The organism is Halorubrum salsamenti, assembly GCF_007671685.1.
GTDB classification, from domain to species: Archaea; Halobacteriota; Halobacteria; order Halobacteriales; family Haloferacaceae; genus Halorubrum; species Halorubrum salsamenti.
On sequence record NZ_VCNL01000001.1, the window covers coordinates 222,313 to 275,095 of the forward strand.

General features: G+C 67.9%; 68 protein-coding genes and 1 tRNA gene (1 of these 69 cut by a window edge). 29 read left to right on the forward strand and 40 right to left on the reverse strand.

Going from position 1 to position 52,783, the window contains the following annotated elements:
- The 17 genes from FGL94_RS01095 to msrA all read right to left on the reverse strand — a co-directional run.
- Positions 1-393, reverse strand: the start of a protein-coding gene (locus FGL94_RS01095; RefSeq protein WP_144920124.1) for a cation:proton antiporter. It extends 1,716 nt beyond the left edge of the window; only the first 393 of its 2,109 coding nucleotides appear in the window; it begins with the start codon at positions 391-393; the stop codon falls past the left edge of the window.
- Complete coding sequence (locus FGL94_RS01100) at positions 390-2,027, reverse strand: proton-conducting transporter transmembrane domain-containing protein (protein ID WP_144920126.1); 1,638 nt, start codon at positions 2,025-2,027, stop codon at positions 390-392. The genes FGL94_RS01095 and FGL94_RS01100 overlap by 4 nt, the downstream gene beginning before the upstream one ends.
- A complete protein-coding gene (locus FGL94_RS01105) occupies positions 2,020-2,583 on the reverse strand; it encodes a cation:proton antiporter subunit C (RefSeq protein ID WP_144920128.1) in 564 nt (187 codons plus the stop codon). Before FGL94_RS01105 ends, FGL94_RS01100 begins: the two co-directional genes overlap by 8 nt.
- A complete protein-coding gene (locus FGL94_RS01110) occupies positions 2,580-3,305 on the reverse strand; it encodes an MnhB domain-containing protein (protein WP_144920130.1) in 726 nt (241 codons plus the stop codon). Before FGL94_RS01110 ends, FGL94_RS01105 begins: the two co-directional genes overlap by 4 nt.
- Positions 3,302-3,877: a DUF4040 domain-containing protein gene (locus tag FGL94_RS01115; RefSeq protein ID WP_144920132.1), complete on the reverse strand. Its 576-nt coding sequence runs from the start codon at positions 3,875-3,877 to the stop codon at positions 3,302-3,304. The genes FGL94_RS01110 and FGL94_RS01115 overlap by 4 nt, the downstream gene beginning before the upstream one ends.
- Positions 3,874-4,200, reverse strand: coding sequence for a monovalent cation/H(+) antiporter subunit G (gene mnhG / locus FGL94_RS01120; RefSeq protein ID WP_144920134.1), 327 nt, complete (start codon positions 4,198-4,200; stop codon positions 3,874-3,876). The genes FGL94_RS01115 and mnhG overlap by 4 nt, the downstream gene beginning before the upstream one ends.
- The gene (locus tag FGL94_RS01125) at positions 4,200-4,505 is read right to left on the reverse strand and encodes a cation:proton antiporter (protein WP_144920136.1); all 306 of its coding nucleotides are present in this window, start codon (positions 4,503-4,505) and stop codon (positions 4,200-4,202) included. Before FGL94_RS01125 ends, mnhG begins: the two co-directional genes overlap by 1 nt.
- Positions 4,502-5,791: a monovalent cation/H+ antiporter subunit E gene (locus FGL94_RS01130; RefSeq protein WP_144920137.1), complete on the reverse strand. Its 1,290-nt coding sequence runs from the start codon at positions 5,789-5,791 to the stop codon at positions 4,502-4,504. Before FGL94_RS01130 ends, FGL94_RS01125 begins: the two co-directional genes overlap by 4 nt.
- Positions 5,792-5,945: 154 nt before the next feature.
- A complete protein-coding gene (coaBC, locus tag FGL94_RS01135) occupies positions 5,946-7,115 on the reverse strand; it encodes a bifunctional phosphopantothenoylcysteine decarboxylase/phosphopantothenate--cysteine ligase CoaBC (RefSeq protein ID WP_144920139.1) in 1,170 nt (389 codons plus the stop codon).
- Between the two features lie 99 nt (positions 7,116-7,214).
- Positions 7,215-7,721: a DUF5797 family protein gene (locus FGL94_RS01140; protein ID WP_144920141.1), complete on the reverse strand. Its 507-nt coding sequence runs from the start codon at positions 7,719-7,721 to the stop codon at positions 7,215-7,217.
- A gap of 50 nt (positions 7,722-7,771) precedes the next feature.
- Positions 7,772-8,521 carry a hypothetical protein gene (locus tag FGL94_RS01145; protein WP_144920143.1) on the reverse strand — a complete coding sequence of 250 codons (750 nt, stop codon included), beginning with the start codon at positions 8,519-8,521 and terminating at the stop codon, positions 7,772-7,774.
- A 90-nt stretch (positions 8,522-8,611) separates the two neighbouring features.
- Complete coding sequence (gene gatA, locus FGL94_RS01150; protein WP_144920145.1) at positions 8,612-9,919, reverse strand: Asp-tRNA(Asn)/Glu-tRNA(Gln) amidotransferase subunit GatA; 1,308 nt, start codon at positions 9,917-9,919, stop codon at positions 8,612-8,614.
- Complete coding sequence (gatC, locus tag FGL94_RS01155) at positions 9,919-10,269, reverse strand: Asp-tRNA(Asn)/Glu-tRNA(Gln) amidotransferase subunit GatC (RefSeq protein WP_144920148.1); 351 nt, start codon at positions 10,267-10,269, stop codon at positions 9,919-9,921. Before gatC ends, gatA begins: the two co-directional genes overlap by 1 nt.
- A gap of 79 nt (positions 10,270-10,348) precedes the next feature.
- Complete coding sequence (locus tag FGL94_RS01160; RefSeq protein ID WP_144920150.1) at positions 10,349-10,861, reverse strand: universal stress protein; 513 nt, start codon at positions 10,859-10,861, stop codon at positions 10,349-10,351.
- A 178-nt stretch (positions 10,862-11,039) separates the two neighbouring features.
- Positions 11,040-12,194 carry a pyridoxal phosphate-dependent aminotransferase gene (locus FGL94_RS01165; RefSeq protein ID WP_144920152.1) on the reverse strand — a complete coding sequence of 385 codons (1,155 nt, stop codon included), beginning with the start codon at positions 12,192-12,194 and terminating at the stop codon, positions 11,040-11,042.
- A gap of 34 nt (positions 12,195-12,228) precedes the next feature.
- Positions 12,229-12,633 (reverse strand): 6,7-dimethyl-8-ribityllumazine synthase, encoded by a 405-nt coding sequence (gene ribH / locus FGL94_RS01170; RefSeq protein WP_144920154.1) that lies wholly within the window; start codon positions 12,631-12,633, stop codon positions 12,229-12,231.
- Between the two features lie 492 nt (positions 12,634-13,125).
- Positions 13,126-13,662: a peptide-methionine (S)-S-oxide reductase MsrA gene (msrA, locus tag FGL94_RS01175; RefSeq protein ID WP_144920156.1), complete on the reverse strand. Its 537-nt coding sequence runs from the start codon at positions 13,660-13,662 to the stop codon at positions 13,126-13,128.
- Between the two features lie 431 nt (positions 13,663-14,093).
- Here msrA and FGL94_RS01180 point away from each other — a divergent pair, with 431 nt between their 5' ends.
- From FGL94_RS01180 to FGL94_RS01195, 4 genes are all read left to right on the forward strand, one after another.
- Positions 14,094-15,212, forward strand: a complete 1,119-nt coding sequence (locus FGL94_RS01180; protein ID WP_144920158.1) for a M20 family metallopeptidase — start codon at positions 14,094-14,096, stop codon at positions 15,210-15,212.
- A 128-nt stretch (positions 15,213-15,340) separates the two neighbouring features.
- Complete coding sequence (locus FGL94_RS01185) at positions 15,341-15,493, forward strand: 50S ribosomal protein L39e (protein WP_004050128.1); 153 nt, start codon at positions 15,341-15,343, stop codon at positions 15,491-15,493.
- The gene (locus FGL94_RS01190) at positions 15,494-15,772 is read left to right on the forward strand and encodes a 50S ribosomal protein L31e (protein ID WP_099254981.1); all 279 of its coding nucleotides are present in this window, start codon (positions 15,494-15,496) and stop codon (positions 15,770-15,772) included.
- 1 nt (position 15,773) lies between these two features.
- Complete coding sequence (locus tag FGL94_RS01195) at positions 15,774-16,439, forward strand: translation initiation factor IF-6 (protein ID WP_144920160.1); 666 nt, start codon at positions 15,774-15,776, stop codon at positions 16,437-16,439.
- A gap of 66 nt (positions 16,440-16,505) precedes the next feature.
- Here the strand turns inward: FGL94_RS01195 and FGL94_RS18120 are convergent, their stop codons facing one another.
- A complete protein-coding gene (locus FGL94_RS18120) occupies positions 16,506-16,700 on the reverse strand; it encodes a hypothetical protein (protein ID WP_186313304.1) in 195 nt (64 codons plus the stop codon).
- 56 nt (positions 16,701-16,756) lie between these two features.
- Between FGL94_RS18120 and rpl18a the strand changes: the two genes are divergently transcribed.
- From rpl18a to ftsY, 3 genes are read left to right on the forward strand one after another with little or no spacing between them, the layout of a single operon-like run.
- Positions 16,757-16,933, forward strand: a complete 177-nt coding sequence (rpl18a, locus tag FGL94_RS01205; RefSeq protein WP_095636733.1) for a 50S ribosomal protein L18Ae — start codon at positions 16,757-16,759, stop codon at positions 16,931-16,933.
- A complete protein-coding gene (gene pfdA / locus FGL94_RS01210) occupies positions 16,933-17,388 on the forward strand; it encodes a prefoldin subunit alpha (protein WP_144920162.1) in 456 nt (151 codons plus the stop codon). Before rpl18a ends, pfdA begins: the two co-directional genes overlap by 1 nt.
- A 9-nt stretch (positions 17,389-17,397) precedes the next feature.
- A complete protein-coding gene (gene ftsY, locus FGL94_RS01215; RefSeq protein WP_144920164.1) occupies positions 17,398-18,513 on the forward strand; it encodes a signal recognition particle-docking protein FtsY in 1,116 nt (371 codons plus the stop codon).
- 30 nt (positions 18,514-18,543) lie between these two features.
- Here the strand turns inward: ftsY and FGL94_RS01220 are convergent, their stop codons facing one another.
- Complete coding sequence (locus tag FGL94_RS01220; protein WP_144920167.1) at positions 18,544-20,160, reverse strand: long-chain-fatty-acid--CoA ligase; 1,617 nt, start codon at positions 20,158-20,160, stop codon at positions 18,544-18,546.
- 156 nt (positions 20,161-20,316) lie between these two features.
- Between FGL94_RS01220 and FGL94_RS01225 the strand changes: the two genes are divergently transcribed.
- From FGL94_RS01225 to FGL94_RS01235, 3 genes are all read left to right on the forward strand, one after another.
- On the forward strand, positions 20,317-20,565 hold the full coding sequence (locus tag FGL94_RS01225) for a hypothetical protein (RefSeq protein ID WP_144920169.1): 249 nt from the start codon (positions 20,317-20,319) through the stop codon (positions 20,563-20,565).
- A gap of 106 nt (positions 20,566-20,671) precedes the next feature.
- Positions 20,672-20,746 (forward strand) — tRNA-Met (locus FGL94_RS01230).
- An 82-nt stretch (positions 20,747-20,828) separates the two neighbouring features.
- The gene (locus FGL94_RS01235) at positions 20,829-21,059 is read left to right on the forward strand and encodes a hypothetical protein (RefSeq protein WP_144920171.1); all 231 of its coding nucleotides are present in this window, start codon (positions 20,829-20,831) and stop codon (positions 21,057-21,059) included.
- A gap of 53 nt (positions 21,060-21,112) precedes the next feature.
- Here FGL94_RS01235 and FGL94_RS01240 read toward each other — a convergent pair whose 3' ends face one another.
- A complete protein-coding gene (locus FGL94_RS01240; protein WP_144920173.1) occupies positions 21,113-21,664 on the reverse strand; it encodes a DUF1102 domain-containing protein in 552 nt (183 codons plus the stop codon).
- A gap of 465 nt (positions 21,665-22,129) precedes the next feature.
- On the opposite strand from FGL94_RS01240, the gene FGL94_RS01245 reads away from it, so the two are divergent.
- From FGL94_RS01245 to FGL94_RS18750, 5 genes are all read left to right on the forward strand, one after another.
- The gene (locus FGL94_RS01245) at positions 22,130-22,744 is read left to right on the forward strand and encodes a DUF7344 domain-containing protein (protein WP_144920176.1); all 615 of its coding nucleotides are present in this window, start codon (positions 22,130-22,132) and stop codon (positions 22,742-22,744) included.
- Entirely contained in the window at positions 22,741-23,295 is a 555-nt protein-coding gene (locus tag FGL94_RS01250) for a hypothetical protein (RefSeq protein ID WP_186313305.1), read from the forward strand. The genes FGL94_RS01245 and FGL94_RS01250 overlap by 4 nt, the downstream gene beginning before the upstream one ends.
- A gap of 163 nt (positions 23,296-23,458) precedes the next feature.
- A complete protein-coding gene (locus FGL94_RS18125) occupies positions 23,459-23,635 on the forward strand; it encodes a hypothetical protein (protein ID WP_186313306.1) in 177 nt (58 codons plus the stop codon).
- Positions 23,636-23,732: 97 nt separating this feature from the next.
- Positions 23,733-24,344, forward strand: a complete 612-nt coding sequence (locus FGL94_RS01255) for a translation initiation factor IF-2 subunit beta (RefSeq protein ID WP_144920180.1) — start codon at positions 23,733-23,735, stop codon at positions 24,342-24,344.
- 115 nt (positions 24,345-24,459) lie between these two features.
- Positions 24,460-24,588, forward strand: coding sequence for a hypothetical protein (locus FGL94_RS18750; protein ID WP_277752597.1), 129 nt, complete (start codon positions 24,460-24,462; stop codon positions 24,586-24,588).
- 47 nt (positions 24,589-24,635) lie between these two features.
- Here FGL94_RS18750 and FGL94_RS18130 read toward each other — a convergent pair whose 3' ends face one another.
- From FGL94_RS18130 to FGL94_RS01270, 3 genes are all read right to left on the reverse strand, one after another.
- A complete protein-coding gene (locus FGL94_RS18130) occupies positions 24,636-24,788 on the reverse strand; it encodes a hypothetical protein (RefSeq protein ID WP_186313307.1) in 153 nt (50 codons plus the stop codon).
- Between the two features lie 61 nt (positions 24,789-24,849).
- Positions 24,850-27,219: an ATP-dependent DNA helicase gene (locus FGL94_RS01265; protein WP_144920182.1), complete on the reverse strand. Its 2,370-nt coding sequence runs from the start codon at positions 27,217-27,219 to the stop codon at positions 24,850-24,852.
- Positions 27,220-27,306: 87 nt separating this feature from the next.
- Entirely contained in the window at positions 27,307-27,963 is a 657-nt protein-coding gene (locus FGL94_RS01270; RefSeq protein WP_144920184.1) for an HAD family hydrolase, read from the reverse strand.
- A gap of 94 nt (positions 27,964-28,057) precedes the next feature.
- Here FGL94_RS01270 and FGL94_RS01275 point away from each other — a divergent pair, with 94 nt between their 5' ends.
- The gene (locus FGL94_RS01275) at positions 28,058-28,510 is read left to right on the forward strand and encodes a TIGR00725 family protein (RefSeq protein WP_144920186.1); all 453 of its coding nucleotides are present in this window, start codon (positions 28,058-28,060) and stop codon (positions 28,508-28,510) included.
- Positions 28,511-28,588: 78 nt separating this feature from the next.
- Here FGL94_RS01275 and FGL94_RS01280 read toward each other — a convergent pair whose 3' ends face one another.
- The 3 genes from FGL94_RS01280 to FGL94_RS01290 all read right to left on the reverse strand — a co-directional run bounded on the left by FGL94_RS01280 (position 28,589) and on the right by FGL94_RS01290 (position 31,308).
- Positions 28,589-29,356 (reverse strand): hypothetical protein, encoded by a 768-nt coding sequence (locus FGL94_RS01280; RefSeq protein ID WP_144920188.1) that lies wholly within the window; start codon positions 29,354-29,356, stop codon positions 28,589-28,591.
- A gap of 104 nt (positions 29,357-29,460) precedes the next feature.
- Complete coding sequence (gene dph2, locus FGL94_RS01285) at positions 29,461-30,504, reverse strand: diphthamide biosynthesis enzyme Dph2 (RefSeq protein WP_144920190.1); 1,044 nt, start codon at positions 30,502-30,504, stop codon at positions 29,461-29,463.
- A 99-nt stretch (positions 30,505-30,603) separates the two neighbouring features.
- Complete coding sequence (locus FGL94_RS01290) at positions 30,604-31,308, reverse strand: hypothetical protein (protein ID WP_144920192.1); 705 nt, start codon at positions 31,306-31,308, stop codon at positions 30,604-30,606.
- A gap of 149 nt (positions 31,309-31,457) precedes the next feature.
- Between FGL94_RS01290 and FGL94_RS01295 the strand changes: the two genes are divergently transcribed.
- The 4 genes from FGL94_RS01295 to FGL94_RS01310 all read left to right on the forward strand — a co-directional run bounded on the left by FGL94_RS01295 (position 31,458) and on the right by FGL94_RS01310 (position 34,184).
- Entirely contained in the window at positions 31,458-32,117 is a 660-nt protein-coding gene (locus tag FGL94_RS01295) for an alpha/beta hydrolase (RefSeq protein ID WP_144920194.1), read from the forward strand.
- Positions 32,118-32,233: 116 nt separating this feature from the next.
- Positions 32,234-32,626, forward strand: a complete 393-nt coding sequence (locus FGL94_RS01300) for a YlbF family regulator (RefSeq protein WP_144920196.1) — start codon at positions 32,234-32,236, stop codon at positions 32,624-32,626.
- Between the two features lie 105 nt (positions 32,627-32,731).
- Positions 32,732-33,406, forward strand: a complete 675-nt coding sequence (locus FGL94_RS01305; protein ID WP_186313308.1) for a MinD/ParA family ATP-binding protein — start codon at positions 32,732-32,734, stop codon at positions 33,404-33,406.
- A gap of 139 nt (positions 33,407-33,545) precedes the next feature.
- Positions 33,546-34,184 carry an RAD55 family ATPase gene (locus tag FGL94_RS01310; protein ID WP_144920198.1) on the forward strand — a complete coding sequence of 213 codons (639 nt, stop codon included), beginning with the start codon at positions 33,546-33,548 and terminating at the stop codon, positions 34,182-34,184.
- 22 nt (positions 34,185-34,206) lie between these two features.
- On the opposite strand, the gene FGL94_RS01315 is transcribed toward FGL94_RS01310, so the two are convergent.
- The gene (locus FGL94_RS01315) at positions 34,207-34,473 is read right to left on the reverse strand and encodes a hypothetical protein (protein ID WP_144920200.1); all 267 of its coding nucleotides are present in this window, start codon (positions 34,471-34,473) and stop codon (positions 34,207-34,209) included.
- Positions 34,474-34,574: 101 nt separating this feature from the next.
- Entirely contained in the window at positions 34,575-35,492 is a 918-nt protein-coding gene (locus FGL94_RS01320; protein WP_144920202.1) for an FKBP-type peptidyl-prolyl cis-trans isomerase, read from the reverse strand.
- Positions 35,493-35,611: 119 nt separating this feature from the next.
- Between FGL94_RS01320 and cyaB the strand changes: the two genes are divergently transcribed.
- Entirely contained in the window at positions 35,612-36,220 is a 609-nt protein-coding gene (cyaB, locus tag FGL94_RS01325; RefSeq protein WP_144920204.1) for a class IV adenylate cyclase, read from the forward strand.
- A 32-nt stretch (positions 36,221-36,252) separates the two neighbouring features.
- On the opposite strand, the gene FGL94_RS01330 is transcribed toward cyaB, so the two are convergent.
- Positions 36,253-36,723, reverse strand: a complete 471-nt coding sequence (locus tag FGL94_RS01330) for a MaoC family dehydratase (protein WP_144920206.1) — start codon at positions 36,721-36,723, stop codon at positions 36,253-36,255.
- Positions 36,724-36,848: 125 nt separating this feature from the next.
- Between FGL94_RS01330 and FGL94_RS01335 the strand changes: the two genes are divergently transcribed.
- Both FGL94_RS01335 and FGL94_RS01340 read left to right on the forward strand, forming a co-directional pair.
- Complete coding sequence (locus FGL94_RS01335) at positions 36,849-37,709, forward strand: HpcH/HpaI aldolase/citrate lyase family protein (protein WP_144920208.1); 861 nt, start codon at positions 36,849-36,851, stop codon at positions 37,707-37,709.
- A 67-nt stretch (positions 37,710-37,776) separates the two neighbouring features.
- A complete protein-coding gene (locus FGL94_RS01340) occupies positions 37,777-39,030 on the forward strand; it encodes a Glu/Leu/Phe/Val family dehydrogenase (RefSeq protein WP_144920210.1) in 1,254 nt (417 codons plus the stop codon).
- Between the two features lie 24 nt (positions 39,031-39,054).
- On the opposite strand, the gene FGL94_RS01345 is transcribed toward FGL94_RS01340, so the two are convergent.
- The 5 genes from FGL94_RS01345 to FGL94_RS01365 all read right to left on the reverse strand — a co-directional run bounded on the left by FGL94_RS01345 (position 39,055) and on the right by FGL94_RS01365 (position 42,817).
- The gene (locus FGL94_RS01345) at positions 39,055-39,771 is read right to left on the reverse strand and encodes a diphthine--ammonia ligase (RefSeq protein ID WP_144920212.1); all 717 of its coding nucleotides are present in this window, start codon (positions 39,769-39,771) and stop codon (positions 39,055-39,057) included.
- A gap of 133 nt (positions 39,772-39,904) precedes the next feature.
- A complete protein-coding gene (locus FGL94_RS01350; RefSeq protein WP_008849440.1) occupies positions 39,905-40,474 on the reverse strand; it encodes a DUF7110 family protein in 570 nt (189 codons plus the stop codon).
- Positions 40,475-40,689: 215 nt separating this feature from the next.
- On the reverse strand, positions 40,690-41,034 hold the full coding sequence (locus tag FGL94_RS01355) for a glutaredoxin family protein (RefSeq protein ID WP_008849441.1): 345 nt from the start codon (positions 41,032-41,034) through the stop codon (positions 40,690-40,692).
- Between the two features lie 90 nt (positions 41,035-41,124).
- Positions 41,125-41,760: a transcriptional regulator GfcR gene (gene gfcR / locus FGL94_RS01360; RefSeq protein WP_144920214.1), complete on the reverse strand. Its 636-nt coding sequence runs from the start codon at positions 41,758-41,760 to the stop codon at positions 41,125-41,127.
- Entirely contained in the window at positions 41,747-42,817 is a 1,071-nt protein-coding gene (locus FGL94_RS01365; RefSeq protein ID WP_144920216.1) for a glucose 1-dehydrogenase, read from the reverse strand. Before FGL94_RS01365 ends, gfcR begins: the two co-directional genes overlap by 14 nt.
- 107 nt (positions 42,818-42,924) lie before the next feature.
- On the opposite strand from FGL94_RS01365, the gene FGL94_RS01370 reads away from it, so the two are divergent.
- Positions 42,925-43,797 carry an NRDE family protein gene (locus tag FGL94_RS01370; RefSeq protein WP_144920218.1) on the forward strand — a complete coding sequence of 291 codons (873 nt, stop codon included), beginning with the start codon at positions 42,925-42,927 and terminating at the stop codon, positions 43,795-43,797.
- 25 nt (positions 43,798-43,822) lie between these two features.
- Positions 43,823-44,176 carry a helix-turn-helix transcriptional regulator gene (locus FGL94_RS01375; protein ID WP_144920220.1) on the forward strand — a complete coding sequence of 118 codons (354 nt, stop codon included), beginning with the start codon at positions 43,823-43,825 and terminating at the stop codon, positions 44,174-44,176.
- A 30-nt stretch (positions 44,177-44,206) separates the two neighbouring features.
- Here FGL94_RS01375 and FGL94_RS01380 read toward each other — a convergent pair whose 3' ends face one another.
- The gene (locus FGL94_RS01380) at positions 44,207-44,806 is read right to left on the reverse strand and encodes a hypothetical protein (RefSeq protein ID WP_144920222.1); all 600 of its coding nucleotides are present in this window, start codon (positions 44,804-44,806) and stop codon (positions 44,207-44,209) included.
- A gap of 133 nt (positions 44,807-44,939) precedes the next feature.
- Between FGL94_RS01380 and FGL94_RS01385 the strand changes: the two genes are divergently transcribed.
- The gene (locus FGL94_RS01385) at positions 44,940-45,521 is read left to right on the forward strand and encodes a halocyanin domain-containing protein (protein ID WP_144920224.1); all 582 of its coding nucleotides are present in this window, start codon (positions 44,940-44,942) and stop codon (positions 45,519-45,521) included.
- Between the two features lie 113 nt (positions 45,522-45,634).
- Here FGL94_RS01385 and FGL94_RS01390 read toward each other — a convergent pair whose 3' ends face one another.
- On the reverse strand, positions 45,635-46,153 hold the full coding sequence (locus tag FGL94_RS01390; protein WP_144920226.1) for a hypothetical protein: 519 nt from the start codon (positions 46,151-46,153) through the stop codon (positions 45,635-45,637).
- 163 nt (positions 46,154-46,316) lie between these two features.
- Here FGL94_RS01390 and FGL94_RS01395 point away from each other — a divergent pair, with 163 nt between their 5' ends.
- Both FGL94_RS01395 and FGL94_RS01400 read left to right on the forward strand, forming a co-directional pair.
- Positions 46,317-46,592, forward strand: a complete 276-nt coding sequence (locus tag FGL94_RS01395; RefSeq protein ID WP_144920228.1) for a cytochrome C oxidase subunit IV family protein — start codon at positions 46,317-46,319, stop codon at positions 46,590-46,592.
- Positions 46,593-46,713: 121 nt separating this feature from the next.
- Positions 46,714-47,463: a GNAT family N-acetyltransferase gene (locus FGL94_RS01400; RefSeq protein WP_144920230.1), complete on the forward strand. Its 750-nt coding sequence runs from the start codon at positions 46,714-46,716 to the stop codon at positions 47,461-47,463.
- A 32-nt stretch (positions 47,464-47,495) separates the two neighbouring features.
- Here the strand turns inward: FGL94_RS01400 and FGL94_RS01405 are convergent, their stop codons facing one another.
- Both FGL94_RS01405 and FGL94_RS01410 read right to left on the reverse strand, forming a co-directional pair.
- Positions 47,496-48,488, reverse strand: coding sequence for an NAD-dependent epimerase/dehydratase family protein (locus FGL94_RS01405; protein WP_144920232.1), 993 nt, complete (start codon positions 48,486-48,488; stop codon positions 47,496-47,498).
- A 52-nt stretch (positions 48,489-48,540) separates the two neighbouring features.
- Entirely contained in the window at positions 48,541-48,744 is a 204-nt protein-coding gene (locus FGL94_RS01410; RefSeq protein ID WP_144920234.1) for a hypothetical protein, read from the reverse strand.
- 79 nt (positions 48,745-48,823) lie between these two features.
- Here FGL94_RS01410 and FGL94_RS01415 point away from each other — a divergent pair, with 79 nt between their 5' ends.
- On the forward strand, positions 48,824-49,309 hold the full coding sequence (locus FGL94_RS01415; protein ID WP_144920236.1) for a zinc ribbon domain-containing protein: 486 nt from the start codon (positions 48,824-48,826) through the stop codon (positions 49,307-49,309).
- A 44-nt stretch (positions 49,310-49,353) separates the two neighbouring features.
- Here FGL94_RS01415 and FGL94_RS01420 read toward each other — a convergent pair whose 3' ends face one another.
- Positions 49,354-51,852: a cbb3-type cytochrome c oxidase subunit I gene (locus tag FGL94_RS01420; RefSeq protein WP_144920238.1), complete on the reverse strand. Its 2,499-nt coding sequence runs from the start codon at positions 51,850-51,852 to the stop codon at positions 49,354-49,356.
- The gene (gene coxB, locus FGL94_RS01425; protein ID WP_144920240.1) at positions 51,849-52,637 is read right to left on the reverse strand and encodes a cytochrome c oxidase subunit II; all 789 of its coding nucleotides are present in this window, start codon (positions 52,635-52,637) and stop codon (positions 51,849-51,851) included. Before coxB ends, FGL94_RS01420 begins: the two co-directional genes overlap by 4 nt.
- Between the last annotated feature and the right edge of the window lie 146 nt (positions 52,638-52,783).

Here is a 52,783-nt window from a genome sequence, read left to right on the forward strand (position 1 = left end):
CCCCATCGTCGCCGACAGCGACACCGCGAAGGCGGCGAAGTACCGGGTCTGATTGGTCTCGTCGTTCCCGCGCATGTAGCCGATGCTGTAGAAGGAGGTGACGATCCACAGCCCGCTCGCGAGGAACGCGAACAGCATCCCCAGCGCGTCGGCGCGCAGGACGAACTCGATGCCGCCGGGCAGGAACGCGCCGAGCGACCACTCGAAGACGGCGCCGTCGAGGACCGCCGGCAGCATCGAGGCGACGATCGCGAACTTCGCGACCGCCGCCGCGATCGTCCACCCCTCGCGGACGTTCGGCGAGCGGTGCGACGCGACGATGAAGAACGCCGCGACGAACGAGACGAGGACCGCCAGTAGGGGACGTAGGTCTGTGATTGGAACGTCGGTCATGCGAACACCTCCGTGAGGAACGGATCGAACCACTCGAACAGCGCGTAGCCGCCGAAGCCGAGCGCGACCGTCGTCAGCGCCGCGAGGATCAGGATCGCGAGCGGGGTCGAGGGCACGCGGTCCGGAACGAACCGCGACCGGGGCGCCCCCTCGGCGGGCGTGAGGGGGCCGTCGTCGCCGGTCGCCGACTCGCGACCGCCGTCGGCCGCGACGCCGTGGTCGGAGCCGCCGTCGTCGTGACCGGCGTCGACGCGCTCGTCACCGTGGTCGCCTTCGCCGTGGCCGTCGGTGAGCCCGGCGCCGGCGAAGTAGAACCGCTCGATCACCCGCGCGACGTACGACAGCGTGAACAGCGTGCTGAGGAAGATCACGACCGCGATCGCGATCCCGGCGGACCCGCCGCCGCTCATGCTCGCCTCCGCCGCGCCGACGCCGATGTACCACTTCCCGAGGAAGCCGATCGACGGCGGGATCCCGACGAGACCGAGCCCCAGCAGGGCGACCGCACCGGTCGTGTACGGCGCGGACCGGGCCGCGCTCGCGAGGTCGTCGAGTTCGCGGGCGCCGTAGCCGAGCGCTAACAGCCCGACTCCGAGGAACAGCCCGAACTTCAGCAGACCGTGGCCGATGAGGTGGACGATCCCGCCGAGCAGCGCGGTCTCGTTCGCGAGCGCGACCGCGGCGACGATCATCCCGAACTGGGCGACCGAGGAGTACGCGAACATCCGCTTGAGGTCGGACTGCATCGCCGCGAGCGCGGAGCCGGCGAGGATCGACGCGCCGGCGACGATCAGCATGACCGTCGTGATCGCGTCGTTGGCCGCGAGGAAGTCGACCGTGAAGACGGTGTACGACACCCGGATCAGCGCGTACGCGCTCGCGGTCGACACGAGCGCCGCGACGATCGTCGTCACCGAGTCCGGCGCGCGCTGGTAGGCGTCCGGCTGCCACGCGTGGATCGGGAACACGGCGACCTTCAGCCCGAGCCCCGCGACGATCAGCGCGTAGCTCGCGCGGATCAGCGGGTCGGCGTAGCTCGCCTGCTCGACGATCTGCACCTGCATGTCGAGCATGTTCAGGGTCCCCGTCGCGAGGAAGGCGTAGCCGACGCCCAGCAGGTACAGCGAGGCGCCGACCGTCCCCACCACGAGGTACTTCAGTGAGGCGTACGCGCTCGCCCCGGACCGGTCGGCCGCGATGAGCGCGTACGTCGAGATCCCGACGATCTCTAGGAACACGAACATGTTGAACAGGTCGCCCGTGAGCACGAGCCCGGTGAGTCCTCCGACCAGCAGCAGGTACCCGCTGTAAAACGAGTTGCCGCGCGGGCCGGCCACCCGAGCGAACGCGAGCGTCGCCAGCGAGACGGCGGCGACCAGAGCGAGCACCGCGACCGACAGCTCGTCGGCCACCAGCTCGATCCCGATCGGCGGCTCGTACGTTCCGAGCGCGTGCGAGAGCGCTCCGCCGCGGGCCACCTCGATCCCGATCGCGGCCGCGAGCCCGGCGAGGACCGTCGTCGCGACCGCCGCTATCGGCCACCCCGCGCTCTCGTACTTCAGCCCGAGCCCGAGCGGGAGCGTCGCAGCCACGATCGGCACGGCGATGGCGACCGGGAGGAGCACGTCACTCATCGGTCTCACCCCCGTCGGCGACCGCGGACTCGTCGGTCGGAGCGCCGTCGACTCCGGAACGGCCGTCGACACGGGCCCCGCCGACCGCCGGTCGCTCCGGGAGCGACCCCTCGTCGCGCAGGAGGTCTCGGAGCACGTCGGTTCGGAGCGTCCCGTACTCGTCGTAGATGCGGATACAGAGCGCGAGCCCCACCGCGGTGAGGCTCACGCCGACGACGATGGCGGTGAGCACGATCACGTGCGGGAGCGGGCTGACGAACGTCTCCGTCTCTGCCGCACCTTCGGGGACGATCGGAATCGCGCCGCCCTCGACGTACGCCGATGTGATGAACAGCAGGAATATCGCCGTCTGGAACAGGTTGAGGCCGATTATCTTCTTCACGAGGTTGGGGTTGGCGATCATCATGTAGAGTCCGATACACAACAGCAGCGCGAACGCGACGTAGGCGTGTCTCGTCGTCAGTACGTCGAGCGCCGAGGCGGTCGCGGTCCCGGACGCGAGAACCGAAGCGAGACCGGAAACGGAACCGGCCGCGGCGTCGAGGGCGACCGTCATCGGTCACCTCCGGCGTCGGCGGCGTCCTCCTCGAGGGAACTCCCCTCGTCGATCGGTTCGCTCTCGTCGATCGACCCGTCCTCGTCGAGGGAGCCGCTTCCGAATCCACTTCCATCGGAGTCGAACCCGCTCGCGAGCAGGAAGAACAGCCCCATGAGCACGCCGCTTACGATGGGGGCGATCCCGACGATCTCCACGCCCTCCATCCCGTACTTGACGGGGTCGAGGATCGGGATCGGGAGGAGGTCGTACTGGAGGAACGCCCCGCCGAGCGCGACCGGGACGAGTCCGATGCCGGCGAACGCGAGCGCACCGCCGACCGCGAGCGCGACGACGACGGTGTTCGCGAGCCAGTCGCGCGTCGACTCGATGCCGAACGCGAACGCGATCATGAACACCACGGCGGCCATGATCGCGCCGCCCTGGAACCCGCCTCCCGGCGATCCGCTCCCGTGGAAGGTGATGAACAGACCGTAGGTGAACGCGAACGGCGTGACCACCTTCACGGTCGGCATGATCACCTGACTCTCGGTGTAGGGCGTTCCCTGCCGTTCCTCGGAGTCGAGCCGCCTCGACCGAGACACGGCGCGATGCGGCGGGAGGTCGGACTCGGTATCGCCCTGGTCGTCCGACGAGGCACCTCCCGAGGCGTCGGACGGGTCGTCGGGGCGCGTGTCGGTGGCTGTGTCGGCCATGTCGGTGTCGTCGACGGCGTCGCTCATGCGAACACCTCCCGGTGGAGCACGATCAGCGCCGCGATCCCGCCGGCGAAGACGACGACCGCCTCGCCGAACGTGTCGAACCCCCGGAACGCTGCCAGCACGGCCATCACGGTGTTCTCGACGTGGGTCTGTGCGTACGACTCCGAGAGATACCACTGGCTCACGTCCGGGTTCGACCAGACCGGGGCGTCCGGCGATCCGATCGCCGGAATGTCCCCCATAGTGAGCAGTAGACCGGCGAACAGGAGACCGGCGGCGCCCGCGGCGGGGAGGTTCACCGACTCGAAGACCGCGTCGTGGTCGAGCCGGGTCGTCTTCGCCAGCGTCAACAGCAGCAGGACGGTCGTCACACCGGCGGAGATGGCGGCCTCCGTCAGAGCCACGTCGGGCGCGCGGTAGAACGTGTACAGCGCGGCCATTCCGAGGCTGTACGCCCCGAAGACGATGACCGCCGCGAGCACGTCCCTGGCGAACGCGGTCGCGAGCGCCGTGAGCACGACGAACGCGAGCAGGCTCGCCTCGATCGCGGTGACCTGCGCGACGACCGGAGAGGCAAAGCCGGGAACCGTCATCGGCGCTCGTCCCCCTCGGTCCACGGCACGGTCCCCTCCTCGAAGGCGGCCCGGGCGATCGCGTGGGCCGCCGTCGGGTTCGTCACGAAGATGAAGAACAGCAGGAGCACGCTCTTGACTCCAGCGGCCTCCCAGCCGATCGCGAGCGCGACCGCGGCCAGCCCGAAGCCGGCGCCGAGCGTGTCCGCCTGCGACGCGGTGTGCGCCCGTGAGTACACGTCGGGGAGCCGGAGGACGCCCGTCATCGAGACGAACGTGAAGAACAGCCCGAGCAGCGTGAAGGCGACGACGAGCGCCACGCGAGCGGTTCCGAGCGCGTCCATCACAGCACACCACCCCGCTCGACGGTGAACTTCGAGATGGCGATGGCCATCAGGAAGTTCAACAGCGCGTACACCAACGCGATGTCGAGGAACGTCGGCTCGGAGAGCGCGGCGCTCAGGATGGCGAGGATGACGACGGTGTTCGTCCCGAGGACGTTCACCGCGAGCACCCGGTCCTGCATCGTCGGGCCCTTCACGGCCCGATAGAGCATCCCGATCGCGAGCACGGTGAAGCCCGCGGCCGCGAGGAGCAGGAAGTCGCCGACCGTGTAGCCAGCGGCGAGCGCGGCGTCGACGACACTCACGCGTCGGTCACCTCCGCCGCCTCCTGGTCCTCGTGGTCCTCGTCGTCGGGTTCGACCGCCGAGTCGTCTCCCTCGTCGTCAGCTGGCGACTCTCCGCCGTCGGCGGCGGCGATCGGCAGCTCCTCGGTCGCGTCCGGGCCCTGCAAGATCGCGCAGTCGTCGCGCTCGCGGGGCGTCGGGAGCCGGGCTGACGCCCGCCCGTAGTAGACGAACCGCGTCCAGCGCTCCAGGGAGCCGTCGAAGAGCCCGTCGCGGGCCGACGGGATGAGCGAGTGGACGTACAGGTCGCTGTCGCGGGCCCGGACCGTCAGCGTCCCCGGCGTCAGCGTGATCGAGTTCGCGATCGTCATCAGCGGGAGCCCGCTGCCGACGATCACGCGGACGCGGTTCATCGTCGGTTCGATCGGGAGCCGCGGGTCCAGTATCACCCGCGCGACCTCGACGTTGGCCTTGACGATCTCGAAGAGGAGGACGGGGACGTAGATCACGCCGCGGAGCACCCGCATCGGCGTCCGCGGGACCGCGGGCTCGACGTCGATGCTCACCCGCGAGAGGGTGATCGAGACGATCGCGGCGGTCGCGATCCCCGTCACCCAGTCGAACCAGTAGAGCGGGTCGCCGAGCAGGAGGTAGAACGCGAGCGAGAACCCGAACATCGCGACGAACCGCTTCCCGGTCGCCTCGCTCCGGAGCCGCTCGCGCCGGGTCGGCCGCGTCACCGGCGCCGTCTCGACGGTCAGCGAGGTGTTCGACAGCGCGAACTCCAGCGGCTGGAGCAGGGTCGTGTTGCCGACGGGCGTGTACTCCGGGTCGAGCAGCACGGCGTCGGCCCCGTGTTCCTCGGCGTAGGCGGCGAGCACCCGGACGTAGTCGTCCGGCCCGAACAGGTACTCGTCGGCGCCGATGAGCTCCGTCGCGACGGTCACCGCCGGGCGCTCCCCGTCGATGTCGTCGCTATCGTCGAGATCGGAGTTCGCCCACGCCTCGGCGCGTTCGAGGACGCGCTCGGCCGCTGACGCTCGGTCGTCGGAACCGGGGTCGCCGTCGCGCCACGACGCGATCTCTACGAGGTGGATCGTCGAGAAGCCGTCGTCAATAGCCGCCTCGACCGCGTACGCGATCGTCGCGCGCAGGGTCGGCGTCGGTTCGACGGGCACGACGAGCCCCCCGGTCGGAGCGGACGGGGATCCGCGTTCCGCACCGTCGCTGGGGTCATCGCGGTCGCCAGCTTTGTCACCGGTGGCCTCGCCATCGGTGGCGTCGCTACCGGCGTCGGTGTCAGCCACCCACCACACCTCCGACGGAACCGAGTTTCGCCGTCTCTGTGCACATGGGTATCTCTGTCTCGATCCTTTCTCTACCGACTCAAAACAGTTTGTATCCGCGATGGTTTCGGGGTGGTGAGGGGTGAGACGCCGTCTACGCGGATCAGGTCGGTCGTCACGCCGATCGGCCGAGCTCCGCGGCCAGTCTGTCGGCGATCCGGCCCGCGACGGCGTCCTTCGAGCCGACCGCCTCCTCGGGCTCGGTCCCCGCCTCGCCGACGAGGAGGACGCGGGTCTCGTCGTCGCCCATCACGCTCGCGTCGTTGGCGACGACGAACGCGAGCCCGACCCGGCCGCGGATCCGCTCTGCCTCCGCGACCATCGCGTCGTCGTCGCCGGAGGTCTCGGCCTTGAACCCGACGATCGGGAGGTCCGGGTACGCCTCCCGCACCGAGTCGATCAGCTTCGGTGTCGGCTCCAGATCGACCGACAGCGGCGAGCCCGACCGGATCTTCTCGTCGACCGCGTCGGCGGTGAAATCGGAGATGGCCGCCGCGGAGATCAGCGCGTCCGCGGTGGCCGCGGTCCGACGGCACGCCTCCATCATCTCCGATGCGGTCTCGACAGCGACCACGTCGGCGTAGGGGACCTCGGGACCGTCCTGCACCAGCGTCACGGTCGCGCCCCGGACGTACAGCGCCCGGGCGACCGCGCGGCCGGTCTTCCCCGACGCCCGGTTCGTCAGGATCCGGATCGGGTCGATCCGCTCTTTGGTCGCGCCCGCGGTGACGACGACGTGGGTCCCCGAGAGCGACTGCGGAGTTGTCGCGCGAGCGACCTGCGTCACGATGTCGTCCTCCGCGGCGATCTTCGCCTTCCCCTCCTCGATCCGGGGGGCCGCGAACCGCACGCCCCACGCCTCCAGCCGGTCGAGCGCCTCCAGCACTCCCGGGTGGTCGTACATCGGCTCGTGCATCGCCGGCGCCATCACCACCGGCACGTCGGCCCCGAGCGCGGTCGTCGCGCAGGTGGTGACCGGGGTGTCGTCGATCGCGGCGGCGACCTTCCCCGCGGTGTTCGCGGTCGCCGGCGCGAGCAGGAGCACGTCGGCCCACCCGTCGCGACCGCAGAGTTCAACGTGTTCCACGTCGCCGGTGATCTCGGTGACGACGGGCTCGTCGGTCGCGAAGTCGACCGCCCACGGGTGGACGATGTTCGTCGCCGCCGGGGACATGACGGCGCGCACGCTCGCGCCGCGGCGGCGCAGCTCGTGGGCGAGTTCGACGACCTTCACCGCCGCGATGCTCCCCGAGACGCCGAGCGCGACGTTGACCCCCTGTAGCATTACCGAGACGGTTCCCGCCCCTCCGGCTTATAACGTGTCGTTGCGGAACGCCATCGCGGTCGCCGCGCCGCCGGGACGGACGTCGGCTTCGGCGACGGGCTACTCCGCGATCTCGACGGTGATCTCGTCGCGTTCGACGGCCAGTTTGAATGTCGGCACGGTTCGGTACACCACCTCGACGACGTTCTTGCGCTCGAGGCTCCGGAGCGCGCGCCGCACCTCGTCCACGTCGGGGTCGAGGTCGAACGCCTCGCGGACCGCGTTGAGCACGGCCACGACCGACTGCGAGCGCCCGTCGGGGTCCGCCACGACCTCGAACACTCGGGCCTCCAGCTCGGGAACGCGGATCGTCTCCGGCGCGCCCCCTTTCGCGACGGCGTCGGCCTCGATCCCGGGCTCGACGTCGACGAGGTCGTTCGCCTCGGCGGTCGACCGGATCAGGCTGTCGTCGTCGCGGTAGTAGTACTCCTCGAGGTGGTTTTCCAAGTACTGGTGGACCTCGCTGCCCCCCTCAAGCCCCCACGCGTCCTGCAGCTCGCCGTTCTTCGTCGGCTGGAGCCGGACGATGTCGGCGAGCCGGCTCCGCTCCTCGTCGGTCAGCGTCATACCTCCCCGTTCACCGGGGCGGGTATGGACGTTCCGGATCGCGATCAGCGTCAGGAGCCCGTCGACTCGTCGTCCGCTCCGCCGTCGGCCGCGTCCCCGGGTTCGTCGTCGACGCCCCACCGCTCCTCGATCGAGTGACCCTGCGAGCCGGCCGCGTCGATCTCGGTGGCCCCGTCCGCGCACTCGTCGGACTCACCGGCGGTCGCCGCGGAAGGCTCCGACTCCGACCCCGGCTCGCCCGCGCCCGCATCCGGGTCTGCGTCGTCGGCTCCCCCCGCCGATTCGGACCCCGAAACGCGGTCGGCGACCAGTTCCGAGAGCGGGTCGACGGTCACGGTCAGCCGCGCCACGACGAAGACGAGCGGGACGAGCGACGCCAGCAGGAACGCGGCGTCGTACGCCCACGCGAACCCGTCGAGCAGGGGGACGACCGCGCCCGCGAGCCCGCTGTGGGCGACCAGCACGGCCGCGAGCACGACGAGCCAGTACGCCATCGCGCCGCCGTTCTCGGCGATGCGCTCCACGTGGTCCGCGGCGTCGGTCCGGTGGAGGGCGGCGCGCGTCAGCGAGGCGACCTTCGGCGCGGCGTACGCGAGGAGGGCGACGACCGCGACCGTCACCACCGCGCTGGCGACCGCGGCGAAGGTGATCGGCGTCAGGGGGACCAGGCGGTCGACGCCCGGCAGCAGCGTGAACAGGTACAACACGCCCACCAGCGCGAGCGCCGCGATGGCGATCCGACTGGCGGAGCGAACGGAGTCGCGATCGAACGCGTCCGTCGTCGATTCGGTTTCGGTCATGATGCGCTCGGGACGAGGGGTGCGAGGCACATAACCGGCCGAGACGCTCAACGCGGTTTTACGCGGATTAAGAACGAGCGGAAGCGGCCCTCAGCTGGCGTCTTCGACCGCGCTCGCGGCGCGGACGATCGTCTCCTCGCCGAACTTCGGGCCGACGAGCTGAAGCCCGACCGGGAGCCCGTCGGCCTCGCCCGCGGGCACCGAAATCGCGGGGAGGTTCGCGAGGTTCACCGGGGTCGTGTTCGCGTCCGCGAGGTACATTCTGAGGGGGTCGTCGAGGCTCTCGCCGAGCTCGAACGGGAGCACCGGCATCGTCGGCGACGCGATCACGTCGACGTCGGCGAAGGCGTCCTCGAAGTCCTGACGGACCCACGCGCGGGCGTCCTGCGCCTTCTCGTAGTACTTGTCGTGGTAGCCCGCCGAGAGCGCGTACGTGCCCAGCAGGATCCGGCGTTTGACCTCCGCGCCGAACCCCTCGTCGCGCGTCTCAGCGAACGACTCGTTCCAGTTGCCGTCGGACTCGGCGCGGTTCCCGTACCGCACGCCGTCGAAGCGCGCGAGGTTCGAGGACGCCTCCGCCATCGCGATGACGTAGTACGCCTGCACCGCGTGCTCGACCGACGGCAGCGAGATCTCGATGGTCTCCGCGCCCTGCGCCTCAAGGTCCGCGATCGCGGCTTCGACCGTCTCGACGACGCGCTCGTCGGCGCCGTCGAACAGTTCGGTGGGGACCCCGACCGTGAGACCGTCGGCGTCGCCGTCGGCGGCCGCGGCGTAGCTCGCGTCGGGATCTGCGCCCTCCACGTCGGCGAGGTCGCGCGTGGTCCCGTCGTGCGGGTCCGGGCCCGCGATCACGTCGAGCGCGGCGGCCGCCTCCTCGACGGTGCCCGCGATCGGCCCGATCTGTTCGAGGGAGTTCGCGTACGCGACGAGCCCGTACCGCGAGACGAGCCCGTAGGTGGGCTTGATACCGACGACGCCGCAGAACGCGGCCGGACAGCGCACCGACCCGCCCGTGTCGGATCCGAGCGCCACGTCGGTCTCGCCCGCGGCGACCGCCGCCGCCGACCCGCCGGAGGAGCCGCCGGGGACGCGCTCCGGGTCGGCCGGGTTCTTCGTGGGGCCGAACGCGGAGGTCTCCGTGGTCGTCCCCATCCCGAACTCGTCCATGTTCGTCTTGCCGACGATCGTCGCGCCCGCGTCGGTCAGCCGGTCGACGACCGTCGCGGAGTAGGGCGGGACGTAGTCGGCCAGCATCTCGGAGCCGCAGGTCGTCCGGATCCCCTCGGTGGAGATGTTGTCCTTGACGGCGACCGTCGTTCCCGCGAGCGGGCCCTCGGCGTCGTCGTCGCCCTCGATCGCCTCCTCTGTGATGAAGGCGTTGTGGTCGGCCGCCATTACGACACCTTCGGCCCGACGAAGAAGCCGTCTTCCGTCTCCTCGGCGTTCGACAGCGCTTCTCCTTGGGTGAGGCCGTCCTCGACCTGGTCGGGGCGCATCACGTTGACGAGTTCCTCCTCGCGGTCGGTCTCGGGCACCTCGTCGAGCGCCTCGAAGTAGTCGAGGATGTCGCCGAACTGGTCGGCGAACTCCGCGACTTCGTCGTCGTCGAGCCGCACGCGGGCCAGATCCGCGACGTGCCGGACTTCCTCGGCGTCGACGGCGGACGCGTCGGAACCGGCGGACGAGTCGGCGTCGTCCACCACGTCCCTCTCCGCGTCGCCCGTCGACTCGGACGTATCGCTCATACGTCGAGGTGTCCCGGACCGGGAGTAAGGGTTTCGGAACGTCGCATCCGCGGCGCCCGATTTAAAAAAGTTCGCGGCGTCACTCGCCCTCGTCGGCTCGGACCGTCACCACCGGCGGATCGGAGAGCCGAACCACCTTCTCCGTGACGCTGCCGAGCAGGTAGCGCTCGACGCCGGTTCGACCATGCGTCCCCATCACCACGAGATCGATGTCGTTCTCGTCGGCGTATCGGAGGATCTCCGAGTGGGGCGTCCCTATCTCGACGGCGGTTGTCAGGTCGATTCCGTCGAGCGACCCGGCCGAGGTCTCGACGAGCTCCTCCGCCTGGGCGGTGAGCTCGTCCTCGATCTCGTCCGTGTCGGGGCCGTCCTCGTGCCTACCGATGTACCCCTCGTCGGGCGACCGCCCGCTCATCGCCTGGTTCTCCTCGTCGAGGAACGCCCCGCTCAGGCCGAGCCCGCCCCCGCGAATGTCGATGACGTGCAGGACGTGGACGGTCGCGTCGAACGCCGACGCGAGTTCCGCCACGTGCGCTGCCGCCGCTTCCGATCCGGTGCTCCCGTCCGTCGGGTACAGTATCTGATCGTACATCATACCACCGAGTTGAAACTTTGAGGAACGGAGATAAAAAACGCACCGCAGATTCCCGCTATCGGCCGATCCGCTCTCTCGTCCGGAGAAGGACCGTCGATCGGGAGCTGGGCCATCAGAACGACCCGAAGGTCGGACTGAAGATCGAGACGAAAAACGGACGCGAAACCGCCCGCGTTTATAAGAGGTCGTTCGAGACGAGGCGGTCGACGGCCTCGCGCAGGCGCTCCTCGCTCGCGGCGTAGGAGATCCGGGCGTGGCCGGGCGCGTTGAACGCGCTGCCCGGCACGCACGCGACGGACGCCTCCTCGATGGCGGCCTCGCACCACGCCTGGTCGTCGTCGTCGACGGGGATCATCATGTAGAAGGCGCCGTCGCCGACGTCGACGTCGATCCCGTGCTCGTCGAACAGGTCGACGAGGAGGTCGCGGCGGTCGGCGAACGCCCGCCGCATCTCCTCGACGGACTCGTCGGTGTTCTCCAGCGCCTCCACGCCCGCGTGCTGGACGAAGTTGACCGCGCAGGAGACGGAGTGCGAGTGGAGCTTCCCGGCCTGCCCGACGAACTCCTCGGTCGCGTGGAGGTAGCCGAGCCGCCAGCCGGTCATCGAGAACGCCTTCGAGAAGCCGTTGATCGTGACCGTGCGGTCGGCCATCCCGTCGAGGCTCGCGAGCGAGACGTGCTCGGCGTCGTAGACGATGCGCTCGTAGATCTCGTCGGAGATGACGGCGACGTCGTGCTCGACCGCGAGGTCGCGGACGCCCTCCAGCGCGGTCTCGGAGAAGACCGCGCCCGTCGGGTTCGAGGGGGAGTTGACGACGAGCAGCTCGGTGTCGTCCGAGACCGTCTCGGCGAGGTCGTCGAGGGCGGGCTCCAGCTGGAACCCGTGGGGCGACAGGTCGACGCGGGAGAGGTCAGCGCCGGCCAGCTTCGCCATCGCCTCGTAGGAGACCCACGCCGGATCGAGGAGGACGACCTCGTCGCCCTCGCCGATCAGCGTCTGGAACGTCTCGTACAGCGCCTGCTTGCCGCCGGGGGTGACGATCACCTCGTCGGCGTCGGCGTCGACGCCCGTGCCGCGGAGCTTCGCCGCGATGGCCTCCTTCAGCTCGGGGATCCCGTTCGAGGAGGTGTACCCCGTGTGCCCCGCGTCGAGGGCGTCCTTGCCGGCCTCGACGATGTTCTCGGGGGTGTCGAAGTCGGGCTCACCGACCGAGAGGTCGACGATGTCGGCGCCCTCGGCCTCCTTCTCCGCCGCGAGGTTCGATATCGCCAGCGTGGCGCTGGGCTCTACGCGTCCGATCCGCTCTGAGAAGTCGTATGCGTCGCTCATTGTGGTGTCCTCTGTTCGGGGGGGTCTCCGCCGGTCATTCGAACTCCTCCGCGAGGTCGATCGCCGCCTCGGCGGCGTCTGCGCCCTTATCGATGCGCTCGCGCGCCTCCGCGCCGGACATCCCCGGCCCGCTCACGCCGAACGTGACGGGGGTGTCGCGGTCGAGGCTCACCCGCGTGAGCTTGTCGGCGGTCGCGCTCGCGATCACGTGGTCGTGGTCGGTGTCGCCGGTGACGATGGCGCCGACCACCGCGACGGCGTCGACGTCGTCTCGGCGTGCGAGCCGGTCGGCGGCCAGCGGGCTGTCGTACGCTCCCGGCACGCTCACTTCGTCGACGATGACGGCGTCGCGGTCGGCGGCCGCCTCGCGAGCGGCTTCGGCCATCGGCTCCGTGACGGAGTCGTTGAACCGCGCCACCACCAGTCCCAGCGAGACCATACGCCCGCTCGCACCGGCGGCGGCAAAGGTCTACCGTTCCGGCGGAGGGTTGCCGGACGAACGGGATCGGAACGGGTGGTGAAGTCGAGATAACGGCTTATAAACGGTCGAGGCGGTGGCGCGCCCCGGTGAGCGGCCCGCAGGGCCGCGAGCCGACGGTGCGAGGGACGCGGTGAGCGCTCGCAGAGCGCGAACCGCGAGGCTGGGGAGGCGTGAGGTGTGGGGCGGTCGCGGTCGGGTGGACTCAAAGGGGCGGCCGCGAGGCCGAAGCACACCGACGTAAGCACCGCAGCGAAGGAGCGGTAGCGACTGAGCGAGGAGCGCAACGAGGTGCGCGAGCCGTCGCGGCTGGGGCTTTGGGGTGTTCACCGCCGAGTCATCGATCACGTATCGCCGAGCGGCCGGGGCTTTGGAGGTAGTCGCTGTCGCTCTGTTGGTTAGTTATGCACGAGCGACCGGTGGTCGAGAAGAAGTTACAGCGACCCAGACGGCTTACTTCGCGACCTTCGCCTCGAACTTCTCGCGGACCTTCTCCATCTTCGGTTTCGCGTGGAAGGTGCAGTAGGCGTCGTCGGGGTTCTTCGCGAAGTAGTCCTGATGGCGCTCCTCGGCGCGGTAGAACGTCTCCAGCGGCTCGATCTCGGTCACCACGTCGTCGTCGTACTCCTCGTCGAGCGCCTCGACGTACGCCTCCGCGACCTCACGCTGTTCCTCGTCATGCGTGAGGACGATCGAACGGTACTGGGACCCAACGTCCGGTCCCTGTCGGTTGAGCTGGGTCGGATCGTGGATCTCGAAGAAGGCCTCCAGCACCTCGTCGTAGGCGATCACGTCGGGATCGAACTCCACCTGGACGACCTCGGCGTGGCCGGTGTTCCCGGAGCAGACCCCTTTGTACGTCGGGTCGTCGACGTGGCCGCCCGCGTAGCCGGAGGTGACCGACTCGACGCCGGCGAGCTGTTCGAGCGCCGCCTCGGTACACCAGAAGCACCCGCCGCCGAGCGTCGCGGTTTCGAGCTGATCGGACATATGCGTGACGAGGGCTCGGAGACGTATTAATCACGCGCGCTTACGAGTGGGGAGGTGGTCTACTCAGTAGGCTCGCATTTATAAGTCGATGACTATGGATCGACAGTGAAGACTTCCAAAGCCCCAGCCGGCGAGGCGGACGCACGCTCGCTGCGCTCCTCAGTCGCTCACGTTGTTCGCTCCCTGCGGTGCTTGCGTCGCCTGCGTCCGCCTCGCCGGCTGCCCCTTTGAATCCCACCCGCCCGCTCAGCACCGCAGCCTCACACCTCCCCAGCCTCGTCGGCCACTCTCCGCTTTGCTCCGAGTGGCCGACTCCCTCGCGCGGCGCTGTTCGCGCCCTTCGGGCGCTCACAGGCGCGCGCCACCGCGATCGGCTTATAAATGACATCCGCACACTCAGTTTTTAAGCGGCTGAGCGTCGACCCGACCGTATGAACGAACTCTCGGACCTGACCGAGACGCTGGTCGCGATCCCGTCGCACGAGGACGAGACCGCCGCCGGCGACGCGATCGAGGAGTGGCTCCGCGCGGAGACCGACGCGCGCGTCGAACGCGACGCGGTCGGCAACGTGCTCGCCTATAAAGGCGCGATCGACGATCCCGACGCCGACACGCTCGCGCTCGTCGGTCACCACGACGTGGTCCCGCCGGCCGACCGGCAGACGACCGGCGAGGGGAACGCGGGAGAGTACGTCGTCGAGCGCCGCGACGGCCGGATCTTCGGCCGTGGCGCAGCGGACATGAAGGGCGCGGTGGCGGCCTGCATGCTCGCGTTCCGGGACGCCGAGCCGCCGATCGGCCGCGGGCTCGCGTTCGCCTCGTTCGTCGGCGAGGAGGTCGGCGGGACCGGCGCGCGTCACGCGATCGAGGAGGGGTTCGTCCCCGACCGCGCGGTCGTCGCCGAGGGGTCGACGGACTACTCGAAGCCGGGAGTCACCGACGTCGTCGTCGCGCACAAGGGCCGGCGCGCCTCGACGCTCGTCGCGAGCGGGACCGCGGCGCACGCCTCCGAGCCCGAGGCCGGCGAGAACGCGGTCTATCGGGCGAGCGACGCGATCGACGTCGTCCGCGGGCTCGACGCCCCGGAGGCGACCGTCTTCGGTGAGCCCGTCACCGGGTCGCTCGCGGTGACGATGGTCCACGGCGGCGAGACGTGGAACGTGATCCCGGAGCGCTGCGAGGTGACGATCGACGAGCGCACGGTCCCCGGCGACCGCACCGACATCGGCCGCGCCGCGGAGACGGTCGACGGCGTCGCGTGGGAGGTCGATCAGGACCTCCCGCCGATGGCCTGCGGTGACGACGACTTCGCCGACGCCGCGCTCGACGCGGCCCGCGAGGTCCACGACGATCTGGGCCTCGACGCGCCCGAACGCGTCGTCAAGCCCCACGCGACCGACGCGGGCTGGCTCGCCGAGGCCGGCACCGACCCCCTCGTCTGCGGGGCCTCCGAACCCGGTGAGGCGCACACCGAGACCGAGAGCGTCAGGGTTGACGTGCTGGAGCGCTGCTACCGGATCTACAGGACTCTCGGCGAGCGGACGTTCTGACCCGCCGAGACGCGGCGTGTCTCGGGGCCCGGGCGCCGAGAGCGAGTCGCCGACCCTGGACGTTCGACGCCGCCGAGCGACGCGGTATGGAAGGGGTTTTATGCGCCCCGCGGAAAGTGTGCGCCACTATGGGAGACAAGTCGAAGGCCCAAAAGAAGCGTCTGGCGAAGGCGGAACGCCAGAACACCCGCGTCCCCGCGTGGGTCATGATGAAGACGGACATGAACGTCACGCGAAACCCCAAGCGGCGCAACTGGCGCCGGAACGACCTGGACGAGTAAATGTCGACGAGTGATTTCGAGGAGCGCGTCGTCACCGTCCCGCTCCGCGACGCCAACGACAAGCCGGTCCAGGAGCGTGCCGACTTCGCGATGAAGATCGTCCGCGAACACCTCGCGCAACACTTCTCCGTCGACGAGGAGGAAGTCGTCCTCGACACCTCGGTCAACGAGGTCGTCTGGGCGAACGGACGCCAGAACCCGCCGAGCAAGGTCCGCGTCCGCGCGGCCCGGTTCGTCGAGGACGGCGAGCCCGTCGTCGAAGCCGAACACGCCGAGTAACGTGTTACGGGCGACTTTCACCGGCTCGTCGTACGTGGGCGTCTTCGCCCGCGCGATCGACGACTTCCTGTTGGTCCGGCCGGACGTCGACGAGGAGCTCGCCGACGCGCTCGGCGAGGAGCTGGGCGCCGAGCCCCTCCTCACGACGGTCGGCGGCGCCAACACCGTCGGCTCCCTCGCGACGGGCAACGAGAACGGCGTGCTCGTCTCCGCGAGGGCGACCGAACGGGAGCAGTCGCGGATCGCCGAGGCCGCCGACCGCGAGGTGGGCGAACTCCCCGGCGAGATCAACGCGGCCGGGAACGTCGTCCTCGCGAACGACTACGGCGCCTACGTCCACCCGGACCTCCCCCGCGAGTCGATCGTGACGATCAGAGAGACCCTCGACGTCCCCGTGGTCCGCGGCGACCTCGGCGACGTGCGGACGGTCGGCACCGCCGCGGTCGCCAACAACACGGGCGTGCTCTGTCACCCCAAATCGGCCGAGTCGGAGCTTCAAGCCGTCGAGGAGGCGCTCGACGTGCGCGCCGACCTCGGGACGATCAACTACGGCGCGCCGCTCGTCGGCTCCGGGCTCGTCGCCACCGACGAAGGGTACGTCGTCGGTGAGGACACCACCGGTCCCGAACTGGGTCGGATCGAGGAGACGCTCGGCTTCATCGACTAAGCCCGAAGCACGCTCCGCGTCTCGATCGGCCGATCCGTGTTCAGTCCGGCGATTCCGTCCTTTCTTTTAAGCCACAACACCACCGGCGCGGCCGTTCTGCTCGCGGCGACCGCCGGGCTCGTACTCCTCGCGGTTCTCCGGTTCCGCCGGGTCGACCTCGCCGGCTGACTGCGCTTCCGGAGGAAATAGATCGCCACTCGATGAGTCGATCTCCGGGCCGAGTGGGTCTCTCAGTGGCGTTCCGTCGCCGTGGGCCGCCATCGATCGCGTCTCGCTTTTTAGGAAGATACTTCCCTGTCCCTGCCGGATCGGTGAACATGAGTACCTACACGGTGAGTGGACGGTTCCAGAGTCGAGACGGCTTCCAGCCGTTCACCAAGGACGTCGAGGCGGAGAACGAGGACCTCGCCCGCGAGCGCATCTACACCACGGTCGGGAGCCAGCACAACCGGAAGCGCACCCAGATCGAGATCGAGGAGGTGTCCGCGGCATGATGGGCGGCGGGCAACAGCAGCTCCAGCAGCTCTCCCAAGAGCTGCAGGCGCTCGACGAGGAGATCGAGGCGCTCGAAGCCGAGATCGCCGACTACCAGCAGGAGCAGTCCGACATCGACGACGCGATCGAGGCCATCGAGACCCTCGACACGGGCTCGACGGTGCAGGTCCCGCTCGGCGGCGGCGCCTACGTGCGCGCCGAGGTCCAGGACATCGACGAGATCATCGTCTCGCTCGGCGGCAACTACTCCGCCGAGCAGAGCGAGGACGACGCGATCGACGTGCTCCGACGCAAGCAGGAGGCGCTCGACGAGCGCATCGAGGAGACGCAGGAGGAGGTCGACGAGCTCGAAGACGAGAGCCAAGAGCTCGAACAGCAGGCCCAGCAGATGCAACAGCAGATGCAGCAACAGCAGATGCAGCAGATGCAGCAGGGTCAGGGCGACGAGGAGTAACGACCGACCGTGTTCGACGGACTGAAAGACAAGCTCTCCGGGTTCCGAGAGGACGTCGAGGAGAACGCCGAGGTAGAGGAGCCCGAGGAGCAGGACGAGTCAGCGGAGGCCGAGAGCCCTGTCTCCGAGTCCTCCGACGGTGACCAGATCGCGGAGAGCGACGCTGACGCCGCTGGACCGCCGATTGAAGACGCGGTGCGTGACGACGGCGATGACGACTCGGAGGACGACAACGAGCCCAGCACCTTCCAGCGCGCGAAGGCGTTCGCGACCGGACGGATCATCATCGAGGAAGAGGACTTAGAGCAGCCGCTGTGGGACCTCGAGATGGCCCTGCTCGAAAGCGACGTGGAGATGAGCGTCGCCGAGCGCATCCTCGACACCGTCCGCGAGAAGATGCTCGGCGAGTCGCGTAAGCAGGTCGAGACGACCGGCGAGCTCGTCGAGTCGGCGCTTCACGACGCCCTCCTCGACGTGATCGCCGTCGGACAGTTCGACTTCGAAGATCGGATCGCGGAGGCCGAAAAGCCGGTCACCATCGTCTTCACCGGCGTCAACGGCGTCGGCAAGACGACGAGCATCGCGAAGCTCTCGGAGTGGCTCGCCGACCGCGGCTACTCCTCGGTGATGGCGAACGGCGACACCTACCGGGCGGGCGCCAACGAGCAGATTCAGGAGCACGCCGACAGACTCGATCGGGAACTCATCTCCCACGACCAAGGCGGTGACCCCGCGGCCGTCATCTACGACGGCGTCGAGTACGCCGAAGCGAACGACATCGACGTGGTCCTCGGCGACACCGCGGGCCGGCTCCACACGAGCGACGACCTGATGGCCCAGCTCGAGAAGATCGACCGCGTCGTCGACCCGGACATGACCCTGTTCGTCGACGAGGCGGTCGCGGGGCAGGACGCGGTGAACCGCGCGAAGGAGTTCAACGACGCCGCCGAGATCGACGGCGCCATCCTGACGAAGGCCGACGCCGACTCCTCCGGCGGCGCCGCCATCTCCGTCGCGTACGTCACCGGGAAGCCGATCCTCTTCCTCGGCACCGGGCAGGGGTACGACGACATCACCCTGTTCGAGCCCGAGGAACTCGTCGAGAGCCTGCTCGGCGAGGAGTGAGGCGGGCGGTCACGCCGCTGATTTTTCAACTCACCCTTCTCCGACCATCCGGTCTTCCTCGTCCCACTCGCGCTCGCGCAGCTCGTACTTCTGTATCTTCCCGGTCGCCGTCGTCGGGAGATCGGCGACGAACTCCACCTCGCCGGGAGTCTTGTAGTCGGCGACGCGCTCGCGGACGAACGCCTTGAGCTCCTCGTGCGTCGCGCCCGGAGCGTCGGGGTCGCCGCTTTCCGGGACGACAAACGCCTTCGGCGTCTCGCCCCACCGCTCGTCGGGCGCGGGGATGACGGCAACGTCGGAGACGACCTCGTGTTCGAAGAGGGTGTCCTCTAACTCGATCGAGGAGATGTTCTCCCCGCCGGAGATGATGATGTCCTTCTTCCGGTCTTGGATCGAGACGAAGCCGTCCTCGTCGACGACCGCCAGATCGCCCATGTGGTAGTACCCCTCTAGCCGCTCAGAGAACGCCTCCTCGGTGGCCTCGGGCTTGTTCCAGTACCGGTCCATCACCTGGTTGCCGCGGACGACGATCTCGCCGATGGTCTCGCCGTCGGCGGCCACGTCTTCGCCGTTCTCGTCCACGACGCGCACGTCGGTGCCGAGGTAGCCGATCCCCTGCGTCTTCTTGACCGCGAACCGGTCGTCGGAGTCGGCGTCGTAGTGGCGCTTGGCGTCCGACGTCGTCACGAGCGGCCCCGTCTCGGTCGCTCCGTACACGTGTTTGAGGTCCCAGCCGAACTCCTCCTCGACGGTGCGGATCGTCGCCTCCGGCGGCGCCGCGCCCGCGGTGGCGACCCGCACGTCGTTGTCGCCGGTCGTTGCGCCGCCGTGCTCGGCGTAGTGATCGCCGAGCATGTTGAGCACGGTCGGCGCCGCACAGAAGTACGACACGTCCTCGGTGCGGACCCGGTCGAAGACGGACTCGACGTCGACGCCCCGGGTACAGACGTGGCGGGCGCCCATCCCCGTGATCGCGTAGATGTGTCCCCACCCGTTGACGTGGAACATCGGGAGCGTCCAGAGGTAGACGTCGTCGTCGGTGATCTCCTGGTGGATCGCGATCAGGTAGGCGTGGAGCGTCTCGGCGCGGTGGGTGCGGCAGACGCCCTTGGGGTCGCCCGTGGTCCCGGAGGTGTAGTTGATCGTGATCACGTCGTCTTCGTCCATCTCCGGGCGCTCGTAGCTGCCGGGATCCGCGTCGGCGAGCGCTTCGTCGAACGACTCCCAGTCGCCTTCGACCGCCTCGGGGTCGTTCGTGAGGAACGTCTCGGTCGGCACCTCGTCGCGGACCGCCTCGACGTTCGCGGCGTACTCGGCGTCGGCGTAGATCGCGTCGACGCCGGCGTCGGAAAGCATGTACGAGAAGTCGTCGGGCGTGAGCCGGTAGTTCAGCGGCGTGTGGATCGCGCCGAGCTGCATCGCGCCGTAGGCGGCCTCGAGGTGATAGTGGGTGTTCGGGTCCAACACCGCGACGCGGTCCCCCTTCTCGATCCCGCGTTCTCGGAGGGCTGCGGAGAACCGGTCCGCGCGCTCGCCCAACTCGGCGTAGGTGTACCGCGTCCCGTCCGTGGCGAGGACGGCCTCCTCGTCGGCGTAATGGCGCCGCGCCCGGTCCAAGAAGTCCGTCGTCAGTAGCGGTTTTCGCATCAGTTTATCACTATCTATGATGCATGAAAGCGTTTGCGGCCGATGCAAGGCAGACGCCGCGATCGTTTCGGCCGCAAGCGGCCCGATCGCTCCGACGGCGATCGTCTCGGCCGTGTCCGCCTCGGGTTTTTAACCCGTCTCCCCGAAACTACCCGCATGAGCGATGAACCCGACCGAGCGCCGTTCACCGACGGCTACGTGGTCCCGATCGCCGGGCTGATGGCGCTGCTTTTCGCCTTGATGGCGGGGTTGACCGCCGGCCGAGCGCTCTCCGGCGACCCCGCGGACGCCGCGTTACCGGTCGGGTTCGTGATCGGCGCGCTCGCCGCGCTCCGGATTCGGCAGCGGTACGCGGGGGCAACCGACGGCTCGGAGGGGAACGCACGCGACGACGAGACCGCCTGAGGACCGATAGCGACCGCCCCGATCGATATATAAATGGTTCGTGGACGAATCGCATACGGGCGACGGGATCAGAACCCTTAACACTCGCACGCGGTTTTGATACGATAGCGGGATGGGATAGCCAGGAGATTCCGCCGGGCTCATAACCCGGAGATCGGTAGTTCAAATCTACCTCCCGCTACTGTTCGATTGCGGCCGCGGTCTCCTGGACGTTTTTGATGACTCTGAAGCGGTGAGTTCGTCGGCCTTACTTATGTGAAACCGTGCGATCAGGACTGCCTGTCGCACGTGGTCGAGACGGGTCTGTCTGCTTTGTCGCCGACTACGAGGGCGATCTCTACATCTCCCCGCGGTACGAACAACTCGTCGAGGCCATCCTCGGCATGTGGCTCCTCAAAGGCGTTTCCTTCGCCTACCCCGATGACGACCACGAAGAGGAGCGGATTCGGGTGGCGCTGGTACCCGACGCACACAAAATTGAGATCGCAGTTTAAAATCAGTTGATCTCTTATTATCTGAAAGTGACTTAGAGTGGATATATTAGTGATTAGCTCGGCTCTGCATGGATCTCGAAGTCATCATCGCCATCAAAGAGTTGGCCTTCATTATTCTTGCCCAACCCTAGCGTACTGACGTAGACTCCAAGATCCACAGCATCTCCACTACTAAGAGTGACACTATTGCCAGAGCCCACTACCGAACTTCGACCTGATCCGGCCCCTTGGTAGAACCCAATCCTGCTCGAATCTTTCTCAAACCATACATCTAGTTCTTCTGCTGACGTATTAACGACACGGAAGGCGTCGTCGAACCAATTCTCAGCGTCAGGATTTAGCCCTTCGCCACCACTAACGTAGTCACCAGCCTGGTCATTCTCACCGAAATTAAGATTGACTTCACCACCATTGTTATACTCCACAATAAAGCCGTGTGTGGCACTTCCTGCGGCATTAATCTTGAGGTAGGCTTCGTTGTCTGCAACAATCTCTCCTGAAATGTTACGCTCTGCACGGATCTGAGAGAGTGCACCAGTACCCATTGCAGCCGCCCCACCGGCGGCGAGCGATCCCATTCCGACCACGAATTTGCGTCGTTCCATTGGGTTTCAATCCTCGTTGTCACGCGCCCGTTCACGAACGCCGACGACTATCCAACGCCGATCCATCGTCGCCGTCCGCGGCGCGTATTCCACTAACGAAGCGGCACCCACTTTGGAATATACCGCCAGCGAAACCGGGAGAGAGTGTCTGTAAATCCGGAATAGGCTCTATGATGAGCGGACAAGGATACTTTGTCGAGCCGCCTGAGTCGCTTTCTCTAAGCTTAATGATCGTGCGCCAATCGGGAAAACACTGTAACTGATGTCTGACACTATTTTCTACATAGTTAATTCAGGGGAGAAGCCGTTTTCCGATGACAGATACGGAACCGTTCGAATGATTAGTCAGATCGAATATCTATATTTGGACCGGCGGTAGAGGGGCTTTGTCATCGTTTCGGCTATCTATACTAAAGTGATACTCAATTGACTCTACCGACGAGATGTGTGTAGGGGGGAGGGAGCATGGCTGAGGCACAGACGGAGGTGAGTAACGCAGTTGACAGCGACGCGGAGGTGTCGTCGGAACAAGAGTCAGACTTTACCAGAGACGACGTCTTCGAGGTGCTTAGTAACCAGCGTCGCCGCTACGCGATCCACTACCTCAAGCGACGGAGCGGTGAGTCCGTCACGGTCTCGGAACTCACGGACTGGGTCGCGAGCTGGGAGAACGGGAAGGAGATCGACGCGCTCAATCACCGCGAGCGAAAGCGCGTGCGAAACGCCCTCCGACAGTTCCACCTGCCGAAGATGGCCGAGTACGGGTTCGTCGAGTACGACTCCCGGCGCGGCGTCATCGAACTCACGGAGGCGGCCTCGGACGCCAACTTCTACGTCGACTCGCTGACCGGCCGGGATATCCCGTGGGGCGTCTATTACCTCGGGCTCTCCGCGGTGAGCGCCGTCTGTCTGCTCGGAGTCTGGAGCGGCGCGTATCCGTTCTCGCTGCTGTCGCCGCTCCTCTTCGGCGTCTTCTTCGTGACGGCGCTGTCCGTGTCGTCGGTAGGGCACTTCTACGACAACTACTGCCGAATGCGACTCGGCGCGAGAGACAGACCGCCGGAGGTCGATGAGGAATGAGTCGACTGCGACACGTACTGTTCGTCATCATGCTCTTCACCGCGACGGTAGCGGTGGCGAGCAGCGGCGCGTTCAGTGCGACGGCGGTCGAGCGGGGCGTCTCCATCGAAACCGCCGAGGACCCGAACGCGTACCTGGGGTTCGAACAGACGCAGTACAGCAACGACGAAAACGTGACAACGAACCTGACGCAGCGCGACGACGGAAACGAAACGACGAACGTGACACAGAGCACCAACGGAACCAGCACGGGGGAAGTAAACGAGACGCAAGGTACTGACGGAAACGAGACGGCCAGCGTGACGCAGCACACCATCGAAGACGGGACAGCGAACGTGGACGTGACGGTGACCAACCAGTTCCCGGCGAGAACGGAGCTCACGACGGTCGAGATCACCGCCAACAACACCTCAGTCGATCTCGTCCCGCTCGCCTCCGGCGAGCGCGCGACGCACAATTTTCCGTCCGTTCCCTGCGGGGACTCGATCGGAATCGCGGCGTCCGGAGACGGCGTGACCGTGCATCTAGAGCGAACGGTGACATGTAGTTAATCGGAGCCCCGAACGCGAGTGAGAATCAGTCTGCCTTCGTCTCCCGTCCGAATGGCGGTCTCTATACCCGGTAATGTAGAATAGTTAATATGTTCTTAAGGCCGTATCGCACCGAATATCTAACCGCACGAACTGCTAACGTGTCACTCGATGCGGTGACACGATGACCGACTCGAACGACCGCTTTCGAATCCTCCGCGTTCCGGCTGAGGCACTCCGATCGCTTTCGCGGTACCTCCCTGGCACGGCGCTGAACGCCCCGAAGCGGAACACGCTGGTCATTCTCGTGTACGCTTTCGCGTTCCTTCTTCTCGTCGGAATTCTCTCTGTGTACCTTTAAATCCGGACTGACGTCCACCGACGTACACTGACGCACGCTGACTCGCACCCCTCTCGAACCCGGAAGCGATTTCCGTCGGCCCACCGTCCCGTCAGGTATGGACTACGAATCGAGCCTCGACCGCGCGATGGAGGAGGTCCCGGACCTCGGCGGCTCCGACGAGCGGCTGTCGGTCCCGGACCCGGAGGCGCAGAAGGACGGCGCGTTCACCCGGTTAACGAACCTCTCCGAGATCGCCGACGCGTTGAGCCGCGACCCCGAACACGTCCACTCGAAGATCCAACAGGAGCTCGGTACCGCCGGCCAGTACGAGGACGGTCGGGCCCGCTACAGCGGGAACTTCCGCGAGCGCGACTTCCAGGCCGCGATCGACTCGTACATCGAGTCGTTCGTCACCTGTTCGGAGTGCGGTCTGCCGGACACTCGGCTGGAGACGGAGAACCGCACGCCCATGCTCCGCTGTGAGGCCTGCGGGGCGTTCCGACCCGTCGCCAAGCAGAACACCTCGAACACCCAGCGCCAGGAGGAGGCGATCGAGTCGGGCAACACGTACGAGCTCGAGATCGTCGGCACCGGCCGCAAGGGCGACGGCGTCGCCGAGCGCGGCGAGTACACCGTCTTCGTCCCCGGCGCACAGGAGGGCGAGACGGTCAAAGCCTACATCAAGAACGTCTCCGGAAACCTCGCGTTCGCCCGCCGGGAGAACTGACCAGCGGACGAGGGACGAGTCCGGTTTTCCGGCGGCACACCGTTCCGTCACCCGACGTTTATTCGCTTGATTCCGGACCGCGAGCCGCGGCGACGCGACTCGCCGACACGCCCGCATGGCACCGGGACGGGTGTACACTATCGAGTCCGGTCCCTACACCGACGAGCGCGGCTACCGCCGCTCCGACACGGTGGCGATCTCCGAATTAGGACCCGAGCGGCTCCATCTCCGAATCGGGAGCTAAGCGGCTCACGAACTTCCCGCGCGACGCCGACTCGAACGCGGTGTGAGCTACCGAACCCGACTGAAGACGATCCGGTGACCGGTCTCTTCTGCGTGTTCCCTCTCCAGATCAGCGGCGTCGGCGCTGGTATCGAACAGCTGCTCGACCGGACACTCCCGGCAGACGACGTGGTACTTCGGCTTCTGCGTTACGGAACTCATGAGTGCGGCTACAGCCGGTTACGTCCTAGTTAGACGCATCATATCGAAGTTAAAGGAGGCGTTATTCGCCGCCGGCGCGCCGCTCGAACCGATCGAGCGCGAGCCCGAGCATGTCCGGGCTCACCGGCTGGTACTCCTCGCGCTCGTGGTCCGGGAGGTACTCACGGACGCTGTTCCACGACTCGCGGGCGTACCGGGCGTCGAGCAGGACGCGGACCCCGCGCTCGTTCGGCCCGCGGATGACCCGACCGACGGCCTGCCGGGCCTTCCGGACCGCCGGCACGGTGAGCGCGGTCTCGAATCCCGACTCGAAGCGCCTGTCGTAGGCGGTGATCACCGCCCGCGTCCGGGGTCGCGCCGTGTTGATGATCGGGACGCCACACACCACGGCGGCCGACAGACGGTCGCCGCGGTAGTCGACGCCCTCGGTGAGCGTCCCCCGAAGGCTCGTCACGAGCACTTTCCCATCCCCGGAGAAGAAGTCGTCCTTCAGCGACTCCGTGGCACGGTCGCCCGACGACTCGTCGAGCAGCACCGGCTTGTCGAGCCGCTCCGAGAGCGACTCGGCCATCCATGTCGCCTCCGCGTAGCTCGGCGTCCCGACGAGGACGTTCCCCTCGCGGCCCGCCACCGCCGCGGTCGCGTCGAGGTGCGCGAGACGCGTGTCGTTCTCCTCGCCGGGCGCGCCGCGGTTCTGGTGGGTGAACTTGGGCGCGTCGACCGCGAAGCTCGCGCGGTTCGCCTCGGGGAACGACAGACCGTACGTCCGCTCGACGACCGGTCGACCCCGGTCTTCGAGGTGATCGAGCCCGGTGACTTCGCGGAACACGTCCATCGGTTCCAGCGTCGCGCTCATGAGGACTCCCCCGCCGAACTCCGCGAGTCGGTCGCCGATCGGCTCGCTCGGCAGGCAGTTGTACAGCGCGAGGCTCGCGTTGTACGCGCGCCGCCACGAGTCCGGCGGCGCCGTCTCGTCCCACGTCCGCTCCAAGTCGATGGCGCGGAAGAACTCCTCGTGGTCCTCCCGATACCACGCGTTGAGGGTGCGGCCGACCCCCGGCGCGGCGCGCTTCTTATCCTCTTCTTCCAGCGAGTCGAGAACGCGCTTGACGACCGCGCCGACCTGCTCCGCGCGGGCCCAGACGCGGTCGCCGTATCCCTCCCGCTTCGCCCACGTCGTGATCTCGTCTTCGGCCGGCTCCTCCGGGTCGCGGAGGGCGACCTCGTCGTCGTCGAGCTCTCGCATCGACGCCCGCCAGTCGGGCCGCTCGTGGTCCAACCGCTCGGTCACCCGCCTGTCGAGTTCGCCGCGGAGGTCGGCGTAGAACTCCCGGACGGACTCGATCTCCTCGACGCTCACGTCGGCGTCCTCCAGCTCGCCGCGCACGAGTTCGGCGTCGTCCGACTCCGCGCCCGCCGTCTCGAAGGAGAGCGGCTGGACGACGCGCGTGAGCTCGTTCTCCGCGTCGCGGAGGCTGGCGTCGGCGACCCGGTCGCTCACGAGGTCGCGCACGCGGGGTTCGAGCATGTGGGCCTCGTCGCAGACGACGAACGTCGAGTCGTCCAGCAGCGCGCCCGTGAACGTCCCGGTCGTCACGGGGTCGAACGCGTGGTAGTAGTTGCCGATGACGACCTCGACCTCGGGGACGAGCGCGCCCATGATGGAGTGCGGACAGGTGCCGTGACCGGCGGCCAGTCGGACCAGTTCCGTCGGGCCGACGTGGCCCAGTTCGGTCACGTCGAACGGGACCGCCTCCGCGGGGTCGCCGTCTTCCGGGAGGTCGTCGAGGAACCCGGCGTAAAAGGGGCAGAACTCGGTACCGTCGTACTCCTCCGTGTCCGGTCGATACGGAGTCGGTTCGCCGTCGACGCTGAGGTAGTCGGCGGCGGGCGGGTCACTGCCGCTCGCACCGGCGTTCCCCGCGGACCCCGAGTCCATCAGCCCGACCTGCTGGCTCTGCGCCTCGCTCACGAGGTTCGAGGCCGTGGTCGCGCCGCCGTCGCCGACGAGGTTGCGGGTGCGCTCGCGGAGCCCCTCGCAGCGCTCGTACACGTTCTCGCGGTCGATCCCGCCGCGGTTCTCGCGGGCGTACGGACACACGTCGGCCTTCCCGACCAAGGTGAGTCCGGACACCGGGTCGTACCCCTCGGGGAGGTCCCCGTTGATCGTCTCCAGATCCGTCTCGAACTGGCGGAGCTGCTGTTTGACGCTCGTGAGGACGAACACGCGCTCGAACTCGGAGTCCGGATCGCGGACGCGGTCGAGCCCGGCGGTGAGCGCGAGCATCGTCTTGCCCGTCCCGCACGCGCCCTCCAAGGCGAGGAAGCCGCCGTCCTCGGCGGCGTCGATCGCGGCGTCGATCCCGTCGGCCTGCTCGGGGTACGGCTCTGCGTGGCCGAAGATGTCGGTCCACGGCGGGGCGTCTGTCACTGTGGCGGCGTAGCTCCCGATCGGAGTTAAACCTTGAGAGAGCGGTATCCGCCGGAGGAATTTCCGGGTCGTAACCGGCGGTAACGACTATCCGACGATGTCGTGGAGGTCCGAGAGCCGTTCGATCTCCCAGGTCGGCCAGACGTTCAGCTCCCAGTCGCGGCGGTGGGGCCGCCGGATGAACGCGGAGTCGATGCCGGCGTTCTCGGCGGCCCGCACGTCGGACTCGTTGTCGCCGACGAACAGCGCGTTGCCGGCGTCGAGGTCGCCGAGCGCCTGCTCGATGTAGTGGGGGTTCGGCTTGCGGAGCTGGAGCGAGTGGATCGTCGGCTCCCGGCCGTAGGCGGCGCCGAACCGCTCGAAGCCGTCGAAGTGATCGACGAGGAAGTCGACGGTGGCCTGCTGGTTCGAGGAGACGATTCCCATCTCCACCTCGAGGCTCTGCAGCTCGTCGAGGTCGTCGTAGGGTGTCTTGCGTCCCTCGCGTGCCTCCTGCTGTTGGGCCTTCGAGACCACGTCGTCGCGGGTCCGCCAGAACGACCCCGGATCGAGGTCGTACGTCTGACAGACGGTCCCCACGCTTCCAGGGGTCGCACCGATGGTCATGCGCTCTACGTCGTCCGGATCGGGCTCCTCGACGCCGCACTCCTCGAACGCGTCCCGGGTCGCATCCCGGAGCACGTCGAATCGCGTGCGGCCCACGAGGACACCGTCGTTGTCGAACACGACGGTATCGTACGTCATACCGTCCGGAGTCGCTCAGCGCTTAAAAGGGTTTCACCCAGGCCGCGTTGAGATCGCCGGCTCTTTTATACGTGTCCGCCGCCCGTCCAGCGGTATGCGCGTCAGCGTCATCGGCGGGAGTTCGGTCTCGCTCGAGACGGCGGCGGTCGCCGAAGAGCTGGGAGAACGACTCGCGAATCGCGGCCACACGGTCGTCTGCGGCGGCCTCGGCGGGGTGATGGCGGCCGTCTGTCGCGGCGCCGCGAACGCCGGCGGGGAGGCGATCGGCATCCTGCCGACCGATCGTCGCGCGGACGCCAACCCACACGTCACGGTTCCGATCGCGACCGGAATGGGCCACGCCCGCAACGCGCTCGTCGTCATGAACGGCGACGCCGCGATCGCGGTGGACGGCTCGCACGGCACGCTCTCGGAGATCGGACTGGCGCTCGCACACGGGCGCGCGGTCGCTGGACTCGACACGCACGACGTCGAGGGCGTGAAAGCGGTGGCGTCCCCCGCTGCCGCCGTCGACTACGTGGAGCGCGAGGCCGAGGCGACGCGGTGAGCGGGTCCGGCAGCGGCCCGGAACCGGCTCGCGGTCTGCGCTCCATCGCCGGCCGTCCGCCGCCTTGCGCCCGTTGCACTACCGATCGCGATCGGCCGTCCCGCCGGCCCTCCCGTCGGAGTCGCGATCGTCCTCTTCCGCCTCGCGTTCGGCGTCCAACGCCGCGATGTTGCGGAAGCGGTCGGGCTCGTCGTCCGAACTCTCATCAGCGGTGTCGTCGCCGGTAACGTCCGGGCCGCGCGTCGAGCCGCCGGATTCCCCGTACCCGCCGGCGTCGACGGAGCCGTAATCGCGGTCGAACCGTCCGTTGGCGAGCCAGAGCGCGAGATAGCCGAACCCCATCGCGCCGACGACGAACCGCACGAGCCCGCCGAGGACGGGGACGAGTCCGATCCCCGCCCACGCGACCGCGCCGACGACGAGCGCCGTCTGGCGCCCGTTCGCGGTATCTCTCCCGAGCGCCGATCGGGTCCACGTTCCGAGGGCGATGGCGGAGACGGCCGTCCCGCCGAAGCTGAGGATCGCGAGGACGATCACAGCGGGGACGACGACGATGAGACCGATGACGGTGATCGCGAGTACGAACATCGCGACGGCGATCGCCACGTACGCCGCGACGCCGTACACGAACGCCTCTCCGGGCTCTGTGCGAAGGTACTCAACGCCGTCGTCGGTGAAATCGGGTGCGACCGCCGAGACGACCACGCCGACGAGGACGACGCCCACGGCGGTCACGGCGAACTCGACGACCGCCGATCCGAGGAGTTCGACGCCGGTCCACTGCGGCGGACGGTCGAGCGCGGCAGCGATACTGGGGAGGAGGGACGCAACCTGTGTCGGGACCATGCGGGGGGATCACTCTCGCGAGTGAAACACTTTCTCCATTCGAAGAGCACTAAACCGACCGGGTCCGCTGCGGCCGAGGTGTCAGCGGCTCCGTGCCGCGCCCCTTACCAGGTGTCGTGGAACGTGTCGAACTCGATCGAGTCGAGCGGCTTCTCGCCGATCGCGGCCTCGTACTCGCCGGGCGTCAGCATCGGCTTGTGGAACCGCGGGCCGTCGTCGGTCGTGATCCGGGGACAGCCGGTGTTGACGAACGCGTCCATGTCGAAGTTGCGGAGGCGGTCCGGCGTCACCTCGTCCATCGTGATCAGGTAGGCGTTCTCGTTGTTCTCGACGATCTCCTGGGCCTTCTCCCACCGGCCCTGACCGATCTTCGTACAGAAGATGACGCCCCACTTCTCGGCGTCCATCGCCTTGTGGACCGAGGCGTAGCGCTGCTTGAGGAACTGGTCGTGTTCCGCGACCGAGACCGCGTTGTTGACCGGGTCGGCGATGACGACGCGCTTGTCGGGGTGCTCCATCGCGAGCCCGACCGGGTGGAACTTCCCGCCGCCGACGTACAGCACCTGCTCGGCGTCGATGTCCGCGGAGGCGTAGTTGCAGCCGAGCACCTGCCCCTCCTTCGTGAGGCGGTCGTCGCCCCGCCGGGTGTGGACCTCGTAGCCGCGCTCCTCCAGCCAGTCGGTCATCTCCTCGAACCGGTTCATGTGCTGAGCCGTCGTCACGAGACCCACGTCGGCGTCCTCTTCCGGGGGCGCGAGCTCCTCTTCGAGCGCGTCCTCCATGATCGGGAAGGGGTCGACGTTCGAGAACAGCGGGACGTAGACGATGCTGTCGGACTCCTTCATCGGCGTGTGGCCGAAGTGGACGAACACGTCCGTCCGACGCATCAGGTACGTGTCGAGGTCGCAGGCGCCGTAACAGGGCTGCCCGGACAGCATGAAGGTGACGTCGTCGGGCGCCACCTCGCGGAGGTCGTCGGCGACCTTCGGGCCGCGGCGCTTGAGTCCCTCGGGGAACTGGAGGCCGACCTTGGAGGCGTCGCGCTCCTCGATCGCCTCTACGATCCGATCGAGTTCGTAGTCCCACTCGCGGTCGTGTTTCAGGGCCATCCCCGTCTTGGTGAGGTCGCCCTCCGTGGAGCCGCTCATGTCGAACGAATTGTGCGGCAGGACGGTTAAACGGCGCGTTCGACCGTGGCGTTCGTCCGCGACGTTCGTGACGTTCGCACGCGTCGGGCGCGTCCGACCTCAGAGGGTGTCGCTCGTGAGCAGTCGGCCGATCCACGCCCGCGGGCCGGAGAGGATCGCACCCTCCTCGACGGCGACGGGGTCCCGATCCACGTCGACGAAGACCCGCCCCCGGTCGTCGGGCTCGCCGCCGCCGTCGCGGGTCCAGACGAGGCGGCCGTCGGAACCGGCCGCGCTCGCGTCGCCGCGGACCTCCCACCCGGGCGCCCCGCGGACGGTCAGCCGATCGGCGCCGAGGTACCGAGCCCCCTCGCCGCCGATGGCGAACGGGACCGAAGGAGACGCGGGCGTCAGCGGCGTGAACACCACGACGCCGAGATGGCGCTCCGTGGCGTTCGGATCCCGGTAGTCGACGAGCAGAGCGTCTCCGTCGACACGGGCGTCGACGTCTCTCGGCTCCGCGATCCCGTCGCGGACGGCGTCGGCGACGACCACCCGTCGGAGCGACTCGTTCGCCGCGAGGGCGTCTCCGCCGGCCGCGAGATCGACCCGTGCCTCCCACGTCGTCGACCCGTTCGCGTGGAGCGTGACGGTCTGGGAGCTCTCGCCGGCGACCACGGGGGTGCCGTCCGGCGCGGTTCGGTCGAGGTCACAGACGCCGCAGATCGGCGTCGGCGGTGCGCGGGCGTCAACCGCCGGTACGGCGGTGATTCCGGCGACGAGGAGGAGCAGCACGGTCGCTGCGGCAAAGGTGCGGAGACGCATGGTCCGAACTCTCGCCGCGATTGCCAAATAACTCACGCGCAGATCGGCGGGAGTCGCGGTTCCATCGCCGGCGGGCCGCGCCCTCGCGCCCGAACCGATCGCTGCCGCGGCCGACGGATACAACCCCCGAGCCGGCGAACGCTGGACACATGACCGACGTCCCGCTCGAACACGTCCACGTCTCACCCGACGACGGATCAAACGACGAACCCGCGCCCGCCGTCTTCGTGCTCCACGGCCGCGGCGCCGACGAGAAGGACCTGCTGCCGGTGGCGCGACACCTGCCCGACGAGCTTCACGTCGTGAGCCTGCGCGCGCCCGACCCGCTCCAGGGCGGGTACACGTGGTACGAGCTCGACCTCTCCGCCGGCGGCCTCGAAGCGAGCCAGCCGGACGCAGCGGAGTTCCGGCGGAGCCTCGATCTAGTTGTTGAGAGCGTCGAGGCCGCGGTCGAGTCGTACGGCCTCGACCCCGATCGGCTCGGCCTCCTCGGGTTCAGTCAAGGGGCTATCACGAGCCTCTCGCTCGTGTTGGAGGACCCGGACCGCTACGCGTGGGTCGTCGCGCTCCACGGCTACCTCGCGGATACGCACGCCGACCTCGAACCGGACGGGATCGCGGACAAGCCGGTGTTCGTCGGCGCGGGGGCCGGAGACCGTGTGATCCCGGAGTCGAGGTCGACCGCGGCGGCCGATCGGCTGGCCGAGATCGGCGCCGCCGTCACCCGCGGGAGCTACCCGGGCGGCCACGGAATCGGCCAGCGGGAACTGAGCGACGCGGTCGCGTTCGTGGAGTCGCAGGTCGAGTGACCCGGACGGCCGAGACGCGTTTCACGAGCGAACCGATCCGGTTCCTGTGACCGCGACGCTCTCGGGACCACCCCCGGCTCCGGCAGGTTAAAACCGATCCGTCCCGACGATCTGGTATGAGCGTCGAACAGGCCTCCCCCGACGAACAGGCCGCCATCGAGGACCTCGGTCGCGAACTCGGCGAGCGGATCGCCCAGACACAGGAGTACGAGCGGTTCGAATCTGCCCGCGAGGCGGTTCAGCGCGACGAGGAGGTCCAGGCGAAGATCGACGAGTTCGAGCAGCTCCGCGCGGAGTTCATGCAGGCCCGCGAGACCGGACAGGCGACGAACTCCGGGCTCCAGAAGGTACAGGAAGCCCAAGACGAGCTTCACTCGATGCCCGTCATGCGCGAGTTCCTCGACGCGCAGGAGGATCTGAACGACACCCTCGAAGCCGTGAACGAGGCCATCTCGGAGCCGCTCGCGGTCGACTTCGGCGGCGAGGCCGGCGGCTGCTGTCAGGACTGAGCCGTTCCGTTCTCTTCCTTTTCCTTCCGCGGTCCGCGTCCTTCCCGCCGTCCGCGTTCGATCCCCGTCCCGGCTTTTATCGGCGATAGCGACGCAACCCGCCCCGTGATAGCCGTGGCCGGCGGAAAGGGCGGAAGCGGGAAGACGACCACCACGTTGGGGCTCGCGCGGGCGCTGTCGCGGCGGGGCGCTCCCGTCGTCGCCGCCGACGCCGACTGGGACCTCCCGAACCTCGCGCGGCTGGCGAGCGCGAGCGCCGGGGACCGCGGGCCCGCCGCCGGCCTGCCGACCGTGGTCGACGCGGTCCGGACTGAAGGGCAGATCCGTCCCGATCGGCGGGCGCCGACGGTGCTTTCGGCGCCGGACGAGCCCGCAGACGCCGACGCCGCGCGGGTCCTCGACGCGCTCGCTGAGACGGTCCCCGACGACTCGCCGACCCTCCTCGACTGCCCGGCGGGGGCGTCACCCGACGCTGCGGCGCCGCTTCGGGTCGCCGACCGGTGTCTCATCGCGACGCCGCTCCGGCGGGCCGCGCTCCGAGACGCCGCCAAGACCGCGGCGCTCGCACGCCGGCTGAACTGTCTCCCCGTCGGCGCCGTCGTCGTTCGAGCTGAGTCGGTTCCGGAGGGGGTGAGCGACCTGCTCGAGTGTCCGGTGCTCGGACCGATTCCCCCGGGCGAACCCGAACCCCTGTCGGTCTCCCCGGTACGCGCGGCGTACGACGACTTGGCACGCCGGCTCGTCGACGAGTACGGGGCGGACCGATGGCGGATCGCGTGATCCGGGGGTTTCGTTCACGCCGATCGGGACGGGGAAGACGGCCGAGACGGGACCGCCGAACGTGACCGTCAGTTCGGGCTCGGGTCGGGCGCTCGTGCCTCACCGACAGAGCCAAACCTCCGGAGCCGGCAGCGACTGTATGGAGACGCTCCCGACCGGGATTTCTGTGCTGGACAGGGAGTTCGGCGGCGGGCTTCCGAGCGGCAGCGTCGTCGTGTTGAAGGCGGATCCCGCGAGCCAGTCGGAACTGATCGTGGACCGGTTCTCCCGCCCGCGGGAGTGCCGCTATCTCACGACGGTGCGCTCGTCCGACGCGGTCGAGGCGAACCTCACGCTCGACGGAGATGGCGAGGGTGACGAGGGAACAGACGGGGAGACAGTGGTCGAGGAGACGGACCGTGGGGCCCCGATCGATGACGTGCTGGCGGCCGCCGCGGAGCTCCCGGAACGCGCCACCCTCGTCGTCGACTCCGTCGAACCGCTGGAGTCGGCCGACCGGTCACGGTACGGTTCGTTCCTCACCGATCTCCGCCGACACGTCGCCGACGCTGGCGGAATCGCGGTGATACACGCGTTCAAAGGCGAAAACGGACGAAATCGCGTCGTCACCGAGCAGACCGCGGACGTGGTCTTCGACCTCCGGACGACCGTGACCGGCACGGAGATCGTGAACCGCCTGATCGTTCCGAAATTCCGCGGCGGCGCGGCGCTCGAAGAGCCCCTCAAGCTGAAGCTGACCGACGCGGTGTCGGTTGACACGAGCCGCGACATCGCTTGACACGGGCGCAGCGCCGGTTCGTTTATGCCGACACGACCGACGCCGCGCCGACGACGATGACGCCGACGAGCACCGCGATCGCCGCCCAGTTCCGCGGTCGGTCGAGCGAGCCGTACGGCCCTCCCTTCCGTGAGAAGAGGTACCCCGCGTAGACGACGAGCGGCGCCAGTGTCGGCAGGGTCGGCACGTCGACGAGGCCGGCGACACCGGACAGGAGGGCGATCGCGATCGTCGTGCCCCCGGCGCTCGCGGCGACGACGAGATCGTCGCGCGCACGTTCGATTTCCATGTCTCTCAGTGGGTCGACCGCAGTTCAAAAGGGATCGGTTCGCGTTCGCGCCGCCAGTCCGATCGGTTCGGCCGGTCGGACCGCTCCGACCGGAAGTCCGCTTACTCCTCGTCGATCTCGTCGACGATCTCGTCAGCGTCGACGTCGACGTCTTCGAGCGCCTCCTCGATGTCGCCGGCGCCGGCGCCGCCCATACCGCCCATCATGCCGCCGAGACCGCCCATACCGCCGCCCTCGATGACCTCCTCGACGACGACGCGATCGAGGTCGAGTCGGCTCATGAGGTCCTGCGCGATCTGCTGTTTCTGGAACATCCACTGCTGGTTCATCTGCATCGCCTGCGTGGCCGTCACGTAGAGGACGTCCTTCTCGACCTCTTCGGTCTCGACGACTTCCTCGCCGTCGTCGTCCTCGGAGACGCTCTCTTCCTCCTCGGTGACCGTCTCGATCCGGACCTCGGGCGCCTCCTGGAGGTACATCCCGAGCATGCCGGCGGCCTGCTGTTCGCGGTCGTCGATCTGCTCGAGGATCTCGTACTCGTACTCGAGGTCCTCGCCGGCCAGCGGGTGGTTGAAGTCGACGCGGGCGCGGCCGCCGATGATCGTCTCGAGGTAGCCCTGCTGATTGTCGATCTGGACCTGTGCGCCGGGGTAGCGGCTGTCCTCGGGGATCTTGTCGGCCTTGACGGTCTCGACCTCTTCGGGGTCGTACGCGCCGAAGGCGTCATCGGCGGGCACGTCGACGGTGCCCTCGTCGCCGACCTCGGCGCCGACGAAGGCCTCCTCGACGGACGGGAACACGTGACCGGCGCCCAGCGCGATGATGCGGGGCTCGAACTCGTGTTCCTCGGTGTCGATCTCGGCGTCTTCGGCGATCTCCTCGTCGGTGGTGTCGATGACGCGGTCGTCATCGGCGGTTCGAATCGTGTACGCGACCCGCACGAAGTCGCCGTCGGCGAGTCCCTCGGTCTCGGCCTCGTCTGCGTCCTCGGCCGCGTCCGCTTGCTCCTGATCGCTCATACCCTGAAGGTCTCCTGTTACACCCTTAAGGCGCACGGTTCGACCCGGAGCGGCGACGACCGCGTCGCGCCGGAGTCACGTCCCGCGGCGCTTAAGAACGCGCCCGGCGGAATCCGGGTATGTTCGAGGTCGAGATCAAGGTCCCGGCCGACGTCGACGCGGTCCGAGAGCGACTGCGCGAGGCCGGCGCCGAACGCGTCGACGCCCGCCGCCAGCGCGACGCGTACTACGACGCCCCGCACCGCGACTTCGCCGAGACGGACGAGGCGCTTCGGGTTCGACGTGAGAGTCCGCTCTCGGTCGAGGCGGTCCCCGGCTCGCCGGACGTCGCTCGGAGCGACGAGGAGCCGCCCGCAGAGACGGCGAAGCTCACGTACAAGGGTCCCCGCCTCGACGAGGGGTCGAAGACGCGCGTGGAACACGAGACCGCCGTCGACGACGGCGAGGCGATAGACGGCGTGCTCTCGGGGCTCGGGTTCGATCCGGCCGCGGTCGTCGAGAAGCGCCGCGAGTTCTGGTCGTTCGCCGGGTTTACGGTCACCCTCGACGCGGTCGACGGCGTCGGTGAGTTCGTCGAGATCGAGCGCGAGGTCGACGACGAGAGCGCGATCGAGGCCACCCGCGACGAGGCGCTGGCGGCCCTCGACCGGCTCGGGCTCGACGGCGACTCGCAGGTTCGCACGTCGTACCTCGGGCTGTTGCTGGCCGACGGCGAGGAGACCGGCTGAGTCCCCGCGGTCGACGCTCCGCCGTCGGCCGGCTACTTCCCGCCGTCCGGTCGCTTTTCCGAGAGCACGGTTCGGTCGAACTCGCAGACGAGCACGTCGTCGTCGCCCTCGACGACCTTGAACGCCTCCACGTGCATCGTGACGACGCCGCGCTCGCCGTCGCTCGTCTCCCGCTTGTCGGTAACGGTCGACCGCGCGCGGATCGTGTCGCCGTGAAACACCGGGTTCGGGTGTTCCACACCGTCGTACGAGAGGTTCGCGACGATGGTGCCGTCGGTCGTCTCCGGGATCGACACGCCGACCGCGAGCGACATGGTGTAGAGCCCGTTGACCAGTCGCTCGCCGAACCGCGTCCCCTCGGCGAAGTCGGCGTCGAGGTGGAGCGGCTGCTGGTTCATCGTCATGTCGCAGAAGCGCTGGTTGTCGGCCTCGCTTATCGTTCGCCGCTTCGCGTGTTCGATCGTCTCGCCGACCGCGAACTCCTCGTAGTAACGTCCGGGCATGGCGCCTCAGTCTCCCGGGGGCGTCAAATCGCTACCGCTCCTCCGGTCTCGGTCCGGTTCGGATGGGCCCGATTCTCCGGCGTCCCGTCGGGACGATTTATGTCGGTGGACGCGGACCGCCCGACATGGCACGACGCAGCCTGCTGTTCTCGCCGGGCGACCGCCCGGAGCTCATGCGCAAGGCCCCCGACGCCGGTGCGGACGTGATCTGCTTCGACCTAGAGGACGCGGTCGCACCCGGCAGGAAAGCGGAGGCCCGCGAGAGCGTCCGCGGGGTGCTCGCCGACCCCGATTTCGACCCCGATGCGGAGGTGTGCGTCCGGCTCACGGCCGCCGAGCCGGCGGCGGACCTCGATGCGCTTGTGGGGGCGGGAGACCAGTCCGAGACCGACCTCCGCCTCGACGCGGTCATGCTCCCGAAGGTGGAGTCGCCCGATCGCGTCGAGGAGGCCGCGTCGCTCTGCGCGGACCGGGGGCTCGACCCGGCCGTGTTCGCACTGGTCGAGACCGCGTCGGGGGTCCTCTCGGCCGAATCGATCGCGGCGGCCCCCGCGACCGACGCGCTCGTCTTCGGCGCCGAGGACCTCGCGGCCGACGTGGGCGCGACCCGCACCGAGAAGGGGACCGAGGTGCTGTACGCCCGCGAGCACGTCGTCCTCGCGGCCGGCGCGGCAGGGGTCGACGCGATCGACACGGTGTATACCGACTTCTCCGACGCCGACGGACTCCGCGAGGAGGCCGCGTTCGCGCTCACCCTCGGCTACGACGGGAAGCTGGCGATTCACCCGGCCCAGGTCGACCCGATCAACGCGGCGTTCACGCCGGACCGCGAAGAGGTCGAGTGGGCCGAGCGGGTGCTCGACGCCCGCGACGCCGCGGACCGGGAGGGACGGGGCGTCTTCCAGGTCGACGGCGAGATGATCGACGCGCCCCTGATCGCTCAGGCGGAGCGGATCGCTGAGCGCGCCGCCGCGAGCGATCGCTAGGGCATCGATCGAGACAAGAACCGAAGCGTTCGCCACAGTTAACCTCGGCCCCTCGGGAAACAGATGTATGGCCGGCCAAGCTAATCCCTTCGAGAGCCTTCAAGAGCAGATCGACGACGCCGCAGCGTTTCTCGACGCGCCGCAGGGCGTGGTCACTCGTCTGAAGAACCCCGAGCGTGTACTGGAGACGAACCTCACGTTCGAGCTCGACGACGGGTCGCTGGAGACGGTCCGGGCGTACCGCTCGCAGTTCAACGGCGACCGAGGGCCGTACAAAGGAGGCATCCGCTATCATCCGGGCGTCACCCGCGACGAGGTGAAGGCGTTGTCGGGGTGGATGGCGTACAAGTGCGCCGTCGTCGACATCCCGTACGGCGGTGGGAAGGGCGGGATCGCGATCGACCCCGCCGACTACTCCGAGGCCGAGTTGGAGCGGCTCACGCGCGCGTTCGCGACCGAACTCCGTCCGCTGATCGGCGAGGATCGCGACATCCCCGCCCCCGACGTTAACACCGGTCAGCGGGAGATGAACTGGATCAAAGACACCTACGAGACCTTAGAGAACACGACCGCCCCGGGTGTCATCACCGGAAAGGCGCTCGACTCCGGCGGCAGCGAGGGACGCGTCGAGGCGACCGGTCGCTCCGTCGCGCTCGCCGCGCGAGAGGCGTTCGACTGGCTCGACCGCGACGTCGCGGGCGCGACGATCGCCGTTCAGGGGTACGGGAACGCAGGCTCGGTCGCCGCCGCGCTGCTCGACGACCTCGGTGCCGACGTGGTCGCGGTCTCCGACTCCTCGGGGGGCATCCACGCACCCGACGGGCTCGACCCGCGCGCAGTTAAAAATCACAAGGCTGAGACCCGCTCCGTCAGCGGGTACGGCGACGCGGAGCCGATCACGAACGAGGAACTGCTGACGCTCGACGTCGACCTCCTCGTGCCGGCCGCGTTGGAGAACGCGATCGACAGCGACCTCGCCGCCGACGTGCGCGCCGACGTGGTCGTCGAGGCCGCGAACGGGCCGCTCACCCCGGACGCCGACGACGTGCTCGCCGACAAGGACGTGTACGTCGTCCCCGACATCCTCGCGAACGCCGGCGGCGTCACCGTCTCGTACTTCGAGTGGGTCCAGAACCGACAGCGGTTCTACTGGACGGAAGAGCGGGTGAACGAGGAGCTCGAACGCGTGATCGTCGACGCCTTCGATCGGCTGGTCGACAGCTACGAGACGAACGAGGCTCCGAACCTCCGAACGGCGGCGTACGTCGTCGCGATCGACCGGATCGTCGACGCCTACGATCAGGCCGGCAACTGGCCGTAACACGGACCGTCCGGAGCAACGACCCTACTCTAACCGCGCGTCCCGGATCTCGACGTGGCCGCGGTCGCCCTCCCAGACCGCGTCGTACTCGATGTCGATACGCCGGTCCATGTGCGGCCCGTCGACGACGTACGTCTCGAACTCTCCGCCCTCGCCGAGCGGGTGGACCCCGTACTCCTCGCGGAGGTCGACGAGTTCGGCGAGCGCGTCGGCGTCGTACCGCCGACCGAGCCACGACTCGTCGAGCCCGTAGGCTGCCACCTGTACGATCCGGATCTCGAACCCCGCCTCGAACATCGCCTCGGCGAGCGCGACCGGGTCCTCCTGCCACAACGGCGCGAACAGGTCGATCCCGAGTCGGTCGCACATCCCCTGTATGCGGCTCGTCTGGTACTCGCTCTCGACCGCGCCCGCGGTGACGCCCGCGAGGCCGACGTCGTCTCCCGCGGCGATCTCTCGGAGGGCGGCTTCCATCGGCTCCAGTTCGGCGTCCCCCTGTGCGCCCGCGTCGTCGACGTCGTCGGCCCCGAAATCGTCTGGCGACACCTCGACGAGGTCGATACCGACGCTCTCGGCCGCCAGCCGGGCGAGCTCCGTCGCCGGCGTGTGGTACATGTACGAGTCGCCCGCGGGGTGGACCGTCAGGAGCCGCGAGACGTCGAGGCCCTCCTCCAGCGCGCGGTACAGCGCCCACGAGGAGTCCTTCCCGCCCGAAAAGAGGCTTACCCAGTCGTCGGTCATTGACGGGGGAACGTCCGGACGGCCTAAAGCGTCGGCGGTCCGCGACACCGTCGCTGGACGGGTGAACGGCGTAACTCGGGAAGGATCGGTTGGTGTTCGGACGAGTCGGACCGGGGCGGCGTTCCGCCGGAACTCAGTCCGAGATGAACTCGTTGTCGCGCCAGTTGACGCCGCCGTCGCCGTCACCCGCTCCCTGCGGGCTCTCGACGACTTCGATGCTCGCGGGACGCGGTTCGCCCTCGACGATGCGTGTCGCCTCCAGCTCCCCGTCCTCTTCGGTGATCGCGGTCAGCGTCCCCTTCTCCGAGAGGGTCGCAATTTTGCGAAGCACCAGGAACATCGGGTACTGGAGCGCGGAGTTCTGGAGGACGGTCTCGCGGTCGCCCTTGAAGCAGGCGAACTCGACGAGCTCGGAGGGGATCTCCTCCTCCTCGTCGTCCATCCACTGCGGGCCGCCGGCTCGCGGGGGCTCTTCCTCCCACACGCGCGTCTCCGTGACCGACGCCTTCAGCTGGGCGGTCGGCGTGTACTTGCTGATGCTCTCGTCGTCGGACAGGGCCTTGATGATGAGGGTGTTGTTTCGACGCGTGATGTCGATGTCGTCGATCTCCGGCGGGAGGTCGGGATCTTCTTCGAAGTACGTCTCCACGTCTTCGAGTGGCAGTTCGAGCGTCGAATGAAGTCTGAACACGCGGCCTGTCATTGTTAGTTGGGTGAGGTGGGGTCGAACCGATCGGCACGGCGGCAGCGGCGACTGCTGCACCTACCCCACCTACGGTCCGTGGGTTTATATCGCCTGCCCTTCGACCTTCGAAGATCGGTGTTACAATGCGCCTGGGCAGTGGCGGTGTCGCGCGTTCCGCGCGCCGTTTCGGCGGGTTCTGACGATACCCACGACGTGCGATAGCGCGTCTCCGACTACTCGGCGCCCAGCTCGGCGGCAAGCTCGCCGCGTTCGTCGAGTTCCGCGAGCACGTCGCTCCCGCCGACGAACTCTCCGTCGACGAACGTCTGGGGGATCGTTTCCCAGCCGCTGTGGGACTCGAGCGCCTCGCGGTAGTGCGGCAGCGCCGGCAGCACGTCGACCGTCTCGAACTCATCGACGTGCTGGCCGATCAGCTCGACGGCCCGTTTCGAGTAGCCGCACTGCGGCATCAGACGGTTACCCTTCATAAAAAGCACCACGTCGTTGTCAGCGATGGTCTCCTCGACTCGGGCCGCGATCTCGTCTGGCTCGGCGTCGGTTTCGGGTTGGAACGTCATGAGGGGCGATACGCGCCCGCGACGCAAATGGGTTCCGCACGGGATCGGCGTGACCGGGAGGACGGGGAGCCCCAGCGCTCCCTCCGACCCTCACTCCTCGCGGTCGACGCGGACCACGTCGACGAGCGAGTACACCGGGACGCCGTCGATCTCGTCGTATCCGCGCTTGTCGACGAGCACGACGCACGCGACGGGCTCGCCGCCCTGCTCGCGGATCGCGTCGATCGACTCGCGCATCGTCGTCCCCGAGGTGATGATGTCGTCGACGACGTAGCAGTCGCGGTCGCGGATGGCGGCGAAGTTCCGCGAGAAACCGCCGCCCTGCTCGTCGATGTCGCCCTCGTCCCACTGGTGTTTCGCGGGAGCGTACGTGCCCAGATCCGTGTCGAGCTGGTTCGCGACCGCGGTCGCGAGCGGCGCACCGGCCTTCTCGATGCCCACCGTCAGATCGACGTCCTCGCCCTGCTTGGCCAGCAGGTCCGCCATCGCGCTCGCCGCGTACCGGAGCCGCGTCGAGTCGCGCCCCAGCGCCGACCAGTCGACGTGGATGTCGGCCGTCGAGGTCGTCGCTGCGATCTCATCGCCCGCACCGTTGCCGCCGCCGCGTTCGACGAGCCAGCTGGCGGTCTCCCGGGAGACGTTCAGCTCGTCGGCGATTTCGCCCTTCGAGAGGCCGTGTTCCGCGAGCTCGGCCGCGCTGTCTATCAGGTCGTCAACGTTCTTCATATGTGCCGAATTCGACCGCCGTTTTAATAGTCGTGTCGTCATCCGCGAACGCGGCCTCGAAGTCGTCGAGGCCGTGTACGCCCGTGACGAGATCATCGAGGAACGCGTCGGAGAGGCGGGACAGCGAGTCGACGGCGGCCTCGAAGTGCTCGTAGCCGGAGTTGACGCTGCCGACGAGCGCCTTGTTGTGGAGCACGAACTCGCGGTGGAGCCGTCCGCCGTCGATCTTGAACTCCCAGTCGCCCGGGACGCCGAGCAGCGCACCGACCCCGTTGGGCGCGAGCGCCTCGATCGTCTCGAAGGCGTGGGGCGCGTAGCCGGTCGCCTCGAAGACGAAGTCCATCGGCTCGTGGGCCTCCGGCACCGACGGCACGGGCGTCTCGTTGGAGTTGACGTACGTCGCGCCGAGCGACTCGATGATGTCGATCGTCGGGTCCGGGCGCTCGCGGCGGCCGAGACAGTAGATCCGGTCGAACTCCTCGTCGAGGGCGGCGACGGTCAACAGGCCGAGCGAGCCGTTACCCAGAATCAGCGCCGACTCCGGCTCCCAGTGGAACGCCGACCGGCTGGCGTAGGCGTGTTCGATCGCTTTCTCCGCGATCGAGACGGGCTCGACGAGGAACCCCCACTCCGCCAGCGCCGGCGGGATCTCGACGAGGAACTCCGCCGGGCTGGTGAAGTACTCCGCCATGAACCCGTGGGCGCCGACGATGCCGCGCTCGTGGTACCGGTCCTCCGGCGCCATGTCGGGTTCGCCGCGCGCGAAGTACTCGTTGGCCCCGTTCGGGGGTCGCCGGACCGTCGGCACGACGACGTCCCCGACCTCGAACGGCGTGTCGTTCGGGTCCTCGATCACGCCGACCGCCTCGTGGCCCAACACGAGGTGGTCCTCGCCCTCGGGGGAGCCGCCGTGGCTCCCGGAGATGACCTCGTGGTCGGTCCCGTCGACGCCGACCCGAAGGGTCCGAACCAACGCCTCCCCGGGCGCCGGCTCCGGCCGCGGCTTCTCTGTCACGACCGGTTCGTCTGCCCCGTCGTACACGGCGATCGCTTTCATGTAGCGGCTTTGGCGGCCAGCCACCAAAAGATTTCTTTTATTGTGAGTAAAGACTCACCACCACTACCGACCGCGGGTTTTTCGTCGTGGGGCTCCGGATCGCCGCCGTGTGCACGCTCACGCTCGCGTGGCGGACGTTCGGTGACGCGCCGATCGCGCTCGCTGCGAACCGCGACGAGGCGTTAGATCGGTCGTCCGAGCCACCGGCTCTCCGCGGAGGCGATGGCGGCGACAGCGGCAGCGACGGCGACGGCGACGATGCGTACGTCGCACCCCGCGACGCCGAGGCCGGCGGGACGTGGATCGGGCTCTCACGGTCGGGAGTCGTGGCCGCGGTCACGAACCGCTGGCTCGACGCCGACCGCGAGAGCGACCGCTCCCGCGGCCTGCTCGTTCGCGACTGCCTGACGGCCGACTCCGCGGAGGACGCCGTTCGAACCGTCGAGCACGACCTCGAAACCCGGTCGTACGACGGTTTCAACCTCGTGCTCGCCGACGACGCTGCCGCCTTCCTCCTCTCGTACGACGGCGGGCTGGCGATCACCCGCCTCGATCCCGGCGTCCACGTCGTCGGCAACGTCGGCGGCGTGGTCAACGGCGTCGAGCGCTTCGCGGTCCCGGAGCGCCGCCGGGAGTTCGGCGCGGAGCGCGCCGACAGTGCGCGGGCGGTCGCGGCCGCGCTGGCACCGGAGCCCGGCGAGTCGGGAACCGAGTGGCTCGACCGCGCGAGCGCCGCGCTCGCGGACCACGAGTACGGAGCTTGTCTCCACGGCGACGGCTTCGGGACGCGGTCGTTCACGCGGATCCGGACCGCTCCCGATTCCGAGACGCCCCCCGAGTTCGCGTACGCCGACGGTCCGCCCTGCGAGACGCCCGCGGAGCCGGTGTCGTTGCCGGCGGGGTTCGGTTCCGACGATCGGCGTCGAGGGAGGCCCGTCGACGGGTCCTCCGGCGGCGACGGCACGGAAAGCCAGTTTTAAGCGACTCGCGGGCGCCCAATACGGTATGAGTGTGTCCGAACTCGAGGCCGACCTCTCGGAGGACGAACACGCCGGCCTCGAACTCATCCGCGAGACCGGTGGCATCCACCAGAGCGACTTCTGGAAGGAACTTGACGTCTCCTCGCGGAAGGGGAGCCGGATCGCGGAGGCGTTAGAGGAATCCGGGCTCATCCAGCGCTCGGATACCGTTTACGACGGCCACAACACCTACTACCTCGAGCCCGCTCCCCGCGACTTAGACTTCTCGCTGCTCATGGCCGGCGACATGCTCTCGCCGTTCATCGGCGAGGAGGAGGTGGATCCGCAGGCAGACGCCTTCTCGCAGTGGATGATGAACCTCGCGTACGAAGAGTACTGAACTGAACGCCGAGTCAGCCTCTGGACGGCCTTATTCTTCGTTTCCCGGATCGATCACGTCGTCGTCGACCCGTCGAACGCTTTCTGCCAGCCGAGACTCGTCGGGAACGGCTTTTAAAAACGCCGAGGAGCCGAACGGCGCGTCCCCGTTGACCGATACCATCCCGAGATCGGCGGGGTCGCCGTCGAGCCCGGTGAGGAACGCGACAGTCCGAACCGCGGGCACGTCGTCGACCCGCGCCGCCGCGTCGACGGAACCGTACAGCGACCGGTGGGTCGCGACGTGGTAGACGCAGGTCGGGGTCGGCGCGAAACAGAGGCGGAACCGCGCGCCCGGCTCGGTGCGCCCGAGTTTCGGCCGGAGCGCGTGGCTCGCGTCGGCGTGGAAGTACCGTTCCATCCGGCGGTACTGCCGGAGTATCTCGTTGGCACCGGTCGCGCGTCGCACGGCGGCGTCGCCCTTGAGTTCGATGACGTGATCGACGCGCTCCGGCGTGCGAACCCGGACGTACGCGTCGACGATCCCGCGGCGGCCCTCCGCGTCGTAGGGCTCCTCCAACCGGATCTCGGGGTCGTCGTGGACCGCCGTGTAGTGGTCGACCACGCGCGTCGCCAACTCGTCCTCCCGCATGGATCGACCACGGAGGCGACCGCGAATAAAGCCGCCGACGGCGGAGCGTACTGGACCCGATCGGCGGCCAGCGGTTCTCGTCTCGTTGGGCTCATCAAGGGGTTTGTAAGGCTCGAACCCCTACTGAAAGTTGATGTCTGACAAACTGTCTAGGCGGCGGTACGTCGCCGGAACCGGAGCCGCGCTGACCGTGGGAACGCTCGCCGGCTGTTCGGGCGGCGGTGACGAATCCGGCGAAGCCGACGGTTCGGACGGGTCCGACGGCTCTGATGGGTCCGACGGAATGGACGGCGACGACGGGTCCGACGGTTCCGACGGCGGCGACTCCGGCGGGTCGGCTGCCGACGACGTCCCGAGCGAGATCGACGACTACCTCTCCGACGCTCGGATGTACGAGGGGCAGATCATGGACTACACCGGACAGGACGAGGTCACGGTCGCGGTCGGCGCCGGCGACGTGGGGTTCGCCTTCGATCCGGCCGCGATCCGGATCGACTCCAGCACGACCGTCGTCTGGGAGTGGACCGGCGAGGGCGGCGCGCACAACGTGGTCTCCGCCGAGAACTCCGAGTCCGACTTCGATAGCGGCAACGCCGTCGACGAGGAGGGCCACACGTTCGAGCAGTCGTTCGACAACACCGGGATCCAGCTCTACTACTGTACGCCCCACCAAGGGAACGGGATGCTCGGCGCCATCGAAGTCGTCGAAGCGTAACGCCGCCGCCGCTCGCGGTTCGCTTTTCGCGAGACCCCGATCCGACAGCGTCGCGACCGGTCGCGTTGGTTCGGCGTCAATAGCTCCCCCGGCGGCCGCGGGAAGATCGGCCGCTACGGGAGAAACGACCACCGCACGTCGACGATCCGGTCGTGTTCGCTCGTGACGGTCGGGCGCGCGAGGTGGTCGTTCGCGTTGACGCCGGCGTCGGCCAGCCGGGAGAGCGACTCCTCTAACGTGCGATCCGAGCGTTCGACCGTCGAGTCGCGGACGTACGGCGCGTCGAGTGGGTCCGACCGGGAGTTCGAGGTCTCGATCGCGTCCGTGAGTTCCCCGCCGATCGCGTACGCCGGCTGGTGGAACTTCCACCCGTCGACGGACAGGAAGAGCCACACGTCGCCGTTGATCGCGTGGTACTCCCCGGAGACGCGAGACGGGTCGTGGGCGACGACGCGGGAGAGGACGGCCGTCTTCGTCCGGTAGAGCGCGTCTTTGCGAGCCGATCTGACGTTGCTCTCCGTGAGGTCGCCGCGCTCGTAGGCGGCGGTCGCCTCGTCGGCGAACTGCTTTGCGACCTTGTTGACGACGTACAGCGATTCGAGCAGATCGTCCGTCGGTTCGAGCGGGTCCACGGTGACATCGGTCGGCGGCTGCGACCGGTGTGAGGTGAGCGCGTCGCGCGGATAGGCGTTTCGGGATATTCGGTTCGGGATCCGCGGTCGGCACCGCTCGGGCGGGATCGCGTCCCCCGGATGGTTAATTCTTTAAGCGTACGGACGAAGGCAGAGGCAAGCAATGTCGGACGACTCGCTCAAACTGTACACGGCGATCTACGTCGCGCTCCTGGTCGCGGCAACCCTCAACTTCGTCCTCTTCGAGGCCGAGTTCCTCAACTTCACCTACGCCCAGGCGCTCGGCGGCACGCTGGTGATCGCGACGGTCAAGACCCTGCTCATCGTCGGGTACTTCCAGCACCTCCGATGGGAGAACCGCTCGCTCACCTACGTGATGTCGCTCGCGCTCGCGCTCACGATGCTGCTGATGGCCGCCGCGACGTACTCCATCTCGTAGACCGCCGCCGACATTTCGCGCTTCCGCGTCCGTTTCCGTTCCCGGTTTCGGCTTCGTTTCTTCCTCTTTCCCGGCCCGTTCCGCCTGTGTGTTTTTTGTAGCCGCGCGTGAATGAGCCGGTATGGATCTCCGATCTGCAACGCTCGACGACATCGACGCGATCCGGACGGTCGCGCGCGAATCGCTGATCGCTTCCTACGGCCACGCCGTCGACGAGACGCTACTGGAGGAGGCGATCGACGAGTGGTACGACCCCGACGAGCTCGGTGCGGACATCGGCGACGAGGACACGGTGTTCCCGGTGGCCGTCGTCGACGACACCGTCGTCGGGTTCGCCGAGAGCTACGTCGTCGGCCGGCGCGAGCGCGTCGGCGAGATCGACTGGCTCCACGTCCACCCGGACCACCGCGAGTCGGGGATCGGCTCCGCACTCTTAGAACGGGTGGAGTCGGAGCTTCGCGCGGCCGACGTCGACCGCATCGAGGCGCGCGTCCTCGTCGACAACGAGGCGGGAACGGCGTTCTACGAGCGCGAGGGGTACGATCTCGACGGCGAGCGCGCGGTGGAGATCGGCGACGAGACGTTCGACGAACGGGAGTACCGGAAGCAGATCGGACGGCTGACCGGCATTTCCGAGGGTACCTACGAGACGGAGGACGGCGAGACCGTCCACGTCGCCTTTGACGAGAGCGACCGGGGCTCTCACGCCCCGTTTTACGTCGCGTACACCGACGCCGACCTGTCGCAGCGCTACGGCTACCTCTGCGGGAACTGCGAGGGGACGAACGTCGCCATCGACACGATGGACCGGATGGAGTGTCGCGACTGTGGCAACCGACGCAAGCCGGCCCGGTGGGACGCGGCGTACTGAGTCGCGCCGCCCGAGTCTCCGGAGCCCTCGACCTACAGCGTCTCTTTGACGCCCAGCACGCGCTCTTCGGCCTCGCGCCCCGGGTCCCACTCGCCGCCGTCGCGGTCGGCGTCCCGGTGCTCGGCGACGGTCCGCGCCATCGCCTCCTCGACGGGCGTCGACTCCCACCCGAGGTCGGCGAGCGCGCACGTGTCGAGCAGGTGCGGGTACTCCCGGTACAACACGAAGTCGTCCGGCCCGAGGCCGCCGGCCGCCAGCGCGTCGGCGCTCGCCGCGACGACCTCGCAGCCGACGCCCGCCGCGTCGGCGATCGTCTCTAGGGTCTCCTCGAGCGTGAGTGCCCGGCGGTCGCCCACGTTGTACGCTCGCCCCGCCTCGCCGCGCTCGGCGACGATCCGGAGCGCGCTCGCCACGTCTTCGACGTACGCGCGGTGCCAGAGGTTCTGCCCGTCGCCGGGAACGACGACGCGGTCCTGAGAGAGCACCCGGTCGATCCAGTAGTCGAGCCGCTCGGTGTAGTCGTACGGGCCGTAGACGATACAGGGACGCACCGCCATCGCCCGAACCCCCTCCTCGGCGGCCGCGAAGACGGCTCGGTCGCCCTCGGCCTTCCGGTTCCCATAGGTCTCCGACGTATCGTCGGTCGCCTGCTCGGGCGTGCACGGTCGAAGCGGTGTCTCCCCTTCGCGCTTGGGCACCTCCTCAGCGGCGTAGCTGTCGCCCGAGGAGATGTACACGTACCCGTCGACGTCGGCGAACACGTCGGTGGCCGTTTCCACATCGGCCGGCTGGTAAGCGACGCAGTCGATCACGATATCGGGCTCGATAGAGAGCTTCGCGGTTCGGAGATCCCGCTCGTTCTTCCGGTCGCCCTCGACGTGGGTCACTCGGTCGTCGTCGGCGAAGGGATTCCCGTGGGTGCCCCGGTTCAACATTCCGACCTCGTACCCGTTCGCGATCAGGTCGGAGACGGTGTGTCGGCCGATGAATCGGGTTCCACCGATGACGAGCGCCGTGTCGGTCATACCGGTCATCCGGGAAGCGGACTCAAAAGCGTGGCCGAACGGAAACGAGCGGTCAGCTCTCGATCCGAGACCCGTCGTCAGATTCGCCGTTCGCGGACTCGGTGTCGGTCCCGAGCGCTTCGTCGTCGCGCGGTCCGTCACCGCGCCACCGCCGGTACAAGAGGTACGCGACGCCGAGTCCGACGACCCAGCTTCCGACCCCGGCGATCGCGAATGCGATTCCGATCAGAAAGTCCCCGGTCGGCGCGCCGAACATACTCCTGCTCGGTGTCTCGGCCACATAAACGCTCCGAGGGAGGGGTAGTTTCTCGGCGCTGGCGCCCGTTCCCGACGACATGAGCGATCCCGAGACCCGTCGGAGACGACCGTGGCTCGCGGCCGCGCTGGCGCTTCTGGTGTCCGGACTCGGCCACGCCTACCTCAGGCGATGGGCGCGCGCTTTCGGGTGGTACGCGCTGATCACGGCGACGCTCGTGTTCGTCGTTCCAGACGCTGCCGTCGATCGTGTGGTCGCCGGCGAGCGCCCGCCGCTCGTCGAGATCGCCCCGGCGCTCATCGCCGTCGCCGCCAGCGTCGTCGACGCGTACGTCCTCGCCGTCCGGAACAACCGAGCGTACGAGCGGGGCTCGCCGGCGACCGAAACCGCGGCGGACGCGTCGTCGTCCGATCGCGACGGGCTGACCGGGAGCGACGCCGGGGCCGGATCCGCCGAACCGGTAACGGACTCGACCACCGATACCGTCTCGTGTCCGCACTGCGGCCGCGACACGGACGCGACGCTGGACTTCTGTCAGTGGTGTGTCGAGTCGCTCGATGAGTAACGAAGAATCCGCAAAAAGGTCGACCCAAGGTGTCCGCCGCTACCTCAGAAGAGGTAGAACAGCGGGAAGATGAACACCCAGACGATGTCGACGAAGTGCCAGTAGAGGCCGAAGTACTCGATCGGCCGCTCGTCGTCAAGGTAGTGGCCCTGATACGCCCGGACGAACAGGAAGATGGCGATCAGGAGACCGATCACCACGTGGATCCCGTGGAGTCCGGTCGTCACGTAGTAGATCGACGCCTGGACCGGATCGCCGTGGGCATTGGCGTTGATCGTCACGCCGCGGTCGAAGATCTCGTGGTTCCACTCCCACATCTTGATCGCGAGGAACACGAAGCCGAGCGCGATCGTCGAGCCGAGCGAGGCGAGTAGCCCCTGCCGGCTCTTGCGGTGAGCGGCCACCAGCGCGAGGATCACCGTGAACGAGGAGGTGATCAGCACGAACGTGTTGATGAGGCCGGGAAGCGACTCCGTCAGCGGCTCCCACGTCATCCAGCCGGCGTTATACCGGACGAAGATGGCCGCGGAGAGGAACGCGCCGAAGACGATCACGTCCGAGGCGAGGAAGAACCACATCCCCAGCTTCACCTTCTCGACGCCTTCGAAGGGCCATCGCTCGGCGAACTCGGTGGGCGGGGCGTAGAAGTCCTGCAGCCCCCACTTCACGCCGGTCCAGATCAGCCCGATCAGTCCCACGACGGCGAGTATCGGGTAGATCGGGTTCGCGATCTCGACGCTCGTCTGGGCCACCGTCTCGCCAAGGACGAAGGTGACCGACTCGCTGAACCCGGAGAGACCGAGCAGCATGATTCCGAGCGCCAGCGAGAGCGCGAACGGCCAGATGCTCGCGTGGCTCGGGTGTTTATCCCAGTACGGGTACTCCGAGATGTGCTCTTCGTGAGTGTCGCCGCCGTCCGTCGCGGCGTTGCCGTCGCCGTCGGCCTTGACCGCCGGGCCGCCGTCGGGCACGTAGTCCTTCACGAACTCCAGCTTACCGGAGGCGTACGAGGGGCGGTTCGGCCAGTTCTCGAGCGGCGGGGGCGACGAGACCGCCCACTCCGCGGTCCGCGAGTAGTCCCACGGATTGTCGCCGGCGGGTTCGCCGGAGACGTAGGACTTCGCGAAGTTGTAGAACATGATGAAGAAGGACAGTCCGAGGACGAACGCGCCGATCGTCCCGAACTGGTGGTAGATCTGGAACTCGGGGTTGTACTCGAACACCCGGCGGGGAGTCTCCCAGCCGAGGAACATCGAGAAGTAGACCATGTTGAAGCTGATGAAGAAGATCACGAAGTGGAGCTTCCCGAGCAGTTCGTCGTACATCTTCCCGGTAACCTTCGGGAACCAGTAGTAGGCCCCGCCGAACAGCGCCGTCGCGCCGCCGAACATCACGTAGTGGAAGTGTGCGACCACCCAGTAGGTGCCGCGGAATTCGTAGTCGAGGACGATCGCGCCGAGGAACACCCCGGTGATGCCGCCGAGGATGAACAGCAGCAGCGCCCCGAACGCGAAGAGGAACGGCGTCGTGAACTGGATGCGACCCTTGATGAGGGTGTAGATCAGCGAGAACACCACGAGGTCGAAGGGTAACGAGATCCCGATGGTGGTCGCCATCATCAACGTCTTGATCTCCAGGTTGATCGTCGTCAGGAACATGTGGTGCATCCAGACGAGGAACGACTGCACGGAGATCAGGCAGATGGCGATGATAACCCACTTCCGACCGACGAGCCGCCGTCCGGAGAAGGTCTGGAACAGCTCCAACATCACGCCCAGCGCCGGGAAGAAGACGATGTACACCTCCGGATGACCGAAGAACCAGAAGAGGTGGCCCCACAGCAGAGATCCCCCTTCTGTCGCGGAGAAGTAGACGCTCCCGAGCACGCGGTCGGACGCGAGGATTAGCCCGACCGCCAGCAGCGCCGCGAACGCGAACAGCATCATCCACACCGTCGCGAGCATGGACCAGGTGAACATCGGCATGTCCATGATCCCCATCCCCTCGGCGCGGGAGTGATGGATGGACGTGAGGAAGTTCACCGTCGACGCCGTGATGCCGACGACGAACATGAACAGCGCGAGCACCGCCCCGGTCGACCCGATGCTCGGCGTGTACATCGGGATGTTGAGCGGAGCGTACATCGTCCATCCGGCGTCGAGCGTCCCGCCTTGGAAGAAGCTGATCCCCAGCAGGATGCCGGAGAACAGATACATCCAGTAGGACAGCGCGTTCAAGCGGGGGAACGCGAGGTCGTCGGCACCGATCTGCAGCGGAACGAAGTAGTTCGCGAAGCCGAACCCGAACGGTGAGAGGAACCAGAACACCATGATAAGCCCGTGTGCGGTGACGGCCTCATTGTACGCCAGCCCGGAGAGGATCTGGCTCGTCGGGTCCCACAGCTGCATGCGGATCAACAGCGCGAGCACCCCGCCGAAAAGCAGGAAGAACAGCGCGGTGATGGTGTAGAGAATCCCGATGTCCTTGTGGTTCGTGGTGACGAACCAGCGCTTGACGGAGGTCGTCGGTGGAAGCTCGCTCATGCACTCACACCTCCGACGGCGGCGCCATTGAGGTTTGCGGCGCCATTGACACTCGCGCCACCCTCCACGTTGGAGGAGTTACCGCCGGTACCCTCGTACCAGGTTTCCCACTCGTCTTGGGGAATGACGGTGATCTGTCCGTTCATCGCGGAGTGGCCGGGGCCGCAGAGTTCGAAGCACTCGACCATGTACGTCGCCTCACCGCCCTGCGCTTGGACCTCTTCGGAACTGACGGAGAACCAGTTGGTGTTGGTGTCTCCGGGGATGGCGTCGGATTTTATCCGTAACTCCGACGAGCCGAAGTTGTGCCACACGTCTCGTGAGGTCACCGCGATGTCGATCCGCGTGTCGGCGGGAACGATCAGCTCACCGGTCTCGGTGTGGCCGTTCGGGTACTCGTAGTCCCAGCCGTACTGGTACCCCTCGACCGTGATCTCGATGTTGTCTCCGTCGGCGTCCGGTCCCTCCTCGACGTAGAGGAGGATACCGTACGCGTACACGACGAGGCTGATGACGACGATCGCGCTCAACCCGAACGACAGGAAGAGCTTCTTTGCTTTCGGACCGCCCTGTCCCGTCGGGAGCTCGCCGACCTCCGGCGCGTCGAAGTCCTCCTTCGGCTCGCTACCGTCATCGCGGTACTTGTACACGTTCCACAGCGTGTATGCGACGACGATTGTGCCGACGAGGGTTCCTAACGCGAGGAAGACGAAGAAGATCTCGTCAAAGACCTCCGCCTGTGCGCGCCAGCCGCTCCCCTGTTGCAGGATAAGTGAATCTATCATGTTCGTCTCTCTGCTCTTGTACCCTCCTTAGCGAAGGCGCAGTTAACTCTTGTGTGAACCGATCGAGGCACGCATCCTTTGGCAGTCAGAGTGACGGCGTCTCTCGGGGGAGGTGCCCGCGGGCGCACCGTAAGACAGCGGTAAGC

Coding starts and splice junctions, on each gene's coding strand:
- FGL94_RS01105 (WP_144920128.1), bottom strand. CDS start 2,583: ATGACGGTCGCCCTCGACGCCGCGGCCGGTTCCGTTTCCGGTCTCGCT.
- FGL94_RS01415 (WP_144920236.1), top strand. CDS start 48,824: ATGAGCGATCCCGAGACCCGTCGGAGACGACCGTGGCTCGCGGCCGCG.
- FGL94_RS01165 (WP_144920152.1), bottom strand. CDS start 12,194: ATGAGCGACGCATACGACTTCTCAGAGCGGATCGGACGCGTAGAGCCC.
- msrA (WP_144920156.1), bottom strand. CDS start 13,662: ATGTCCGATCAGCTCGAAACCGCGACGCTCGGCGGCGGGTGCTTCTGG.
- FGL94_RS18750 (WP_277752597.1), top strand. CDS start 24,460: ATGGCACCGGGACGGGTGTACACTATCGAGTCCGGTCCCTACACCGAC.
- FGL94_RS01275 (WP_144920186.1), top strand. CDS start 28,058: ATGCGCGTCAGCGTCATCGGCGGGAGTTCGGTCTCGCTCGAGACGGCG.
- rpl18a (WP_095636733.1), top strand. CDS start 16,757: ATGAGTACCTACACGGTGAGTGGACGGTTCCAGAGTCGAGACGGCTTC.
- FGL94_RS01420 (WP_144920238.1), bottom strand. CDS start 51,852: ATGAGCGAGCTTCCACCGACGACCTCCGTCAAGCGCTGGTTCGTCACC.
- mnhG (WP_144920134.1), bottom strand. CDS start 4,200: ATGGACGCGCTCGGAACCGCTCGCGTGGCGCTCGTCGTCGCCTTCACG.
- FGL94_RS01100 (WP_144920126.1), bottom strand. CDS start 2,027: ATGAGTGACGTGCTCCTCCCGGTCGCCATCGCCGTGCCGATCGTGGCT.
- FGL94_RS01110 (WP_144920130.1), bottom strand. CDS start 3,305: ATGAGCGACGCCGTCGACGACACCGACATGGCCGACACAGCCACCGAC.
- FGL94_RS01140 (WP_144920141.1), bottom strand. CDS start 7,721: ATGACGCTGACCGACGAGGAGCGGAGCCGGCTCGCCGACATCGTCCGG.
- FGL94_RS01395 (WP_144920228.1), top strand. CDS start 46,317: ATGTCGGACGACTCGCTCAAACTGTACACGGCGATCTACGTCGCGCTC.
- FGL94_RS01290 (WP_144920192.1), bottom strand. CDS start 31,308: ATGCGTCTCCGCACCTTTGCCGCAGCGACCGTGCTGCTCCTCCTCGTC.
- FGL94_RS01310 (WP_144920198.1), top strand. CDS start 33,546: ATGGAGACGCTCCCGACCGGGATTTCTGTGCTGGACAGGGAGTTCGGC.
- FGL94_RS01160 (WP_144920150.1), bottom strand. CDS start 10,861: ATGTACGATCAGATACTGTACCCGACGGACGGGAGCACCGGATCGGAA.
- FGL94_RS01335 (WP_144920208.1), top strand. CDS start 36,849: ATGGCACGACGCAGCCTGCTGTTCTCGCCGGGCGACCGCCCGGAGCTC.
- FGL94_RS01315 (WP_144920200.1), bottom strand. CDS start 34,473: ATGGAAATCGAACGTGCGCGCGACGATCTCGTCGTCGCCGCGAGCGCC.
- FGL94_RS18125 (WP_186313306.1), top strand. CDS start 23,459: ATGACCGACTCGAACGACCGCTTTCGAATCCTCCGCGTTCCGGCTGAG.
- coaBC (WP_144920139.1), bottom strand. CDS start 7,115: ATGCTACAGGGGGTCAACGTCGCGCTCGGCGTCTCGGGGAGCATCGCG.
- FGL94_RS01280 (WP_144920188.1), bottom strand. CDS start 29,356: ATGGTCCCGACACAGGTTGCGTCCCTCCTCCCCAGTATCGCTGCCGCG.
- ribH (WP_144920154.1), bottom strand. CDS start 12,633: ATGGTCTCGCTGGGACTGGTGGTGGCGCGGTTCAACGACTCCGTCACG.
- FGL94_RS01115 (WP_144920132.1), bottom strand. CDS start 3,877: ATGACGGTTCCCGGCTTTGCCTCTCCGGTCGTCGCGCAGGTCACCGCG.
- FGL94_RS01220 (WP_144920167.1), bottom strand. CDS start 20,160: ATGCGAAAACCGCTACTGACGACGGACTTCTTGGACCGGGCGCGGCGC.
- FGL94_RS18130 (WP_186313307.1), bottom strand. CDS start 24,788: ATGAGTTCCGTAACGCAGAAGCCGAAGTACCACGTCGTCTGCCGGGAG.
- dph2 (WP_144920190.1), bottom strand. CDS start 30,504: ATGAGCGGCTCCACGGAGGGCGACCTCACCAAGACGGGGATGGCCCTG.
- FGL94_RS01320 (WP_144920202.1), bottom strand. CDS start 35,492: ATGAGCGATCAGGAGCAAGCGGACGCGGCCGAGGACGCAGACGAGGCC.
- FGL94_RS01300 (WP_144920196.1), top strand. CDS start 32,234: ATGAGCGTCGAACAGGCCTCCCCCGACGAACAGGCCGCCATCGAGGAC.
- FGL94_RS01400 (WP_144920230.1), top strand. CDS start 46,714: ATGGATCTCCGATCTGCAACGCTCGACGACATCGACGCGATCCGGACG.
- FGL94_RS18120 (WP_186313304.1), bottom strand. CDS start 16,700: ATGGCGGCCCACGGCGACGGAACGCCACTGAGAGACCCACTCGGCCCG.
- FGL94_RS01410 (WP_144920234.1), bottom strand. CDS start 48,744: ATGTTCGGCGCGCCGACCGGGGACTTTCTGATCGGAATCGCATTCGCG.
- FGL94_RS01355 (WP_008849441.1), bottom strand. CDS start 41,034: ATGACGTTCCAACCCGAAACCGACGCCGAGCCAGACGAGATCGCGGCC.
- FGL94_RS01340 (WP_144920210.1), top strand. CDS start 37,777: ATGGCCGGCCAAGCTAATCCCTTCGAGAGCCTTCAAGAGCAGATCGAC.
- FGL94_RS01180 (WP_144920158.1), top strand. CDS start 14,094: ATGAACGAACTCTCGGACCTGACCGAGACGCTGGTCGCGATCCCGTCG.
- FGL94_RS01405 (WP_144920232.1), bottom strand. CDS start 48,488: ATGACCGACACGGCGCTCGTCATCGGTGGAACCCGATTCATCGGCCGA.
- cyaB (WP_144920204.1), top strand. CDS start 35,612: ATGTTCGAGGTCGAGATCAAGGTCCCGGCCGACGTCGACGCGGTCCGA.
- coxB (WP_144920240.1), bottom strand. CDS start 52,637: ATGATAGATTCACTTATCCTGCAACAGGGGAGCGGCTGGCGCGCACAG.
- FGL94_RS01190 (WP_099254981.1), top strand. CDS start 15,494: ATGTCGACGAGTGATTTCGAGGAGCGCGTCGTCACCGTCCCGCTCCGC.
- FGL94_RS01385 (WP_144920224.1), top strand. CDS start 44,940: ATGTCTGACAAACTGTCTAGGCGGCGGTACGTCGCCGGAACCGGAGCC.
- pfdA (WP_144920162.1), top strand. CDS start 16,933: ATGGGCGGCGGGCAACAGCAGCTCCAGCAGCTCTCCCAAGAGCTGCAG.
- FGL94_RS01295 (WP_144920194.1), top strand. CDS start 31,458: ATGACCGACGTCCCGCTCGAACACGTCCACGTCTCACCCGACGACGGA.
- FGL94_RS01330 (WP_144920206.1), bottom strand. CDS start 36,723: ATGCCCGGACGTTACTACGAGGAGTTCGCGGTCGGCGAGACGATCGAA.
- FGL94_RS01145 (WP_144920143.1), bottom strand. CDS start 8,521: ATGACCGAAACCGAATCGACGACGGACGCGTTCGATCGCGACTCCGTT.
- FGL94_RS01365 (WP_144920216.1), bottom strand. CDS start 42,817: ATGAAAGCGATCGCCGTGTACGACGGGGCAGACGAACCGGTCGTGACA.
- FGL94_RS01345 (WP_144920212.1), bottom strand. CDS start 39,771: ATGACCGACGACTGGGTAAGCCTCTTTTCGGGCGGGAAGGACTCCTCG.
- gatA (WP_144920145.1), bottom strand. CDS start 9,919: ATGGCGGCCGACCACAACGCCTTCATCACAGAGGAGGCGATCGAGGGC.
- FGL94_RS01255 (WP_144920180.1), top strand. CDS start 23,733: ATGGACTACGAATCGAGCCTCGACCGCGCGATGGAGGAGGTCCCGGAC.
- gfcR (WP_144920214.1), bottom strand. CDS start 41,760: ATGAAGAACGTTGACGACCTGATAGACAGCGCGGCCGAGCTCGCGGAA.
- FGL94_RS01240 (WP_144920173.1), bottom strand. CDS start 21,664: ATGGAACGACGCAAATTCGTGGTCGGAATGGGATCGCTCGCCGCCGGT.
- FGL94_RS01245 (WP_144920176.1), top strand. CDS start 22,130: ATGGCTGAGGCACAGACGGAGGTGAGTAACGCAGTTGACAGCGACGCG.
- FGL94_RS01225 (WP_144920169.1), top strand. CDS start 20,317: ATGAGCGATGAACCCGACCGAGCGCCGTTCACCGACGGCTACGTGGTC.
- FGL94_RS01380 (WP_144920222.1), bottom strand. CDS start 44,806: ATGCGGGAGGACGAGTTGGCGACGCGCGTGGTCGACCACTACACGGCG.
- gatC (WP_144920148.1), bottom strand. CDS start 10,269: ATGAGCGATACGTCCGAGTCGACGGGCGACGCGGAGAGGGACGTGGTG.
- FGL94_RS01350 (WP_008849440.1), bottom strand. CDS start 40,474: ATGACAGGCCGCGTGTTCAGACTTCATTCGACGCTCGAACTGCCACTC.
- FGL94_RS01185 (WP_004050128.1), top strand. CDS start 15,341: ATGGGAGACAAGTCGAAGGCCCAAAAGAAGCGTCTGGCGAAGGCGGAA.
- FGL94_RS01270 (WP_144920184.1), bottom strand. CDS start 27,963: ATGACGTACGATACCGTCGTGTTCGACAACGACGGTGTCCTCGTGGGC.
- FGL94_RS01250 (WP_186313305.1), top strand. CDS start 22,741: ATGAGTCGACTGCGACACGTACTGTTCGTCATCATGCTCTTCACCGCG.
- FGL94_RS01375 (WP_144920220.1), top strand. CDS start 43,823: ATGAGTGTGTCCGAACTCGAGGCCGACCTCTCGGAGGACGAACACGCC.